General features: G+C 38.6%; 56 protein-coding genes and 1 tRNA gene. 34 read left to right on the top strand and 23 right to left on the bottom strand.

Annotation, left to right across the window (positions count from 1 at the left end; translation table 11 throughout):
• Positions 1 to 151 precede the first annotated feature (151 nt).
• From PL9631_RS06390 to PL9631_RS06370, 5 genes are all read left to right on the top strand, one after another.
• Entirely contained in the window at positions 152 to 589 is a 438-nt protein-coding gene (locus PL9631_RS06390) for a (2Fe-2S) ferredoxin domain-containing protein (protein ID WP_083618173.1), read from the top strand.
• A gap of 264 nt (positions 590 to 853) precedes the next feature.
• On the top strand, positions 854 to 1,501 hold the full coding sequence (locus PL9631_RS06385) for a response regulator transcription factor (RefSeq protein ID WP_083618171.1): 648 nt from the start codon (positions 854 to 856) through the stop codon (positions 1,499 to 1,501).
• 378 nt (positions 1,502 to 1,879) lie between these two features.
• Positions 1,880 to 2,401, top strand: a complete 522-nt coding sequence (locus PL9631_RS06380; RefSeq protein ID WP_083618170.1) for a LabA-like NYN domain-containing protein — start codon at positions 1,880 to 1,882, stop codon at positions 2,399 to 2,401.
• A 105-nt stretch (positions 2,402 to 2,506) separates the two neighbouring features.
• Complete coding sequence (locus PL9631_RS06375) at positions 2,507 to 4,126, top strand: 2-isopropylmalate synthase (protein ID WP_083618168.1); 1,620 nt, start codon at positions 2,507 to 2,509, stop codon at positions 4,124 to 4,126.
• A gap of 61 nt (positions 4,127 to 4,187) precedes the next feature.
• Positions 4,188 to 4,385 carry a hypothetical protein gene (locus tag PL9631_RS06370; RefSeq protein WP_083618166.1) on the top strand — a complete coding sequence of 66 codons (198 nt, stop codon included), beginning with the start codon at positions 4,188 to 4,190 and terminating at the stop codon, positions 4,383 to 4,385.
• Positions 4,386 to 4,388: 3 nt separating this feature from the next.
• On the opposite strand, the gene PL9631_RS06365 is transcribed toward PL9631_RS06370, so the two are convergent.
• From PL9631_RS06365 to ccsB, 4 genes are all read right to left on the bottom strand, one after another.
• Entirely contained in the window at positions 4,389 to 6,143 is a 1,755-nt protein-coding gene (locus PL9631_RS06365) for an ATP-binding protein (RefSeq protein WP_083618164.1), read from the bottom strand.
• Entirely contained in the window at positions 6,140 to 7,078 is a 939-nt protein-coding gene (locus tag PL9631_RS06360; RefSeq protein WP_083618163.1) for a phosphate/phosphite/phosphonate ABC transporter substrate-binding protein, read from the bottom strand. Before PL9631_RS06360 ends, PL9631_RS06365 begins: the two co-directional genes overlap by 4 nt.
• A 201-nt stretch (positions 7,079 to 7,279) precedes the next feature.
• On the bottom strand, positions 7,280 to 7,636 hold the full coding sequence (locus tag PL9631_RS06355; protein ID WP_083618161.1) for a KGK domain-containing protein: 357 nt from the start codon (positions 7,634 to 7,636) through the stop codon (positions 7,280 to 7,282).
• A gap of 44 nt (positions 7,637 to 7,680) precedes the next feature.
• Complete coding sequence (gene ccsB, locus PL9631_RS06350) at positions 7,681 to 8,709, bottom strand: c-type cytochrome biogenesis protein CcsB (RefSeq protein ID WP_083618159.1); 1,029 nt, start codon at positions 8,707 to 8,709, stop codon at positions 7,681 to 7,683.
• A gap of 185 nt (positions 8,710 to 8,894) precedes the next feature.
• On the opposite strand from ccsB, the gene PL9631_RS06345 reads away from it, so the two are divergent.
• Both PL9631_RS06345 and PL9631_RS06340 read left to right on the top strand, forming a co-directional pair.
• Positions 8,895 to 9,392: a 2TM domain-containing protein gene (locus tag PL9631_RS06345; protein WP_083618157.1), complete on the top strand. Its 498-nt coding sequence runs from the start codon at positions 8,895 to 8,897 to the stop codon at positions 9,390 to 9,392.
• A gap of 210 nt (positions 9,393 to 9,602) precedes the next feature.
• The gene (locus tag PL9631_RS06340; RefSeq protein WP_083618155.1) at positions 9,603 to 9,752 is read left to right on the top strand and encodes an isochorismate synthase; all 150 of its coding nucleotides are present in this window, start codon (positions 9,603 to 9,605) and stop codon (positions 9,750 to 9,752) included.
• A 190-nt stretch (positions 9,753 to 9,942) separates the two neighbouring features.
• Here the strand turns inward: PL9631_RS06340 and PL9631_RS06335 are convergent, their stop codons facing one another.
• Positions 9,943 to 10,629, bottom strand: coding sequence for a diacylglycerol/polyprenol kinase family protein (locus PL9631_RS06335; protein ID WP_083618154.1), 687 nt, complete (start codon positions 10,627 to 10,629; stop codon positions 9,943 to 9,945).
• 104 nt (positions 10,630 to 10,733) lie between these two features.
• On the opposite strand from PL9631_RS06335, the gene PL9631_RS06330 reads away from it, so the two are divergent.
• The 4 genes from PL9631_RS06330 to PL9631_RS06315 all read left to right on the top strand — a co-directional run bounded on the left by PL9631_RS06330 (position 10,734) and on the right by PL9631_RS06315 (position 17,406).
• Entirely contained in the window at positions 10,734 to 11,654 is a 921-nt protein-coding gene (locus tag PL9631_RS06330) for an SPL family radical SAM protein (protein WP_083618152.1), read from the top strand.
• Positions 11,647 to 12,963 carry a hypothetical protein gene (locus PL9631_RS06325; protein ID WP_083618150.1) on the top strand — a complete coding sequence of 439 codons (1,317 nt, stop codon included), beginning with the start codon at positions 11,647 to 11,649 and terminating at the stop codon, positions 12,961 to 12,963. Before PL9631_RS06330 ends, PL9631_RS06325 begins: the two co-directional genes overlap by 8 nt.
• A gap of 233 nt (positions 12,964 to 13,196) precedes the next feature.
• On the top strand, positions 13,197 to 13,655 hold the full coding sequence (locus PL9631_RS06320; RefSeq protein WP_083618149.1) for a phosphate-starvation-inducible PsiE family protein: 459 nt from the start codon (positions 13,197 to 13,199) through the stop codon (positions 13,653 to 13,655).
• A gap of 139 nt (positions 13,656 to 13,794) precedes the next feature.
• Complete coding sequence (locus PL9631_RS06315; RefSeq protein WP_083618147.1) at positions 13,795 to 17,406, top strand: Yip1 family protein; 3,612 nt, start codon at positions 13,795 to 13,797, stop codon at positions 17,404 to 17,406.
• A gap of 135 nt (positions 17,407 to 17,541) precedes the next feature.
• On the opposite strand, the gene PL9631_RS06310 is transcribed toward PL9631_RS06315, so the two are convergent.
• The 3 genes from PL9631_RS06310 to PL9631_RS06300 all read right to left on the bottom strand — a co-directional run bounded on the left by PL9631_RS06310 (position 17,542) and on the right by PL9631_RS06300 (position 18,454).
• Positions 17,542 to 17,614 (bottom strand) — tRNA-Ala (locus PL9631_RS06310).
• Positions 17,615 to 17,717: 103 nt separating this feature from the next.
• Positions 17,718 to 17,936 carry a hypothetical protein gene (locus tag PL9631_RS26640; protein ID WP_083618145.1) on the bottom strand — a complete coding sequence of 73 codons (219 nt, stop codon included), beginning with the start codon at positions 17,934 to 17,936 and terminating at the stop codon, positions 17,718 to 17,720.
• 131 nt (positions 17,937 to 18,067) lie between these two features.
• Positions 18,068 to 18,454, bottom strand: coding sequence for a Fur family transcriptional regulator (locus PL9631_RS06300; RefSeq protein WP_231516659.1), 387 nt, complete (start codon positions 18,452 to 18,454; stop codon positions 18,068 to 18,070).
• 179 nt (positions 18,455 to 18,633) lie between these two features.
• Between PL9631_RS06300 and PL9631_RS26970 the strand changes: the two genes are divergently transcribed.
• Positions 18,634 to 19,347 (top strand): rubrerythrin family protein, encoded by a 714-nt coding sequence (locus tag PL9631_RS26970; RefSeq protein WP_083618140.1) that lies wholly within the window; start codon positions 18,634 to 18,636, stop codon positions 19,345 to 19,347.
• A gap of 103 nt (positions 19,348 to 19,450) precedes the next feature.
• Here PL9631_RS26970 and PL9631_RS06290 read toward each other — a convergent pair whose 3' ends face one another.
• From PL9631_RS06290 to PL9631_RS06280, 3 genes are all read right to left on the bottom strand, one after another.
• Complete coding sequence (locus PL9631_RS06290; RefSeq protein WP_083618138.1) at positions 19,451 to 20,299, bottom strand: acyl-CoA desaturase; 849 nt, start codon at positions 20,297 to 20,299, stop codon at positions 19,451 to 19,453.
• Positions 20,300 to 20,494: 195 nt separating this feature from the next.
• Positions 20,495 to 22,531, bottom strand: a complete 2,037-nt coding sequence (gene bchE, locus PL9631_RS06285; protein ID WP_083618137.1) for a magnesium-protoporphyrin IX monomethyl ester anaerobic oxidative cyclase — start codon at positions 22,529 to 22,531, stop codon at positions 20,495 to 20,497.
• A 154-nt stretch (positions 22,532 to 22,685) separates the two neighbouring features.
• Positions 22,686 to 23,300, bottom strand: a complete 615-nt coding sequence (locus PL9631_RS06280) for a Uma2 family endonuclease (RefSeq protein WP_083618136.1) — start codon at positions 23,298 to 23,300, stop codon at positions 22,686 to 22,688.
• A gap of 165 nt (positions 23,301 to 23,465) precedes the next feature.
• On the opposite strand from PL9631_RS06280, the gene PL9631_RS06275 reads away from it, so the two are divergent.
• Positions 23,466 to 24,302, top strand: a complete 837-nt coding sequence (locus PL9631_RS06275) for an IS5 family transposase (RefSeq protein WP_083618134.1) — start codon at positions 23,466 to 23,468, stop codon at positions 24,300 to 24,302.
• A gap of 393 nt (positions 24,303 to 24,695) precedes the next feature.
• Here the strand turns inward: PL9631_RS06275 and PL9631_RS06270 are convergent, their stop codons facing one another.
• On the bottom strand, positions 24,696 to 25,202 hold the full coding sequence (locus PL9631_RS06270; RefSeq protein WP_083618133.1) for a DUF29 domain-containing protein: 507 nt from the start codon (positions 25,200 to 25,202) through the stop codon (positions 24,696 to 24,698).
• 167 nt (positions 25,203 to 25,369) lie between these two features.
• Complete coding sequence (locus tag PL9631_RS06265) at positions 25,370 to 25,942, bottom strand: Uma2 family endonuclease (protein ID WP_083618405.1); 573 nt, start codon at positions 25,940 to 25,942, stop codon at positions 25,370 to 25,372.
• Between the two features lie 126 nt (positions 25,943 to 26,068).
• Here PL9631_RS06265 and PL9631_RS06260 point away from each other — a divergent pair, with 126 nt between their 5' ends.
• The 5 genes from PL9631_RS06260 to PL9631_RS06240 all read left to right on the top strand — a co-directional run bounded on the left by PL9631_RS06260 (position 26,069) and on the right by PL9631_RS06240 (position 31,324).
• Positions 26,069 to 27,529 (top strand): polysaccharide deacetylase family protein, encoded by a 1,461-nt coding sequence (locus tag PL9631_RS06260; protein ID WP_231516658.1) that lies wholly within the window; start codon positions 26,069 to 26,071, stop codon positions 27,527 to 27,529.
• A gap of 163 nt (positions 27,530 to 27,692) precedes the next feature.
• The gene (locus tag PL9631_RS06255; RefSeq protein ID WP_083618130.1) at positions 27,693 to 28,382 is read left to right on the top strand and encodes an MBL fold metallo-hydrolase; all 690 of its coding nucleotides are present in this window, start codon (positions 27,693 to 27,695) and stop codon (positions 28,380 to 28,382) included.
• A gap of 103 nt (positions 28,383 to 28,485) precedes the next feature.
• Complete coding sequence (locus PL9631_RS06250; protein ID WP_083618128.1) at positions 28,486 to 29,025, top strand: rhodanese-like domain-containing protein; 540 nt, start codon at positions 28,486 to 28,488, stop codon at positions 29,023 to 29,025.
• A 10-nt stretch (positions 29,026 to 29,035) separates the two neighbouring features.
• Positions 29,036 to 30,763, top strand: coding sequence for a SulP family inorganic anion transporter (locus tag PL9631_RS06245; protein WP_083618126.1), 1,728 nt, complete (start codon positions 29,036 to 29,038; stop codon positions 30,761 to 30,763).
• 87 nt (positions 30,764 to 30,850) lie between these two features.
• A complete protein-coding gene (locus PL9631_RS06240) occupies positions 30,851 to 31,324 on the top strand; it encodes a hypothetical protein (protein WP_083618402.1) in 474 nt (157 codons plus the stop codon).
• A gap of 194 nt (positions 31,325 to 31,518) precedes the next feature.
• Here the strand turns inward: PL9631_RS06240 and PL9631_RS06235 are convergent, their stop codons facing one another.
• Together PL9631_RS06235 and PL9631_RS06230 are read right to left on the bottom strand one after the other, a co-directional pair.
• Positions 31,519 to 31,962, bottom strand: coding sequence for an HNH endonuclease (locus PL9631_RS06235; protein WP_083618124.1), 444 nt, complete (start codon positions 31,960 to 31,962; stop codon positions 31,519 to 31,521).
• 9 nt (positions 31,963 to 31,971) lie between these two features.
• Positions 31,972 to 32,229, bottom strand: a complete 258-nt coding sequence (locus PL9631_RS06230) for a hypothetical protein (RefSeq protein WP_083618123.1) — start codon at positions 32,227 to 32,229, stop codon at positions 31,972 to 31,974.
• Positions 32,230 to 32,448: 219 nt separating this feature from the next.
• Between PL9631_RS06230 and PL9631_RS06225 the strand changes: the two genes are divergently transcribed.
• From PL9631_RS06225 to PL9631_RS06210, 4 genes are read left to right on the top strand one after another with little or no spacing between them, the layout of a single operon-like run.
• Positions 32,449 to 32,703 carry a type II toxin-antitoxin system Phd/YefM family antitoxin gene (locus tag PL9631_RS06225; protein WP_083618121.1) on the top strand — a complete coding sequence of 85 codons (255 nt, stop codon included), beginning with the start codon at positions 32,449 to 32,451 and terminating at the stop codon, positions 32,701 to 32,703.
• On the top strand, positions 32,696 to 32,812 hold the full coding sequence (locus PL9631_RS27310) for a type II toxin-antitoxin system YoeB family toxin (RefSeq protein WP_083618119.1): 117 nt from the start codon (positions 32,696 to 32,698) through the stop codon (positions 32,810 to 32,812). Before PL9631_RS06225 ends, PL9631_RS27310 begins: the two co-directional genes overlap by 8 nt.
• Complete coding sequence (locus PL9631_RS06215) at positions 32,809 to 33,069, top strand: hypothetical protein (RefSeq protein ID WP_083618117.1); 261 nt, start codon at positions 32,809 to 32,811, stop codon at positions 33,067 to 33,069. The genes PL9631_RS27310 and PL9631_RS06215 overlap by 4 nt, the downstream gene beginning before the upstream one ends.
• Entirely contained in the window at positions 33,069 to 33,335 is a 267-nt protein-coding gene (locus tag PL9631_RS06210; RefSeq protein ID WP_083618115.1) for a type II toxin-antitoxin system YafQ family toxin, read from the top strand. The genes PL9631_RS06215 and PL9631_RS06210 overlap by 1 nt, the downstream gene beginning before the upstream one ends.
• 98 nt (positions 33,336 to 33,433) lie before the next feature.
• Here the strand turns inward: PL9631_RS06210 and PL9631_RS06205 are convergent, their stop codons facing one another.
• Positions 33,434 to 36,124 carry a DEAD/DEAH box helicase gene (locus tag PL9631_RS06205; RefSeq protein WP_083618113.1) on the bottom strand — a complete coding sequence of 897 codons (2,691 nt, stop codon included), beginning with the start codon at positions 36,122 to 36,124 and terminating at the stop codon, positions 33,434 to 33,436.
• 109 nt (positions 36,125 to 36,233) lie between these two features.
• On the opposite strand from PL9631_RS06205, the gene PL9631_RS06200 reads away from it, so the two are divergent.
• Both PL9631_RS06200 and PL9631_RS06195 read left to right on the top strand, forming a co-directional pair.
• Positions 36,234 to 37,367, top strand: a complete 1,134-nt coding sequence (locus tag PL9631_RS06200; protein ID WP_083618110.1) for a succinylglutamate desuccinylase/aspartoacylase family protein — start codon at positions 36,234 to 36,236, stop codon at positions 37,365 to 37,367.
• 57 nt (positions 37,368 to 37,424) lie between these two features.
• Positions 37,425 to 37,904 (top strand): flavin reductase family protein, encoded by a 480-nt coding sequence (locus PL9631_RS06195; protein ID WP_083618108.1) that lies wholly within the window; start codon positions 37,425 to 37,427, stop codon positions 37,902 to 37,904.
• Positions 37,905 to 38,005: 101 nt separating this feature from the next.
• On the opposite strand, the gene PL9631_RS06190 is transcribed toward PL9631_RS06195, so the two are convergent.
• Entirely contained in the window at positions 38,006 to 40,927 is a 2,922-nt protein-coding gene (locus PL9631_RS06190) for a type ISP restriction/modification enzyme (protein WP_231516657.1), read from the bottom strand.
• Between the two features lie 282 nt (positions 40,928 to 41,209).
• On the opposite strand from PL9631_RS06190, the gene PL9631_RS06185 reads away from it, so the two are divergent.
• The 5 genes from PL9631_RS06185 to PL9631_RS06165 all read left to right on the top strand — a co-directional run bounded on the left by PL9631_RS06185 (position 41,210) and on the right by PL9631_RS06165 (position 45,639).
• Complete coding sequence (locus PL9631_RS06185; RefSeq protein ID WP_083618106.1) at positions 41,210 to 42,160, top strand: branched-chain amino acid ABC transporter permease; 951 nt, start codon at positions 41,210 to 41,212, stop codon at positions 42,158 to 42,160.
• Positions 42,161 to 42,168: 8 nt separating this feature from the next.
• Positions 42,169 to 42,987, top strand: a complete 819-nt coding sequence (locus tag PL9631_RS06180; RefSeq protein WP_083618105.1) for a branched-chain amino acid ABC transporter permease — start codon at positions 42,169 to 42,171, stop codon at positions 42,985 to 42,987.
• Positions 42,963 to 43,736 (top strand): ABC transporter ATP-binding protein, encoded by a 774-nt coding sequence (locus PL9631_RS06175; protein WP_083618103.1) that lies wholly within the window; start codon positions 42,963 to 42,965, stop codon positions 43,734 to 43,736. Before PL9631_RS06180 ends, PL9631_RS06175 begins: the two co-directional genes overlap by 25 nt.
• A 3-nt stretch (positions 43,737 to 43,739) precedes the next feature.
• On the top strand, positions 43,740 to 44,441 hold the full coding sequence (locus tag PL9631_RS06170) for an ABC transporter ATP-binding protein (RefSeq protein ID WP_083618101.1): 702 nt from the start codon (positions 43,740 to 43,742) through the stop codon (positions 44,439 to 44,441).
• A 109-nt stretch (positions 44,442 to 44,550) separates the two neighbouring features.
• Positions 44,551 to 45,639, top strand: coding sequence for a type II toxin-antitoxin system HigB family toxin (locus PL9631_RS06165; protein ID WP_083618098.1), 1,089 nt, complete (start codon positions 44,551 to 44,553; stop codon positions 45,637 to 45,639).
• Positions 45,640 to 45,662: 23 nt separating this feature from the next.
• Here PL9631_RS06165 and PL9631_RS06160 read toward each other — a convergent pair whose 3' ends face one another.
• Positions 45,663 to 47,156, bottom strand: a complete 1,494-nt coding sequence (locus PL9631_RS06160; RefSeq protein WP_083618096.1) for a right-handed parallel beta-helix repeat-containing protein — start codon at positions 47,154 to 47,156, stop codon at positions 45,663 to 45,665.
• Positions 47,157 to 47,359: 203 nt separating this feature from the next.
• Between PL9631_RS06160 and PL9631_RS06155 the strand changes: the two genes are divergently transcribed.
• Together PL9631_RS06155 and PL9631_RS06150 are read left to right on the top strand one after the other, a co-directional pair.
• On the top strand, positions 47,360 to 47,836 hold the full coding sequence (locus PL9631_RS06155) for a hypothetical protein (RefSeq protein ID WP_083618094.1): 477 nt from the start codon (positions 47,360 to 47,362) through the stop codon (positions 47,834 to 47,836).
• Positions 47,837 to 47,911: 75 nt separating this feature from the next.
• Positions 47,912 to 48,157: a phosphodiester glycosidase family protein gene (locus PL9631_RS06150; RefSeq protein WP_083618092.1), complete on the top strand. Its 246-nt coding sequence runs from the start codon at positions 47,912 to 47,914 to the stop codon at positions 48,155 to 48,157.
• A 7-nt stretch (positions 48,158 to 48,164) separates the two neighbouring features.
• Here PL9631_RS06150 and PL9631_RS06145 read toward each other — a convergent pair whose 3' ends face one another.
• The 5 genes from PL9631_RS06145 to grrP form a co-directional block, all read right to left on the bottom strand.
• Complete coding sequence (locus PL9631_RS06145; protein WP_197046283.1) at positions 48,165 to 48,995, bottom strand: pentapeptide repeat-containing protein; 831 nt, start codon at positions 48,993 to 48,995, stop codon at positions 48,165 to 48,167.
• 81 nt (positions 48,996 to 49,076) lie between these two features.
• Positions 49,077 to 51,383: an S-layer homology domain-containing protein gene (locus PL9631_RS06140; protein ID WP_083618090.1), complete on the bottom strand. Its 2,307-nt coding sequence runs from the start codon at positions 51,381 to 51,383 to the stop codon at positions 49,077 to 49,079.
• A 220-nt stretch (positions 51,384 to 51,603) separates the two neighbouring features.
• The gene (locus PL9631_RS06135; RefSeq protein ID WP_083618089.1) at positions 51,604 to 51,810 is read right to left on the bottom strand and encodes a hypothetical protein; all 207 of its coding nucleotides are present in this window, start codon (positions 51,808 to 51,810) and stop codon (positions 51,604 to 51,606) included.
• 198 nt (positions 51,811 to 52,008) lie between these two features.
• Positions 52,009 to 52,311, bottom strand: a complete 303-nt coding sequence (locus tag PL9631_RS06130) for a HigA family addiction module antitoxin (RefSeq protein ID WP_083618398.1) — start codon at positions 52,309 to 52,311, stop codon at positions 52,009 to 52,011.
• Between the two features lie 123 nt (positions 52,312 to 52,434).
• Positions 52,435 to 53,331: an extracellular substrate binding-like orphan protein GrrP gene (gene grrP, locus PL9631_RS06125; protein ID WP_083618087.1), complete on the bottom strand. Its 897-nt coding sequence runs from the start codon at positions 53,329 to 53,331 to the stop codon at positions 52,435 to 52,437.
• A gap of 107 nt (positions 53,332 to 53,438) precedes the next feature.
• Here grrP and grrA (PL9631_RS06120) point away from each other — a divergent pair, with 107 nt between their 5' ends.
• The 3 genes from grrA (PL9631_RS06120) to grrM all read left to right on the top strand — a co-directional run bounded on the left by grrA (PL9631_RS06120) (position 53,439) and on the right by grrM (position 55,510).
• Entirely contained in the window at positions 53,439 to 53,756 is a 318-nt protein-coding gene (gene grrA, locus PL9631_RS06120) for a GrrA/OscA1 family cyclophane-containing rSAM-modified RiPP (protein ID WP_083618396.1), read from the top strand.
• A gap of 149 nt (positions 53,757 to 53,905) precedes the next feature.
• A complete protein-coding gene (gene grrA / locus PL9631_RS06115; RefSeq protein WP_083618085.1) occupies positions 53,906 to 54,256 on the top strand; it encodes a GrrA/OscA1 family cyclophane-containing rSAM-modified RiPP in 351 nt (116 codons plus the stop codon).
• A gap of 78 nt (positions 54,257 to 54,334) precedes the next feature.
• Positions 54,335 to 55,510 (top strand): cyclophane-forming radical SAM/SPASM peptide maturase GrrM/OscB, encoded by a 1,176-nt coding sequence (grrM, locus tag PL9631_RS06110; protein ID WP_083618394.1) that lies wholly within the window; start codon positions 54,335 to 54,337, stop codon positions 55,508 to 55,510.
• Positions 55,511 to 55,671 lie beyond the last annotated feature (161 nt).

The raw sequence follows: 55,671 nt of genomic DNA, 5'->3' as shown, positions 1-55,671 counted from the left end.
GGGGGGAGTAGGGGGAGCGGGGGGGTAGGGAGTATGCGTTGAAGTAGTGTGGCGTTAGCCGTGGGTTCTCAGTCGCTGGTAATCAACAATCTACAATCAACAACTGTTAGGATGGAGTTTTGGGGCTTTTTTGATCAAACTGCGTAATTCTATGTCATCTTCGTTGGAATCTGTGGGTATTACTGCTTCTGAGTCTGATTTAATCAAGGTCGCTCTAGCGAAAAAAGTACAGACCTTGGGATTAGATAAAATTGAGCGTCATATTTTTATTTGTGCGGATCAGACTAAACCCCTGTGCTGTTCTAAAGAAAACAGTTTAGAGGCGTGGGACTATTTGAAAAAACGATTAACTGAGTTAAAACTGGATCAAGTGACCGAGGGTAAACCCAGTTGCACCTTTAGAACCAAAACAAATTGTCTGCGTGTTTGTACTCATGGCCCTATTTTAGTAGTTTATCCCGATGGGGTTTGGTATCATTCCGCGACACCAGAGGTGATTGAACGCATTCTTCAAGAACATATTTTGGGTTCTCAAGTAGTGCAAGAGTATGTGTTTTTAACCCATCCTCTACCCCATGATTTTTCCTAATCCCCCTTTGGGTTAGGGATTACAAAACAGACCTGTTAAAACTTTAAATGTTTTTTTCGTAAGTATTTTTAACTTAAGCAGGTTGAATTTCAGGTATAATCGATCTTGGATAAATTGTTGAGTAATCTATTATACTTACGAATAGATCTATATTTGGGTGATATCTCTTGATCGGAAATAAACCTCTAAACAGATATCACCAAACCAGATATCAAAAATTGACCTTAATGTTGTTGTCGGATTCGACCTTGGAACAGGTTTTAAATGAAGGATAGGAACGGAGAGCAAAAACGACTCATGCTTGTGGATGATGACCCTAACCTGATTTTATTGGTCAGGGACTATTTGGAGTTTAGGGGATATGATGTCGTCACGGCAGAGAACGGTGTAATAGCCCTAGAAATTCTCGATGATGAACTTCCTGATCTGATGATCTGCGATATTATGATGCCAGAAATGGATGGTTATAGTCTGGTGAAAAAAATTCGAGAAGACCCTCGCACCGTCGGGATTCCGGTTCTATTTTTATCAGCTAAAGGTCAAAGTCAGGATAAGGTTAAAGGCTTAAATACTGGAGCAGATGTCTATATTGTCAAACCCTTTGAGCCGGAAGAATTAGTGGCTCAAGTCGAGTCTTCCCTGCGCCAAGCATCCCGCTTGACCAGCCGACAAGGTGCCAATATTGATAGTAATGGCCCGAAACTGCGGGTGCGCCGGAATATACAACTTACCCCAACGGAGTTAAGGGTTGTTCGTTTAGTCACCCAAGGTTTAGCAAATCGTGATATTGCTCGAATTATGAAAGTCAGCCAACGTACTATTGAAAGCCATGTCAGTAATATGTTGGGAAAAACCGGCCTCCATAATCGTACGGAACTCGCACGATGGGCCCTAGAAAGTAAGAAATTTTAGCTCCGTCAGTCACCAAATTGAGGTCTTGGCTGCGGAAAAATTTTAGATAAGTTTCTCCATCAGGGATATAGACTTTGAGGGTTTTTAAGAGCTTTTCCCAAAAGGGCTGAGATTATTGTAAATTTTCGTTAAACCTATAATTAAATATAATCATATATGGTATTTTATAAACATAAAATTATATGAATCACCCAGATATATTAGTGTTGACTGCCAAATTAATGCAGTAGGATCGGATTATATCTTTACATCTATCGAATAAAATGTTTATGGCGAGACAACAGCCTTTGTTGAGGCCTATACTTTATTTGATTATGGATGTTAAGATAGAATATTTAGATTAAATTCATTTCTACAAATATTAGGTCTTAATTTTCTATGCCTAACGTAAAAAACCGTCTTTCTATTTTTGTGGACGGTAACAATATGTTCTATGCTCAACAAAAAAATGGTTGGTTTTTTGATCCCCGAAGGGTTTTGACCTATTTCAAAACAGAACAAGTGGATATTGCCCTTGTTAATGCCTTCTGGTATACAGGACTTAAAGACCCCCAAGATCAACGAGGATTCCGAGATGCTCTGATCAGTCTAGGTTATACGGTACGCACTAAAATTCTAAAGGAATACTACGATGATAGTTCCGGTCGGTATTCCCAAAAAGCGAATTTAGATATTGAAATTGTTGTAGATATGTTTAATACGGTAGAACAATATGATCGGGTCGTCCTCTTTAGTGGAGATGGGGACTTTGAGCGAGCGATTGAACTGTTACGATCTAAAAATACTCATATTACCGTTGTTTCCACAGAAGGAATGATCGCCAGAGAACTCCGTAATGCCACTGATCGCTATATCGATCTTAACGATATTCGAGAACAGATTGAAAAAACGGACTATTAATTTAGGGAACACCGGAACAGGGAACAGGGAACAGGGAACAGGGAACAGCAAATCAGTCAACAGTCAATCGTCCATAAATCAAGGCTTACAAGGAGATTTTCTATTATGAAATTTCAACCTAACCCCGACCGAATTATTATTTTTGATACGACTTTGCGCGATGGCGAACAGTGTCCTGGGGCTACCCTGAATGTGGATGAAAAGTTGGTAATTGCTCGACAATTAGCCCGTTTAGGCGTGGATGTAATCGAGGCGGGATTTGCGATCGCCAGTCATGGGGATTTTGATGCGGTTTCTCGAATTGCCGAAGCAGTAGGTACGGAAGATGGCCCGGTGATTTGTAGTTTAGCCCGATCTGTGAAAGGGGATATTGAGGCGGCGGCGAAGGCGGTTTCTCCGGCTTTCCATCGTCGAATTCATACATTTATTGCTACTAGCGATATTCATTTGCAATATAAATTGAAAAAAACCCGGTCTGAGGTCTTAGATATTACCTCGGAAATGGTCGCCTATGCCAAATCCTTTGTCGATGATATTGAGTTTTCCCCCGAAGATGCGGGACGGTCTGACCCGGAATTTTTGTATCAAGTTTTGGAGCGAGCGATCGCAGCCGGGGCGACAACGGTTAATATACCTGATACGGTCGGTTATACCACTCCGGCAGAATTTGGGGCAATTATTAAAGGGATTAAAGAGAATGTCCCCAATATCGACCAAGCGATTATTTCCGTCCATGGCCATAATGATTTGGGTTTGGCCGTTGCTAACTTCTTAGAAGCGGTAAAAAATGGGGCGAGGCAGTTGGAATGTACGATTAATGGCATTGGAGAACGGGCCGGAAATGCCGCCTTAGAAGAACTGGTGATGGCTTTGCACGTCCGTCGGCAGTATTTTAATCCTTTTTTGGGTCGAGAGCCGGAATCAGAAGCCTCCTTGACCAATATTGATACCCGCCAAATTTATAAAACCTCTCGCTTGGTGTCTAATTTGACCGGGATGTTAGTCCAACCCAATAAGGCGATTGTCGGGGCGAATGCCTTTGCCCATGAGTCGGGAATTCATCAAGATGGGATATTAAAGCATAAACGCACCTATGAAATTATGGATGCTCAATCCATTGGGTTGAATGACAACCTGATTGTTTTGGGCAAACATTCCGGCCGCCATGCGTTTCAATCTCGGATGCGGGAGTTGGGATTTGAATTAACCGACCCGGAGGTGAATAAGGCGTTTATCCGGTTTAAGGAATTGGCGGATAAGAAAAAAGAAATCACCGATTGGGATTTGGAAGCCATTGTTAAGGATGAAATTCAACAAACCCCGGAATTGTTCCATTTGGAATTTGTTCAGGTGTCCTGTGGAAATCAAGCCCGTCCCACCGCCACGGTTACAGTCCGCACGCCCGATGGTCAGGAATTGACCGATGCCGCGATTGGGACTGGCCCGGTGGATGCGGTCTATCAGGCAATTAACCGAGTCGCCAATGTGCCGAATGAGTTAATTGAGTTTTCTGTGCAGTCGGTGACGGCGGGAATTGATGCGATTGGAGAGGTAACGATTCGGTTACGTTATCAAGACCGGGTGTTTTCCGGTCATGCGGCTAATACCGATATTATTGTAGCCTCGGCTCAGGCCTATTTGAATGCCCTGAATCGTTTGTCTGCTTATATTCAGACCCAAACTACACCCCAGTCTCAAGAAGTGGTACAAAGTTCGGTAAGTTAATTAGAAGGGAGTTGGCGGTTAATGGTTAACCGTCAACTTTCAACCCCTAACCCTAAATTTCATGAATCCAGAACCTTCGGAACAAGAGAAAAAAATTAAACAGGAAATGTTGTTGCAATACGAAGCATCAACAATGAAAACCAAAAAAATCTTTATTGTAGTAATGGCAATTTTGAGTTTAGTTTTGGCTGGGTTAGGATTATTGACCTTTAAAAAAGCTAAAACTATTAATACCCCGGTGGAAAGAATACAAAATTAATTTTCAGTGGAGTTGTTTGGTTTTAGCTTTTTCAGTGATTGCTAATGGCTGTATATTATGCTGTTTGAGGGGAATTTTTATCCTAAATTCAGTCCCCTGACCTAATTGGGAATGGCAGGTTAATTCTCCTCCATGTTTATCAACAACTATTTGATAGCTAACGGATAACCCTAATCCCGTGCCTTTTCCCACGTCTTTTGTGGTAAAAAAGGGATCGAAAATTTTAGACTGAATTTCCGAAGGAATACCCAACCCATTATCAGCAATCCGAATTTCAACGCATTTGGTTGGGATGAGGTGAGTGCTAATTGAGATTGTGGGGAGTGGTGAAGTAGTCGCCAAGTTGTGAGCATATTTTCGGTCTTCTAAAGCATCAATGGCATTAACAATAATATTCATAAAAACCTGATTGAGTTGGCTGGGATAACATTCAACCCAGGGTAAATTATCATAATTTTTAATCACAGTAATGGTGGAATGATTAGCATTAGATTGTAAGCGATGATGTAAAATGAGTAAGGTACTTTCTAAACTTTGGTGAATATCTACTGCTTTACAATCGGCTTCATCTAATCGAGAAAAGGTTCGTAAGGATTGCACAATATCTTTAATTCGAGTAGCCCCAAATGCCATGGATTTGATCACATTGGTGGTATCTGTTTTGAGAAATTCTAAATCAATTTCTTCAACAAATTCTTGGATTTCAGGAACGGATTCGGGGTAATATTTTTGATAAATAGAAATTAAATAAATTAAATCTTGAAAATAATTATTAACATGGGTTAAATTTGCAGAGATAAAGGTGACAGGGTTATTAATTTCATGGGCAATTCCCCCCACCATTTTTGCTAAACTTGACATTTTTTCCAATTGAATAATCTCTTGAGAGAGTTGTAATTTTTGTAGGGTATTTTGTAAATCCGCCTCGGTTTGAATGCGATCGCTAATTTCCTGTGTCAGTAAATCATTTGTTTGTGTAATTTCTCTAATCTTTTCTTCTAAACTCAGATATAAATTTGATAACTGTATGGCCATTTGATTGAAATAGTTCCCCACTTCTTCAATTTCATCTCCTGATTGAATTTTAACTCGGTGATTCCAGTCTCCTGCACCCAATTTCTGAACGCCAAATTGTAATTCTCGAAAAGAACGAATAACTGGGAGTAAAATCAAGGCAAATTGTAAGGCAAAAACCAAAAAAATTATCCCTAATATTAAGGTTTGAGTAAAAACAACGGTTTGCTGAATTTGTATAACTTGTGCTTCGGCAACTTGCTCCTGTTGTTGAATACTATCCAATAAAAAATCCAGGGAAACCTCAATATTTTTACTAAAAGAATTAATGGCTCTGATATCCTGTTGCAATCGAGGTAAATCCACTTTTTTATATTCTTTTAAACTATCAGCTAACCGGGTTAATTCTTTCTGTCGTCTATAAATCACATCTAAATCAGTAGAATTAGGGAGGAGGAGTTGCAATTCCTGTAACGTGATTTGAAAACTCGATTTAGATTTCTGATAACGGATCATATCCGTCGGATTATTTCCCAAAAGCAGATAATCCTTGAGTGCCACAATTTGATCCCGGGCTTCAATTTGTAAATTCAAGATCTGATTTAAACTTTGCCGATTTCGTTCCCGATTCTCTTTTAACACCATCTCTGATTGAATAAAGACCGATTGACTCCCATTAAATAGGATACAGACAAAACCAAAAACTAGAACTGAAGATCCAATAAACTTAGTAGAAATTTTCATGGGTTTTGAGCAGGTGATTCTAATAATAAAAAGGCTTGAAGTTTCCGAATTGGTTCATAATCTTCATCTTGAACTATGGTGTAACCCGTTGCCGTTGTTCCCCCTACAGCAACTAACCCTTCTGGAGCATTAATTAAAGCTCGCTGAAATTTTGTTTTTAATTCTAAAGGTAAGGTACTAGAAATCACAAAGGGAGAATTAGGAATAGGATCGGATTCCCAAATCATTTTATATTTGTTTTCGGGAAGTTTATTCTGTTTTACTGCTTCGATATAAACTGATTTATCAACGGCGATCGCATCAACTTTACCTTCAGCTAAAGCGACAATATTTTTATCATGTCCGCCGGAATATTGCACCTGAGAAAAATCCTGATTCGGCGTTATCCCTAATCTTTTAAATTCCGCACTGGGAAATAGAAAACCCGAGGCTGATGAGGGACTGACAAAACTAAAACGTTTTCCCTTGATATCTGCTGGAGTATTAATTCCAGCCTGACGGTTTACCACCATAACACTGGTGTACCAAGGTCGGCCCGTTGTTTTTTCAATATGAGCAACAATCGGCTCTAAATCGGAATTACGTTGCTTGGCTTTAATATAGGCTAAAGGGCCCAGATAAGCCACTTCAACTTGCCCCGTTACCAATAAATTAACCCCGGTTTCATAATCTTTTGTTAACTTAATTTTAACAGTTTGATTGAGTTCTTGATTTAAGTAGTCCTCCAAAAGTTGAATTTTATCCTGTTGTTGCGTTGAACTGACAGAGGGAATAATCGCAATTTCTAATATATTTTGCGGGGAATTAGCAGCAGGAGTAGCACTTTTGGGATTTGATAGGGATACCGTTGACGGGGGAAAGTTAGGAGTACAAGCAACACTGGACAAAAGTACAAAGGTTAACAATACGTTAAAATTTGTTGGTGATTTTTTCATAACTCTTTACCCGTTTAAAATTAGCCCGTAATCGAATTGTAGTGAGGCGTGAACACCTCTTAGCCCTAAAGGGCTTACTACAATATTTTACGCCTCTTAGCCCTAAAGGGCTTACTACTGCTTTAGATTTTAAAAAAATGTTCAAAATTCAATCTCTTGAACTTTGAACATTAATAAAATTGTTAGATTTCCAGCTAATAACTAACTCCACATTCCTACACTTTTAGTGGGTTGGTTCATGAAAGGGGGAAGATCGGAACCCGAATCAGAGGGGACTGTAGGAGAAGCATATTCGGTTGTGGCAATCCCACCTTTAGCTTCAACATCCGGTTCATCGGAACAAAATTCTAAACAAATCCGAAACTTTCCGGTTTTCCAAGATTGACCCGGACGCAATAGTTGACACTCAATTCCTTCCTTAAATAAATTTTCTTCCTCTAACTTGGATTCCATAATTGACAAGAATTCACTTGCCTTAAAGGTACATTGAAACATCAATGCACTTTCACTGGTATTAATCACATCATCATCATTGAGAATAGAAGTAAAATCGCTCATGTTTATGTCCTGAAAATTGTATTTTGTACTAAGGATTAACTCATTTAGAAAAACCAACCGTAGGAATGTAAACCTTTTCCTAATAGATTCACTCCTAAATAGCAGACCCAGACCACGACAAATCCCGTGGCGGCTAAAATAGCAGGTTTTCGACCTTGCCAGCCGCGAGTAATTCTGGCGTGTAAATAGGCTGCAAACACTAACCAAGTAATTAACGCCCAAGTTTCTTTCGGGTCCCAACTCCAATAGGAACCCCAAGCCTCATTCGCCCAGACCGCCCCGGAAATAATTCCGATGGTTAACAGGGGGAATCCTAATCCAATAATCCGATAACTGATATTGTCAATGGTTTCCACTAAAGTTAATCGCTGGGGGGAAAGCAGGGTAGCCGATTCCAGGTTGTCGGTTTTGACGAACTCTAACACGGCCGTTGTGCTATTACCATTGGTCGTTAACCCTTTGGGGTGGGACTCCGCCAGGATTTCTGGAGCATAATTGATGATCTTGCTAACGGGTTTCTGATGATTTCGGGAAATCCGAGTTCCTAAAGAACTTCCACTTAACTCGATTTCCTGTCCCCGGGTGAGAATTAAAAAGGCGATCGCTAACAGAGATCCCACCATTAACGTTGCATAACTCAACATCATGACGCTAACGTGCATCATTAACCAATTCGACTTCAAGGCTGGGACGAGGGGTTCAGCGACGCGCATTTGGGCGGGTAACTTCAGAGTTGCAAACGCCGCAATTCCCATCGCCACTGGAGAGGTGACCACCCCAACCAAGCGACTCCGACTCATTTGTTCGGCAATCAGATGAATAGTTGTTAAACCCCAAGTTAGGAAAAACAAGGATTCATAGAGATTACTAATCGGGAAGTAACCCGCCTCAATCCATCTCGCCCCTAATAAGGCGGCAATAGAGAGATTTGCGATCGCCATTCCCGCAGTTCCCAACACCGATAAATAGGGAAGATTAGGAAATGCTGCCCCCACCCAATACAACAATAGGGTGATCAATAAAATGGCAAAAGAAATATTATCTAATCCATTCTGGAGTACAACCAGATTCATGAACGATTCTCCTGATAACGGTATTGATTACCGACTTTTTTTAACTTTATCTTAAATCTCGCCCCTAGGACTCGCCCTATACCCTAATCGGATAGGTTAGGCTAGAGTAAGATTTCATATTATTAGGGTTGCAGATCCTCTGTAAACCTTGTCCTATTCGTATTTTAGCTTGATCAGAAAAACTTATGACCAACTCAGACAGTCAAATCACCCCGGCCTATTTACAGGAAGATATACAAGAAATTCTCTATATTGCTATTTCTCGTAAACAAGATAACGAGGAAATGACTCGTCAAGAATTGTTAGACATTGCCAAAGATTTAGGAATTTCTGCCCTGGATTTAGAACTGGCTGAACAGCAATGGAAGTTACAAAAACAAGAAGCCAATGAAAAGTTGGTTTTTAATACCTATCGCCAAAATCGACTAAAACAAAATCTGATTCAATTTGGGATTGTTAACTCTTTCTTGATTTTAATGAACTTGGTGATTTGGCATGGAATCGGATTTGCAGCCTTTGTCTTTTTAACCTGGGGATTATTTTTAACCCTGAGAGCTTGGAAAACCTATCAATTAGAGGGCGAGGATTATGAAGTAGCATTCAAAGCCTGGAAATTGAAAAAAAATGTCGGTAAATCGATTAATGCTTTTACTGACAAGGTATTAAAAGGATTGCAGTCTTAAACCAGAATAGGGTTATAGGGGTTTGGTCTTGTTCGTCAACCCCGAATCGGGTTCATCCAGTATTTCTTCCGATTCAAACTGATGGGATAAATTCACGAAATACAAAAGTGCAAATATGCAAATAAATGTTGCAAATCTGCCCATTTTCTGATTTTTGCCGATAAAATAGTCAGTATAGAAGCCTAAATCATCGAGTTGAGGTTAGGAATTATGAATATTTTACGGTCTGTTAAAGAAATGATGGACTATTTAACCGAAGCCGCCGGACGAATGTTTACGGTCGGTGATGATATGTACCCCTCAGTCGGTGTACAACCTTTTGAAACCAAACCCAGCAAAGATCGCAATTTGAAACACTAAGGATAATTGTAATCAAATATGATGATGTGTTTCAAAATCTACTTAGATCCCTCATCGACTCCTATGGGGGATTTATTATTATTTAAGTAATAAAATCTTGAACAGATAGCGACTTGTTTAGAACTTTTTTTTGTCTTCCTGATTTAATTATCCTTACCCCTTATAAAGATATCAGCATCAACTACTATAGCTAAAGAATTTGATTCAGAACAAAAGCCAGAAACGCGCTATTTAAAGGAACTGTTAGATTATCAATCCCATATTTTGAAAAGGTTTCTAATCCTGTGGCAACAACTGCTACAGCTATTGAAACGCCCCAAGTTATTTGATTATTTCCTTGTGTTGCTAATAAAATAAGAGCGCAAACAACAAAGCTAACAAACAGCATTGTTAAAGAACCTTCCCAGCTTTTACTATTCCCAAAAACCTGATATTTATGTTGACCCCATCGTTGACCAATCACCGCCGCTAAACCGTCTCCCCAAGCCATAATTAAAATCCCCAAAGCTGCATATTGAGGTTGTTTAATTGTCCAAAAATAACCAATTAAAACCCCAATACTAATTGCATAAAAAAACGTCCCCAAACTTTTACGCCCCACACTATTAATACTCGGAAGAATCGGGGTTTGATAAGAAATTAGGGCAATAATTCCTGAAATCACACTCGCTGCAATTCCAACCCAAGCCGGAATATTCAGCCACCAAGCTAGTAAAATTACATTTCCCGTACCAATATGAACAATTTTACGCGAAACTTCCGCATTAACTGAAAAACCTCGATTTAGTCCTTCTGCTACTCCTAAAATTAAACCTAACCAACCACCAACTAAGATAATTTCTAATCCTAAGTTATGAATTTCAGCTAAACTCGGCATGGAACTAATGGAATATAAATTAACCTAAATCATTAGTATACGATAATTCTTGCATTTTCAGACATTCCGCAATATCCTTTTCTCTAACCCTTTTATTTGCAAGTATGTCAGAAATTAACTACTCCGATGATTTGTTATCTCGACATCAATTCTTGGTTAAGGAAAAATTTGGTCAAGTCAATGTTTATGGAAAAAATGCTCAATCTTTATTAAATAAAGCAACTGGTTTTATTCGAGATTATGACTTTACTCTTAATCCCTATCGAGGGTGTCAATATGGATGTAGTTATTGTTATGCGGCGGCTTTTAGTCCTAATCCCCAGATGCGAAAAGATTGGGGAAATTGGGTAATTATCAAAGAAAATGCCGTAGAAATTTTAGAAAAAGAGTTGGAAAGATGGTATCGTCGTCATCCCGAAAAACCGCCAAGTATTTATATGAGTAGTGTTACTGACCCCTATCAACCTATTGAGACTAAAGTACAACTAACTCGACAATTATTAGAGGTAATGGTGAAGTATCAACCGATTCTAGTGATTCAAACTCGGAGTCCGATGATTACTAGAGATATTGATTTATTACAACAGTTTAAAACTTTAAGAATAAATCTAAGTATTCCTACGGGAAGTGAAGCGGTAAAACGAGATTTTGAACCGCAATCACCCAGTATTAAATCTCGAATTCAAGCCATAGGAAAATTAAGATATAATATTCCTTTTAAAGCTGGATATGATATTAGGTTCGCGATTACGATTACGCCGCTATTACCAACTTTACCAGAAGATCAAGACGAATTTATTTTAAAATTAAGTTTTGTAGATAGAATAGTAATTCAAGAATTTCATGCGACTCAAGGAAAAAGTTTAGTCGCTTCAACTCGTGAACAAGCGATCACTCTCAAACAAAAATATGCTTGGTGGTATAATCAAGAACAGGAAAACTATTTTCTATTTAAACAGAAATTAGAGTTTCTGCTCGGTGATGTAGAAATTAAAGAGGGACGAGAAGGGTTTGGCTATGATTGATAGAATTATTCAGGGTTGGCGCTCTCTGAAGTTATTTTTAGCTTTACAAAGAGGAAATGAACAACAAGCTCGAAATATTTTACAAGAGATTCGACGCTCAAAAACTGAACTTTCAGGGTTAGAAAAGTTATTTCAAGACAAGTTAGAAACCGATTATCAATTAAAGCAAAAACAGAAAGAGATTTCAGGATTAAAGCAACAACTAAAAAGTTTCTCACAATTAGATTCATTCCCCTCTGAGTTTGATTTTAGGGAAGAAAAGTTGATTATTCCTGATCGGAATATTATTGCTCGAATTACTCAACAATTTAATTTAATTGAGTCGGATGATAATTTAATTCAATGCACAGGAATTGACGCTGATATTTTTAATAATCTTGAGTTGAATTTATCTCGGTTTATTGAAGATGAATTTCAACAAATGAGTCAAAGAAACAATTTTGAAAAATCCTTAAAAGAAGCCGTTGAAGATTTGAATGGCTTGAAATTTGGAGAAGATCCTGAATATAGTTTTGAATTGAGTCCTTATGTTTATTTTTTACGCTATTTTTTAACCAATGTTTATGGTGCTTATTTAGCCTGGTTTTTAATTTATAAAACCGGGTTATTACCCAAACATCTCAATATTTTGGATATTGCGGCTGGCCCTGGTACGATGATTTATGGTTTAGATTTATTCCTTAGAAGTAATTATCAAGGGATGAACTCCTCAGAATTTAAAATTGCCTATTATTCTTTAGAAAAACAAGCTAAATTTCAATATCGGGGACTTCAGTTTTGGCGCCGATATGTTGAGCAACAACTCCAACCGACTAATGCTTATTTTCGCTTTGATACCTGTGACTTATTAGGAGATAAGTCTAATTTTGATAAAATGCCCAAGGACTTCTTTGATTTTATTATAATTTCCCATTGTTTCTTTTATCAACGCCAACTCAGGCAAAAAGCTAATACTAATTTTAAATATATTTTTAATCGCTGTTTACAAACGGACGGTTATGTGTTATTTATTGTTCAAGATAAGAAATTGTTCCAAGGTTTTAATTTACGACATCGCCAAGATTATCACCTAGAATATAATGTCATTAGATCTTTTATTGAAGAAATCGGCTTAAAATTAGTCTGGTATAAATATTTGACATCTACAGGAATTTCAGAGCAGATGACTCCTGCTGAGTTTGGAAAGTTTGCTCGCGAAAAATTGCCTTATCAGCCTTATATTCACCCCATTTTTCAAAAATACTTTAAGTTAAATCAGCATATAAGCTATGCTATTGACGATTATATGATTTTAGCCCAACAAAGATAATAGGGTTTGATTATGTTGATTTTTACTGACGGTTAACCCCGCCCACCAATATAGATTAATCTCAATAGATATGATTGCTAAGTTGTGTTTAGACACTTTAAAAACTGGGTTTATGGACTGGTGAGATTAATTTTAAAGAATAATCTTGCCTTAACGGGTTTTAACTTATATATTGATACTAAATTGCTCCATCCTTGCTGTATTTTCCGTCCAACTCTAATTTACGGGTCACTATGTCACGCAAAAAAACTTTTTTGGAATCCCTCACCCATTGGTTTAGCGACGAAAATTTCTTAATAATATTAGAAGAAATTCAAGTGGCGATCGCGAAAACCTTATCAATTGCCATGATAACCATTATCATAGTTTGCTGTGGTCAGCTAATTTTATATTTAGGCCAAAAATTGTTAACGGATTCTGATCTAATCTTTAAAGATTCTTTGTTTGAAATTTTTGGATTATTTTTAAATATTTTGATTGCCTTAGAGCTTTTAGAAAATATCTCAGCGTATTTAAAAAAACACGTTATTCAAGTGGAGTTAGTGATTGTCACCTCCCTAATTGCCGTAGGACGAAAAATCATTATTTTTGATCTCGATAAAAAAGGCGGTGAAGATTTAATTGGACTAGCTGTAGCAGTTTTAGCCCTGTCAATCAGTTATTTAATTGTTCGACTGCATCACAGTAAGTAGGGGCTGGAAATTTATTCAACAGTTGAAAGATAGATTGATTTAGTCATGATTCACCCTAAATATTGCTTTTTATGGTGGTTCGGGTTAAACTTGAAACCACTTAAAAACCATTTATTGCATCTTTGTAAATTTTTATTTTATGCAAACCGCATTTAACCAATTCTGGCATCTGGTTTCCGGCGCATTCGCCCTCGACCCAGAAGTTTTTGAGCAAATTAATACCTTACCCGATGGCCTCACCGTCGCCTTAATTATTGTTCTCATCGCCGGTTTATCTCAAGCCATTGGACAATGTATTGTTTTATTTGCTAATAAAGTTAAACCCATTCGGTTTATCCTCAGCTTAGGAATTTCTTCGATTGTTTTTGCATTAAGTTATGGATTGTGGGCGGGAAGTATTTGGATTGCAAGTAACCTATTTTTTGATGTTTCTCTGAGTTTTGATCTAATTTTTAGAACCGTAGGACTCAGTTATGCTCCTCAAATGTTAGGGTTTTTAATAGGTTTACCCTATATGGGAATTGCGATTGGAGTATTCCTTTCCATTTGGAGTTTACTCGCTCAATTTGTCGGACTAGAAACCATTGCCGGATTTGAAGATTGGTCTGTATTTATTTGTACTTTCATCGGCTGGGTTGTCCTCCAAATTGTCCAACGAACAATTGGTCGTCCGATTTTAGCCTTTAGTCGTTGGTTATCTAATTCAGTTGCAGGAACTTCATTAATTACTGACCCGAAAAAACTAGAAGAAATGTTCATGTACGACGGGAATGAGCCTCAAATCCTGACCGTCGGCAAGGAAATTTGGTTAGAAGCCGAACAACAAGAAAATATTCCCAAACAAAAAACTTCCTCTGCGCTTAAATTTGTCGCCCTAGCATTATTAGCTTTACTATTAGTTTTTATTTTATATCCTAATTCCAATAACCCCTTAACTATAGGTTTTAGTTTACTCAACCATAGCTTTAGATTGGGCCTAAAATTAGTTCAATTTAGTTTAATTGCCCTATTAATTTCTATTATCCTAACACCGCTAGAATCCTTAACTTGGTGGGCAGGATGGTATGGATCTCAACCATTAGAAAATACCGGAACATTAGTCGAAAATCCTAATATTGATACCCCATTTAATCACTATGTCATGTATTTAGATGGAATCAATCAAGGCTCCTATCAATATTTACCAGAAGTTGAACGTTTTTTAGATGCCCTTGCCCTTGCCACTCCTGATAATATAGCAATTGTTAAAGGGATTATGCCCTATTCTGTGACGAATAAACCCTTAACTGAAAATCGGCTCCTATCTTTTTTGTGGCGGATCATTGACTCCATGGTGGTTCAAAATCCGGCTAACCCCATTGGTTTTATCGTTAATGCCCGAAACGTCGTCTCAGTAGCAGTTTCAGCCGATCCTCGTTACGGCCCAATTCAAAATCAAGGGTTAGCACAGGTTCTGTATAATAGTTTACTCAGCTATGGCTATCCCGTCGGGAGTGAAATTCCGGTGACATTGGTGGGCTATAGCGGCGGCGGTCAAATGTCCATGGGGGCTGTAACCTTTCTCAAACGTACCATTAAAGCCCCAATTACGGTGATTTCTATTGCCGGAGTAATCAGTGGAAATACGGGGACAATGGTAACGGAACATCTCTATCATCTGGTGGGGGATAAGGATGGCGTTGAAAAAGTGGGGGCGATTATTTTCCCGGGACGCTGGCCAATTTCTCTGTTATCAAACTGGAATTTTGCCAAACGGCGGGGTAAAATTAGTTTTATTTCTCTGGGGCCAGTGGGACACAATATGATGGGTGGCCCCATGGGAGATCATCAACTTCCCAATGGCAAAACCCACCTCCAACAAACCGTTGATATTGTAACAGGAATTCTCTTAGAAAATTGGGAAGTTACCGGGTTAGACCCTAATATCTTTAAAAAATCTGGTAACTATGAACTCTACAAAAACGCCCCCTTTAATCAAGTCGCTTATTATCCGATTAAACAAACCCTCAATCCAGAATTATATCAGCCTGTAGGAACCTGGATTGGTCGATTAATTTTACCTAAATTGTCAGAGCGGGAACAAGTAAAGGGAGTGCTGTTTGAGATTTATCATGCCGATTCATTCCATGAACATCGAGTCGGACAAATTGTTAATTTAAGATGGGATTTACAAGGCAATAATGTCAACGAAAGAGTTAAATTAGTCACCCAAGATCTCAACTTTATTGATCAAGTTAAAGTAAGTAAATCCAAAGGAAATATTCACCCCGACCGGATTAATGGTTGGTCAAAAGTTGACCCCTTAGAATCCATCGCTGGAGCCAGACCCCACGATGATGTGATTGTGGTATTAAAAGAACCTGTAGTCTTTAAAGATAACGGATTAGAGCGTCCGAGTCTTTATATTCAACATGATCCCGTTGAAATTACTGGCCGATTTTATGCCCTAGTTCGATTTATTGAAAATTTGGGAAATGATATCTTTTTGGTGCGTCATTATCATCCCTCCTCTGAACAATTTAATGGCATAGAAGAAAAGGTCTATTTACCCTCTGTTATCCCTAACCGAGATGGGGTTTTACCTTCAATCAATCAAGATTTAGAATCCTCTCCGGTTAATGCTTCAGGATGGTATATTTTCGGACAAAAAAATATTGATGGTCAGTTTGTCGTACAGGCGATCGCCCCCTATAGTTTGTTTTCCCTGACTCCCGATTTAATAATTTCAGGAAAACAAAAAACCGTAGATTATATTAATTGGGAATACTGGAAAAATAAAATTACCCCCCAAGGACAAGTTAAAACCATTTTCCTCAACCCGAATCAGGATAATTCCAATCATTATATTGTGCCAGAATCCCTTTGGAAAGAAGGAGAACGGGCTTTATTAATGCACGTTTATGGAGGAATTGGCGGGCCGAATGGAGATAATACTCCCTTTGGGATTTATTTCGGACATTTTGCCTATGGAATTGCAACAGTGGTGCGCGATCGCCTGACCCAAAACCTGCGATTTAACATCGAATATCGCCAAATTTATACCCATAATTCTGATGCAATTATTTCAGGAAGTTTAGACTGGACAAGGTACAGTGGCGATCGTCAATTCGGTTGGTTAGGATGTCGTCCCTTTAACGATATTCTGATTAAATTTGATCCCCTCACCCAAGATTATGATTTTGATGGGTTTAAGTTTTCTCCTTTAGATATTGTTATTAATGAACTGGATATTATGACCGCTCGATATCGGGTGGGAGATGGAACCGGAACTACTTTTGTGAGTGCGATTAATTCCTGTTCTCAAGATTCCAGTCAAGCGTTATATTTATCCCTCACACGGATGTTAGCTCAATTTGAACTCAATCCTTTATTAATGAAATGGTTGCGGGAAAATCCCCACCACGAACAAAGCCAACGATTCATTCAATTAAGAACCTTAGTTGCCAGTTTAGAAAGTATCTTAGTCACTACAGGTAAAGCTCGAAAAGATTGGCGATATGGTTCTCCAACCTTAGGGCGTTTTACTCAAGAAACTCCCTTAAAAACCCTATCTCGATTAAGCTCTAGTTGGCGCTCGTTATTACCGCGATTAATTAACGATAAAATTGCCATGATCTTCCTTCAATTAGGAGCCTATCTCTGGGTTCTCCGCACCAATCAAGTCGGCGGTCATGATCCGACCCTTAAACCTATAATTCCCACGGATTTTTGGTTTGGAGTTCCTAAACTGAAAAATTTTGAATATGATTAATTTTATTAGGAGGGAACCTGATTCAAAGTTCCCTTTTTAATGGAATTTAAGGAGATATAATTTTAATCCCTTTCTTTGTGTCTTCGTGTATTTGTGGTTGCTTCCACATCCTCAACTTCTAGCATTAACCAAGAATGGAGCTAAGCGGGCTCGAACCGCTGACCCCCGCAATGCCATTGCGGTGCTCTACCAACTGAGCTATAACCCCTTGCAGTATTTCAATATAGTCGTTTAATCTATACTTTGTCAAGTGGTAGATGAAAATTTCTTTTCGGAGTGCCGGAGAAAGGTATCCGCCACTCCGATGGCCATTAAAAGTAAGAATAAGAATAAGCGTGTTGAGACATTTGAGCGATGTGATCAATACACGATCCCATCAGGAAGTAAACTAACCCCATGGCAGCCGCGGACAGGGCCACCAAGATCCCGGCCAACATGAAGGAGAATTCTTTACACTCGACAGCTTGCTTCATTAGGTGTAATGACCAAGCAACCAGAGCCACATCAATTATTAGAATAGGGATCAACATAAGTTACGTTTCGTAACATTTCCCCTATTCTAACAGGTGTTCTGATCAGAATGCCAGTTTCAGCAATTTGATAACTCCGTAGCAGATCAGCAAAAAGGATTCATCCCCCACTCCCCATTCGTAATTCGTAATTAATCACAGCGATCGCAATGGCCCTTAACCGTGATTTCATAGGCATTCACCCGGAACCCTGGGGGTAAGGGGTTAATCGGCAAATTACCCAGGACATCCCACTCTAAATCCTGAATTTGCCCACAACACTCACAAACAAAATGGTGATGGGGTTCCACCTTGGCATCATAACGAGTTACCCCTTCATCCAGTAGCACCTCTCGGACTAATCCCACCGATCGCAGAACCGTCAAAGCGCTATAAACACTAGCTTTGGAAGCGATAGGAAGTTCCCGATTAATCTCGGTGAGAATATCATCCACCGTCGGATGATCGTAACGAGACAAGAGATTGGCATAAACCGCAAACCGTTGAGGGGTAATGCGTAACCCCTTCTGCTTCATCATGCGGCTGATCTCGGTGGTTCTATTCTGACCTTCCATAACTTGCTGTATTGAATCTTCCTTTACAGATCATAACATTTATTTTAAGTAACTCAAATTTACATCAATCTTATTCTTTCCCTTGACAAACTTAAAACTAAGAATTATTCTTAGATATGACGAGATGAACACTAGGAGACACAATGGACTTATCCAACGCAGAAACCGCCAAAAACCTCGAATCTGCCTTCGGTGGCGAGTCGATGGCTAACCGCAAATATCTATTTTTCGCAGAAGTTACTAAAAAATTGGGGATGGGAGATTTGTCCAAACTGTTTCGGGAAACCGCCAATCAAGAAACAGAACACGCCTTCGCCCATTTCCGCCTCCTGCATCCTGAATTAGTCGTCGCTGACCCCGATGCCCTATCCGACGAAGAAAAGAAAAAAATTGCCGCCCGGTGTTTGGAGTTAGCAATTGAAGGGGAAACCTACGAATACACCACCATGTACCCCGAATTTGCCGCCCAAGCCCGAGTTGATCGGGATGAGCAGGCCGTGAGTGAATTTGAAGAACAGGAGGCTGAGTCCCGGGAACACGCGGGGATTTTCCGCAAAGCCGCCTCTAACTTTGGCTTGTTGGTTCCGATTGAACATCATCACGCCAACCAATATACAGAGGCCCTGAACACACTACACGGTGAGGATGCGACCCCCAAAGCCGCGTGTTCCGATCCTCAAACGCAAAAATGGATTTGTCGCCAATGTTCGATGATTTACGATCCCGTGGTCGGTGATCCCGATTCCGGTATTGCTGCGGGAACCCCCTTTGAAGCCATTCCTGAAGATTGGCATTGTCCGATTTGTGGTGTGAGCAAAAAGAGCTTTATGGTTTACGAAGAAGCGATCGCAGCCTAACCCGTTTTCCCCAAATCAGCATAAAAAACCCGCCCATCCGATAACTGTCTTCGGGGGCGGGTTTATGTAGGGGTAATTCATGAATTACCCCTACATAGTTAATTTAGGCTTCCGTCGCCCGTTGAGTCGGGGGCATCACCACTTTCTGAGCCAGACCCAAGGTTTTTAGAACCCAAATTGACCACCAAGTCATATCGAGTTCCCACCATTTCCAACCTGCTTTAGCTACATTAGGATAGGCGTGATGGTTATTATGCCAGCCTTCTCCATAGGTGAAAATCGCCGCCCACCAAAGATTCCGAGAATTATCATCGGTGTCAAAGGTGCGGTATCCCCACATATGAGTTACCGAATTAATCAACCAGGTACTATGCCACAACACCACAGCCCGGACAAATACCCCATAAATCACCCATGACCAACCGCCGAGCGCGTAAAGCAGTAAAGCTACGGGAATTTGCATTAACAAATGATACCGATCTAACCAACAATAAAAAGGATCTCGCGCTAAATCCGGGGCAAATCGTTTGTAATGTTCAGCATCAAAAAAGGATGGACGGGGATAAAAAATCCACATCATGTGACTCCACCAAAATCCCCGTTTTGCGGAATAGGGATCTTTATCTTCATGTTCGGTATGGGCATGGTGCAAACGATGTCCGGCGACCCAAAAAATCGGCCCTCCTTGTAAGGCGCAGACCCCAATTAAGGTAATCACATATTCCAACCATTGGGGAACCTTCAGGCTGCGATGACTTAATAAACGATGGTAGCCTAAACAAATTCCAATACTGCCAAAAAACCAGTGTAGAAATATCGTAATTCCTAACGCTGACCAAGAAAAAAACCAAGGTGCTAATAAAGCCAGCAAATGGATAATACTGAAAAACGCAACTGTTAAACCGCTTAATTTTGGTTCATTTTCCGGCGAAGTTGCGACTTGAGATGTCATGAAAATTTCCTCAATCTAATAATGTTTGATCAATCGATGCGGGGTAATCTCGGTTGATTGTAGGATAACATAAATTTTTGTAAACCCTACCCTGCCTGTGAAAATTTTAGATGAAATATTCACCTATTTTGCTGTCCTTTACTAAAGAAATCCCATGAATTAATCTATTTCCTTAGTTCACATTAAAATCAAAATTTATCCTGGGGTTATTGGTGTTAAAATTAAAGGGTCAATTTCCGGATCTTGATAACTCCCTTGATTATGGATCATTTGCACCGCATTTGCCAATTTTTCAATCGGTGAATCCTTCAAGCAAAATCCATTTGCTCCTGCCGATAAAGCCTCTGATAATATTGATTCTTGGTCAGGCATCGCCAAAACTAAAATCTTGGATGGAATCACATAGGAACCCGCCTGAACTTTCTTCACCATGCGGATAAACTTGACCAAATTCATATCGGGTAGGGTACTATCAACCACCGCCACATCAACATCAATCGATTCTAGTAACACTAAGCCGGTTTCGGCATTGGTAGCTTCGCTGGCGACTTCAATTCCGGGTTGCGATCGCAAATTTTTTCTTAGGTTCAGGCGGGTTTCCTCGTTATCTTCAATAATAGCCACCTGAATTGTATCATGTTTTTGTTGAATTTTAGGATAACTTTCACATTCGGATAAATCATTAGCCGCGCCACAGGCTGAAATTGTTCCTAAAAAGTCAATATCTGCCGAATTTTTCTGTTGAGATTTTGTCATTTGTTCCGGGGTCAAAATCCTAGACTCATCAAATCCAAACTCAACCTCTGTATGGAATCCTTTCTGTTTCACCCGTTTCAAATTATAGAATCGTTTATTAAAGGTTGTTTTCACAAATGCCCACAGACAACCGAGTAAATAACGCCGTTTAAATGGATCTTTTTCCAACCAATATTCCAGAAATTTCCAAGAATAAAACCGGGCATAATTTTGCAGCACTCCTTTAAGAACATCTTCCCGGGTCATATTATCGGGTTTAATAATTGGAGTCACAAAATTATAATGGGAATAATCCCGAATTTCCACTCGATCTTCTAAATCTTGAAACAGTTCAGAAAACGGCCAAGGAGTGTACATATTCCAATTGGTCATATCCGCTTTCCAATCCCGCGCCATCCGATAGGTTTCTTTAATGGTTTCTGGGGTTTCATTCGGCAGTCCCATAATAAACTGAACTTCCGCCAGAATCCGATTTTCTCGCAATAATTGAACGGCTTTTTTATTATCAGCAATGGTGGTTTCTTTTCTAAATAAATTTAGGTTTAATTGAGCCGCGGCTTCGGTTCCCAACGACACATGAACTAATCCCGCTTGGCGATATAACGGTAATTCTTTCTCATCTCTGAGAATATCCGTAACCCGGGTATTAATTCCCCAATGGACTCCTAAATTCCGATCCACTAATTCATGACATAAAGCCACAAATCGAGATTTATTAATCGTAGGTTCTTCATCAGCTAAAATAAAAAATCCGATCTGATGATCTTTAACTAAAGTTTCGATTTCATCAACAAAATGTTTCGGGGAACGAGAGCGATATTTTCGCCAGAATTTCCATTGAGAACAAAACCGACACCGAAACGGACAACCTCTGGAATAATTAGGAACGGCAACTCTAGTATTCAGAGGCGTATAAATATATTTATCCCAGTTTAATAAACTCCAATCTGGGGTTAAGGTGTTTAAATCTGCAATCGGAGGATGGGCAGGAGTAGCGACAACTCTATCGTCATCTAAAAAGGCAATTCCTAATATATTATGGCGTTCTATTTCATCCGTACCATTAGTGATTGCTCTTAATAAATTAACGGTTATTTCTTCTCCTTCCCCTCGAATAATATAATCAACCCAAGGAGCTTCACTTAACACTTCCCGATACATATAAGTCGGGTGAACACCCCCCATAATTGCCTTCGCATTCGGGCAAATTTGTTTAACAATTTTGAGGGTATTTTGAGACTTATAAATCATCGGAGTAATAGCCGTTGCCAGGACAATATCCGGTTGACGATCTTGAATAATTTTCGCTAATTCTTCATCCTCAATAAAGTTAGTCATGGCATCGACAAACTCAATATCGGTAAACCCGGCGGTTTTCAACGCCCCCCCGACATAAGGAACCCAACTAGGGGGCCAATTTCCGGCAATTTCAGCACCCCCGGAATGATAATTGGGCTGAATCAACATAATCCGCATTTGCTTTCCTCCTGAAACGTTCTGCTTGTTTCCAGACTTGCGAAGCAATTCAGATTGTATAACTATATAGTGATTGAACAGAAAATTTAATAATAATTTAACACTTCGTCGTGAGGCGTTCACGCCTCTAAGCCCTTAAGGGCTTACTACTAAGTCATGCTTCAGGTTCCGTATCTTCAATTTCCGAAAAATCTACTTGTTCATAAAGTTCGCTTAAAGTAAATTGGAATTCAACGGAAGCCAGGGAGATGACATCCTGCACTGAGTCATATTCGGTAAATCTCCATTGTTTTTCCCCGGTTTTTGAATAGTGTTCCAAATGATAACCATTTTGGTCAATTAAAATATATTCTTGGAATGTGGGAATAGAGCGATACAAGCGAAATTTATCAGTTTTATCGTAACCTTCGGTTGATTTTGATAAAACCTCGACGATAATTGTGGGGTTAGTGACAGTGGTGGTATTTTTTCCTTGGTAAATGGGTTTTTCTTGGATTACCATCACATCAGGATAAACATAGCGTCGGGTGGCAGGTATCCATAGGCGAACGTCGCCGATAAATAGCCGATATTTTTGTCCTTTGATGGTCAAAGGGAATTTTTTGTAAAAATTTCCTGCAATTTGGTTGTGGTTGGTGGTGCCACCCGTCATGGGTATAATTTCTCCATCGTGATATTCGCTTTTATATTCTGCGGTTTCCTCTAGGATGAGGTATTCTTCCGGGGTGTAAGTGCGTTTTTGGGTTTTGTTAGCTTCGAGTAGTTGCATAATATATTCCTCTATATTAGAACTCTTGCAAAATAATTTTATGGTATTATGGTGAGTTTTGCTCAATTTCATAAAATCCCAGAGACTAACCATTCTTCACAAACTTTTGCTAAAAACTCCATAAAATGGTAAAAATTGAAAGTGAATTAAGACAATAACTCGGCGATGAACACTCAATTTTATCTAAATTTGAAACCTCCTGAATTTAAACGGAGATTTGGTGTCAAGATTCAAACCTTTCAAGCAATGGTTAATGCCATAGAGCAGTTCAGGTTAGAACATCCTAAAGATAGGAGAGGACGTCACACCCGCCTGACTCTCCAAGAGCAAGTTTTAGTAGCCTTGGAGTATTGGCGAGAATACAGAACATATTTTCATATTGGGACAAATTGGGGAGTATCAGAATCAACTATTTGCCGAATTGTTGCTAATATTGAATCAACTTTAATGAAAACAGGAAAGTTTCGGATTCCGGGAAAGAAAGCATTAATTCAAGATTCTGGCTACCCCGAAATCGTAGTGATGGATGTCACGGAAACGGCTATTGAAAGACCGAAAAAAAAACAGAAAAAATATTACTCAGGAAAGAAAAAACATCACACGCTCAAAATTCAGTTAGTAATTGAGCCAGAAACTAAACAGATTATTTGTACAGATTTTGGAGAAGGACATTGCCACGATTTCAGCTTATTCAAAAAAAGCAAAATTCATTTTCACCCCCAAACTGATAGTTTACAAGATAGTGGCTATCAAGGGATTAAGGATTATCACTTGAATAGCTATATACCTAAAAAGAAACCCAAAAATGGCAATATTTCCGTCTTAGAAAAAGACTATAATCAAGCTTTAGCTCATCAACGAATTGTGATTGAACACGTTAATCAGAGCCTCAAAATTTTCAGGATCTTATCGAGTCGTTATCGAAATCGTCGTCGCCGTTATGGTCTTCGTTGTAATTTGTTGTCAGCCATTTATAATTATGAGTTGACACTCTTAGTCTGAAAGTGAAAGTTGGGCATTATAGCATAGATTTTTTTTGCAAGAGGTCTAGTATATAATTACACAATTTTTACACTAAAATATTTTAGAGTAATTGTCAATAAGTGTTTATCTCTCTTTTGTCGCTCTCCCAAAGGTTTCAAAGCAGGTGTTATGGGTATAGCGTGTATCTTCTTTTATGGTAAAATTTTGTGCTTTCACCCAGAGGCGATGTATGTTTGATAACAAAATTCCTATTACGAGTGCGAAACCCTAGCAACTCTGCACAATGTTCCCAAAAAACGCCACCTGCAATAACAGAAAGCCACGATTAGTAATTATCAACAATTACTGAATCAAGTGCAAGTTCTCCATTCCAGTCATCACGCCCGTCAGCCCTGAAAGGCTTACTAAAATTTACGTTTGTAAATCATTAATATCATCATTTTCGGGACGAGCATTCTCAGGGGGTAAAAAATCAGGATTAAGAACTTCTTCTACCGTAAAGGGAGACTCAGGGGGAAATAGATTAATAGATAAACCTGTTTCATCGGAGGCTAATTTTCTTGCATTTTGATAAGATTCATTAAAAATCTCTTCAAAAAAACGATATAAACTCGGACTGGTTTTGAAGGTATCTTGGAGACGTTGACGATGTTCTGTAATGGTGTAACGCCAACTATTTGTTCGTTTTTCCGGCTGATATTTATACTTGAGTAAGTGCATGACAAGTATTCTTAGATTACTTTTTAAAGCATTTTTCTCACTTCTCCCCATACTTTCCAGTTCCTCTAGTAAGTTCTCTAAATCTACTTCGGCAAATTTTCCCTGTTTTAATACATTGATATTTGTCTGTAACCACAGATAAAAATCCTGATCATAAAGGGATGTTATTGCAGTTGTCGTTGATTGAATAGTTGTCATTTTGTTTGACTCCCTTTCTCTTATCTACATAAGTCTAACAGATTGCATAATTTATCGCTATATAGAGTCAATAAATCCGGTTTATAACCTACTCACTACTTTGAAGCAGTTGCTCATTTCGTAGTTAGTTATGAAGGAATCGAAGCCCTGAAGGGCTTACTAAGAAGTTAATTATCTTCAAAGGTGACATCTTCATACAAAGCCCCGATATGAGTGCGAAAATCAATACTGGTGAGATGAATTTCATGGCCTGGATGATAGAATTGTAATACCCAAAAACCTTCGTTATTGCGACGAAAACAGTCTACACGCTGACGTTTTTGATTAATTAAAATATATTCTTGTAAGGTTTCTAATTCTTGATAGTCGGCAAACTTATCGCCCCGATCAAATGCTTCTGTTTTTGGAGATAAAACTTCGACAATTAAACAAGGATATTTTTTATAATTTGTAAGTTTTTGATCTCTGGGATCACAAGTCACCAAAATATCAGGATAATAATAAATATTAGCCGTATCGATTTGGGCTTTCATATCGGACATATAAACCCGACAACCCCGCCCTCGAACATGATTTCTTAACGCGGATGCTAAATTTAGACATATCGTAACATGGGCATCACTTGCCCCTGCCATTGCATAAACTTGTCCGTCAATATATTCATGTTTGATAGGGCTGGTTTCTTCCCCTACTAGATAATCTTCTGGAGAAATGTAAGTTTCGTGTTGATGAGCAATCATAGTTTTGAAAATAAAGTTATTTTTAGTTAATTCTAACATTTTGTAGTGAGGCGTGAAGGACTCAAAGCCCTGAAGGGCTTACTACGAATGGTAGAATTTGGTGGTTTGTTGAAGAAGGGGAGTATCGTGTTAAAAACTTCAAAATGGTTTTATCAAACCTGCATTTATATCAGTTCATCCTTAATATTCTGGGGTTGCGCCAAACCCTCCTTGCTGGTTTTACCTACCGAACAGTCCGCAGTCTCCGAAACCCCAAAACCCATCCTAGAAAAACCTGTTAATAGTTTAGGGGGTTATTTCTATTCCAACGGCGAAAACGCTTTGGGGCCGTTTACCCAGGGAATGCTGCAAAAATGCCGGGACTTAGAGGGTGGCCAGGTTTGTAATACCCGGGAATGGCCCGAACCCTTATTTATCAAAGCCTATGGAGACGGGCGTTGTCCTAATGGGAGTCGCCTAAATCGAATTTTGGGTTACTGTGTGGAGGGAAAGGAAGCGTTAGGGCCTTTTTCCCAAGAACTGGTTGCCGCCTGTCAGGATGCTGATGGGGGTGATGCTTGCGGGTCAACTCGCTGGAGTTCCGCCTTGCTGTATAAATTAATTCAGGATCAAAACCCGGTAGCCGGTCGTCCTCCTCAGTTTGTACTACTGGCTTTTGATGGCTCCTATTCCCTAGATGCGTGGAAAAAATCTCGCAACTTTACTCAAAGTATGGCTAAAAAAAATATCCCGGTTCACTTCACCTATTTTATTAGCGGGGTTTATTTTGTGAATAACAAAGATCGTACCCTCTACACGGCTCCGGGGGGCAAGGGTAAAGGGCGGTCGGCCATTGGTTGGGGTGGTACGACGGCGGAAATTAATCAGCGTTTGGAACAGGTTAATCTAGCCTATCAAGAAGGTCATGAAATTGCCTCCCATGGGGTGGGTCACTTTAATGGAAATCGTTGGAGTGAGGCGGACTGGAAAAAAGAGTTTGACTATTTTGATCAGTTTATTTTTGATGCTTATAAAATTAACAATTTACCCGGTGCTTTTGTCTTTGACCGCAGTGCTATTCAAGGGTTTCGCGCGCCTGAATTGGGTCAGAGTCCGGGTTTATATAAAACCTTGAAAAAAACCGGATTTCGCTATGATACGAGCAAAGTCGCGTCGGCAAATTACTGGCCGAAACTAGAAAATGGGATTTGGAATTTTCCCCTGGCTTCTTTAACGACGGCTATCACTCGCAAAAATGTTCTATCCATGGATTATAACTTTTACTATCTCCATTCCCAGGGTAAACCTAACTCTGGTAATGTTAAACGCTACGAAGAAGATACTTTTCAAACTTATTTAAAATACTTCCAGCGCAACTATTCTGGCAACCGCGCACCCGTGCATATCGGTCATCACTTTTCGGCTTGGAATCAGGGGGCTTACCAGAAGGCACTGTTTCGCTTTGCTGAGGCGGTTTGTGGGAAACCGGAAGTCCGATGTGTCACCTATAGTGAGTTGGCGGATTTTATGGATTTGCAAACGCCGGAACAAATTGCTGTTTATCAGAAGGGGGATTTTCCTAAACTGGATTTAAGGAAAATAAATTGAATTCTGTTCTAATTTATCCAAATTTATCAGAATTTATCGGAATTTATCGGAATTTTATGACTCGTAAACTCCGCAATGTCACAAAACATTCAATTGCTTTCAATAAAACTATATGGTAGTGTAGTTTTATAATCAATCATGATTCCTAAAGGAGTGAAAAACTATGCTTTTTCGCCAACTGTTCGACCCGGAAACCAGTACCTATACCTATCTGATCGCGGATGAAACCAGCAAAGAGGCGGTTTTAGTCGATCCCGTATTAGAGCAAGTGGAACGAGATTTCACCCTGTTGCAAGAGTTGGGGCTGACCTTGCGCTATTGTTTGGAAACCCATGTTCACGCCGATCACATCACTGGAACTGGGAAATTGCGAGAACTAACTAAATGTCTGGGAGTTGTTCCAGAAAACGCTATTGTTAATTGTGCCGATCGCTGGATTAAAGATAGAGAAATCTTAGAGATTGGGGATGTTAAAATTGAAGCGATCGCGACTTGGGGACATACCGATAGTCATGTCGCTTATTTAGTTAATGGCGATCGCATTTTAACCGGGGATTCCTTATTAATTCGAGGCTGTGGACGCACGGATTTTCAAAGTGGAAATGCTGGGTTACTTTACGATAATATTACCCAAAAATTATTTACCCTTCCCGATCAAACTGCCGTCTATCCTGGTCACGATTATAAAGGCAGAACGGTTTCTACTATTGGAGAGGAAAAACAATTTAATCCTCGTTTTGTTGGTCATGATCGAGACAGTTTTATTGACATGATGAATAACTTAAATTTACCCGACCCTAAAAAAATTGCTGAAGCCGTTCCCGCCAATCAACAGTGTGGAAATAAAGATTAAAATGATCAAATTTTTGAAGTTCACTTTAAACATCCTATCAAGATATTGTATAATACAATAGGTCGGGTTAATCCAAATTAATTAATTTGTCAATTCTAAAAATATGGTTAAATCTCTTGGTGATCGCTTACAGTCCATTGATTCTCAAACCTTAAAACAATGGCTAGATCAAGACAAAATTACTTTGATTGATGTTCGAGAACCTTCTGAACACGCTGGGGAATATATTGCGGGATCAATTCTAGTTCCTTTATCCACCTTTGACCCCGCCAATGTAGCCTCGGATGCCTCTAAACCCATTGTTTTGTATTGTCAAACCAGTAACCGGAGTGGACAAGCGGCTCAAAAATTATTGGCGGCGGGATTTGAACAGGTAAGCCACCTACAAGGAGGATTAAATACTTGGAAACAAGCCGGATATCCAACAGTTATTAATAAAAATGCTCCCATTAGTATCATGCGACAGGTACAAATTGTCGCCGGGTCATTAATTTTAACTGGAACTTTGTTAGGGGCATTTGTTTCTCCAAACTTCCTATTTTTAAGTGGTTTTGTCGGAGCCGGATTACTATTTGCCGGAATTAGTAATACCTGTGCGATGGCAATGTTATTGGCAAAACTCCCCTATAATCAGCGCGTTTAATTAAGGAATAATGCGACAATATTTTCCGATTTTAAACTGGGGATTGAATTACAAACGAGAAGATTTGACCGGGGATTTAACCGCCGGAATTATTGTGGCGAGCTTGTTAATTCCCCAGGGAATGGCCTATGCAATGCTGGCAGGTTTACCGCCCCAAGTGGGACTCTATGCCAGTATTTTTCCTCAGATTGTTTATGCCTGTTTAGGAACAGCTTCCATGCTGTCTGTGGCTCCGGTGGCGGTGGATTCTTTAATGGTAGCAGCAGCAGTTAGTGCGATCGCCACGGAAAACACACCGGAATATTGGGGATATGCTTTAACCTTAGCATTATTAGTCGGAATTATTGAACTTTTAATCGGAATTTTCCGGTTAGGATTTATCGCTAATTTTCTGAGTCAAGCGGTAATTTCGGGGTTTATTAGTGCGGCGGCAATTTTAATTGGATTTAGTCAAGTTAAGCATCTTTTGGGAATTAAAATCCCTCAGACGGAATCTTTTTTTGATACGGTTGTTTCTATTATTAAAGCCAGTCCCAATCTGAATATAATCACTTTAGGGTTAGGGATAAGTAGTTTAGTTCTCCTATTATATTTTAATCGCGGTTTAGGACAATATCTTAAATCTAAAGGGGTTGAGGAATCGATTATTATTCCCCTGACTAAAAGCGGGCCGCTAATATTAGTCATTCTGAGTTCTGTTATCGTAGGGGTATTACATTTAGATCAGGGGTTTGGGGTGAAAGTCGTGGGAGAAATTCCCCGGGGATTTCCACCCTTAACTTTACCTAATTTTGATTTAAACCAAATTCAATTATTAGGAACTTCTGCCTTAGCGATTAGTTTTGTGGGGTTTATGGAAGCCTTTTCCGTGGGTCAATTTCTGGCTAGTAAAAAACGCCAAAAAGTTGCCGCGAATCAAGAATTAATAGCCCTAGGAGCCGCGAATATCACTGCTTCCTTTACCGGAGGCTACCCCATAACGGGGGGATTAAGTCGTTCTGTGGTTAACTTTTCTGCCGGGGCAAATACGGCCTTAGCTTCAATCATTACGGCCTTATTTCTGATGTTAACGGTTTTATTTTTTACCCCTTTATTTTATTATTTACCGCAAACCAGTTTAGCTGCAATTATTTTAGTTGCCGTGGGAAATTTACTCGATTTTCCTACTTTAAAGCGGTTATGGAATTATAACAAACTCGATGGCATTACTTGGGGTAGTACCTTCGTGGCGGTGTTGCTAACCAGTGCTGAACAGGGAATTATTTTTGGGGTATTGATTTCTCTAGTTTTACATTTAGCTCGCACCAGTAAACCCCATATTGCCATTGTGGGACGGGTAGGAAATACGGAACATTTCCGCAATATTTTACGACATCCGGTAACGACTAGCCCCCATATTTTGGCACTGAGAATTGATGAAAGTTTGTATTTTGTGAATACTAAATATTTAGAAGATTATTTATTAAAATTAGTAACAGAACAGAAAGAAGTTGAATATTTACTATTAGTCTGTAGTGGGATTAACTCAATTGATGGCAGTGCTTTAGAAACCCTACAACGTCTGATAGAGGATTTACACCAAATGAGAATTGAGTTTTATCTTTCTGAGGTTAAAGGCCCCGTTTTTGATCAATTAGAAAAGGTGGGATTTGTGGATAAATTAGGACGCGGTCGCATTTTTTTAAGCACTGACCAAGCAATAAAAGAATTATCTCAACGGGTTTCCCCTTCACCCTGAATTGATGGGATAGTGCTGTTTTCTGTTCTTTGTGACCTAAAGATGGGATAATTTAATTATCTTGAGCTTGTGTTGAAAAGGATGCTGATGCACGATTCTACTGTAAAACCGACCACCCGTAATTTTTCACTGCTCGCGCCCGTACCTGAAATTCATTTACTATCTGGTCAGGATGTTTGTGAACAGGAAGGAAAAGTAGCGTTTGGGAGTCAAGATTTTGAGGTTTTCCGTAAACTTGACCAAGACCGAAATGATCGGGTCGTTAAGGTTTTTATCTATGCAACTTTGCAGGAAAATCGTTCTTTTATTCCTAAAGTCACCTGGCAAGCCTTATATATTGGTCATGTAGACTCCCGCCGCGGTCGCCATCCCCAAGGCATGAAATATCGTCCAGCTACGGCGGCTAATGATGCGCCAAATTTTGCTATCTTTTGGGAGGTAACTGACCTCAAACCCTTAGACACTCCTCTGAATATTTCTAATTTTAAAGCCGTGGGTAAAAAAGAAGCTTTTCAATCTCGATTTATTCCTGAAAAACCTTTAATCATTCAATATTTTTAAGATATCCATAAATTTGGTATAAATTTTTCATGAGGTCAACTTAGACATTTAGTAAAACGTTAAAGGTTATTTTTTCCTTCTGAAGCTGACCTTGCTTAATTTTTCCCAAGTTAAGGATAATTTTTAGTAGGGTTTTGTTTGTGTAGCAATAAGTTAAAACCTATTGCAAAAATAACCTATTTTAAAATTAAAATCTAACTTTTTATTCTTTTCATAGCAGAAGGGGAAGGGTATATTTTTTTCTGAATTAATAATTGACGTTCTAACAACCGTTGTTGATCATTAAATCCCAAAATTTTAGCAGTTACTTTTCCAATATTAGTGATCGGTTCAATTAGAGAATTATTTAGTCTAAAATGTGTTCTCCAACTATCCCAACGAGGGTGAAAAAAGCGGACAAATTCTTTGTTTTCGATAATAATTGAACCAATATCACTTCCTTTAAAACGATTACAATAGACACAACAATAAGCGAGATTATCAGCCTCAGATGAACCACCGTGTTTAATACTAATAATATGATCAATCGCACAGCCTAAAATCGTGTCTTTTTCAGAAATTAGGCAATATTCACATAAATGATCGGCTCTTTGTGCTACTAAAAGACGAATTTCTTGAGTTAAATAAGGACGCTCCATAATTAAAATTTAAGCCCCCTCTTTAATAAATTCATAGGCCTGAGCTTTTGCTAATCTTAATAAATGTTCTAAGATTAAATAATGATCTAATTCTAATTTTTCTTCTGGAGAAATATTATTACTTTTTTCAAGAAAAATTAAATCAGCTACTCTTTCTTTAACTGCTTCTGATACTTGAAATTCAATTAAACTTTGAGATGTCATGCCACCAGCCAGAAAATTAATTATTTCTTGATCAGCTAGATTAATGCTAATTTCTGTTTTCATAAGACGTTCTCCTTAACCAAATATAGTTTAACATTTTTTGATCATCATGCTGTCATAGAATATTTGCGATGGGGTAATATATGAAGATTTCTTAACAAGAATTTAAGCTGACTTTGCTTATTTTTTCCCAAGTTCTGATCTTATAGCGCGATCGCGCAACTACTATGAATCAAAATCAACTACAATTAACTTGTACTCATAGTCGTACAAGTAACAACAATGAAAGTAGTAACGTTTAGCGAAGCGAGAAGCCAATTAAAAACGGTGTTAGATCGGGTAGTTGAAGATGCGGACTACACCATAATTACCAGACGCGATGCTGATCATGCAGTAGTCATGTCCCTTGATTATTTTAATGGTTTACTGGAAACGGTTCATTTATTAAAGTCGCCAGCCAACGCTGCTCATTTAGAACGTTCCATTGCCCAATATAGGCAGGGGAAAGCTCTTGAACATCAGTTGATAGATGAGTAACCGCATATTGGCTTGGACTGACGAGGCTTGGGACAATTATATTTACTGGCAAAATCAGGATCGAAAAACTCTCAAAAAAATTAATAAACTGCTAAAAGAAATCAAATGACTAAATTAATACAAGAAACCTTTGAGCAAATTTCGCGGCTTTCTGAAGATCAACAAAATACTCTTGCAATATATCTACAGAAGCATCTGGATGAATTTTTACAAAAAGCTGAGAAAGAAAAGCGAATTGAAGAACAAACTTATACGATTAATGATTTTAACGAGGAAACACAACAAGCAATCAAGAATATCGAAGAACAACAAAATTTAACAGTTTGCAATAATAAAAATGAGCTTTATAACGAATTAGGTATTTAATGCTATCACCTATTTTTGAAAATCAGTTTAAGAAAGACATCAAACGTTTACAAAAGCGGGGCAAAGATATGTCAAAGCTAAAAATGGTGATTGAAAAATTACTAGAAAATCAAGAACTAGAACCAAAATATAAAGATCATGCTTTAACAGGTAATTGGAAGGGATATAGAGATTGTCATATAGAATCTGACTGGCTTTTAATTTATAAAATCTCAGAAACCCATCTTTTTCTAGCTCGTTCAGGTTCACATTCAGATTTATTCTAAATTTTTAAGATATCCACAAATATCGTTTTATTCATCTTCATCCGGCGGGATAATTGATGGTTAATCAATATCAACCATCAATTATCAACCCAAAAACCCTAATCCACTGCTTCATTAATCGGGTATCGGTCTATTAACTGACGGGCGCGCAGGGCGTTTTGTTTTAAAGATTCACTTAAATAAGGAACGTGAGGGATTTGAGAGAGAAAATCTAAGGTGCGTCGGAACATTCGGACAATATCCCCCTCGTCTAAACTGGTATTAGAGACTAACTCTAACCAATCGGTTTCTAAGGCCCACTGCTCAATCAAACCCGTCAAATCCCGTTCCAACCAGATGGGCAAAGCCACCCGATACCGTCGCTGCTGTTTAAACAACTCCTGACGCAGATGGCGCAACTGTCCTAGGGCGTTTTCTACCTCCTCCGATAAGTCATAGCGCGTCCAACTATCGGGACGGGAAACCTCCGTAACCAAAGCTGCACAGGCCGCCGCTAAATGGTGGGGGTCGAGTTGGTCAAAAATCCCCGACTTCAAGGCTAACCCTAACCATAATTCGTTATCTCCGCGCAGGGCGGCGGTGGCTTGTCCTAAGTCCGTGGGTCTTAACTCATCTAGGGCTTGGAAGTATTGCAAAATTGAAATTAAAGCCATAAATTCATCCCAATGACGGGCTAAATCTTCCTCTAATTCCCCTCGCATTTCTTCAATCATTTCATTTAATTCTGCCCAGCGTTGCCAACGTTTTAAGAGTTTACTGGGTTTACCCCATTTATGAATAGGATGGGCGTCTAATTCTAACTCTAACCGTTCGACTTGTTCCTGTTGAGCGATGACTTCTGGAGGAGGTTCAGGTATATTTAATTCGGGAATTTGTTGGGTAATGGCGATGGTTAATTCATCTCCTTTGCGACATTGACCGAGTTTAAAAGGAATATTGGGGATTTCCAGATAATCGACATTTAAGCGTTTAGAATCGGGTTGCACCATCACAATATCAGCCGCACTCACCACATACCAGCGATTATCCCGTCCCAAACACAGGAAATAGGGCGCCTGTCCCGAACTGGGGGTTTTGGCGACTAATACGGCGGGAATGGGGTCAGACTCCAGACTGCGGGCGGTGGGAACGTTTTTCCCCCGTAACCCCACCGTTGTCCCTAAGCTCGTCGCCTCCATCAAGTTAGCCATCCGGTGCATTCGGCTATCTTCGGCTTGCTGTTGCAATACTTTCAATAAACGGCGTTCTTCCCGTAGGCGGTCATAAACTTTTTCAAAACTGGCTAAGGTTTCTTCCAACAATGCCATATTTTGTTCGCCCCGAAAGCCAAATTGGGCTTCAACTAATGCCAATTCTGCCCGCATGATCTCAATTTCTTCTTGGGCAGGAATTAAATTAATTGTAGATAAATATTGTCCGAAACTTCGTTCAACTAATTCCTTAGATTTTTCTAAACTATGTCGCTGTAATAAGTTCAAAACCATGCCATAACTGGGGCTGAATTGACTTACTAAGGGGTCGGGTTTAGATGTTGCTAAATAGGCGGCTTCCTTTGCCCCTTCAAAGGGGGTTTGTACCGTTACCACATAGCCTTCCGTATCCATGCCGCGCCGTCCCGCCCGTCCCGACATTTGCAGAAATTCCGAGGCTTTTAACAGGCGATGACCGTCATCGGTGCGTTTTGATAAACTAGAAATAACCGTAGTTCTCGCGGGCATATTAATCCCGGCGGCGAGGGTTTCCGTGGCAAATACCACCTTAATTAATCCCTGTTGAAATAATTCTTCTACTAACCCTTTCCAAGTCGGTAAAAGTCCCGCATGGTGGGCGGCAATTCCTTTATATAAAATTTCGACTTGCTCGGGACGAATGCCTTCAGGACTTGAGGCTAAAAACGCATCAATTCGCTCTTTTAATCGGGCAGTTTCGGCTTCATTCACTAAGGATAAATTACGCACTTCTGCAACGGAGCGATCGCATCCTTTCCGACTAAAGATAAAATAAATAGCAGGTAGCATATCCCGTTCTTGCAGATGGGAGATAATCGCGCCTAAACTGGGAATATCATTGCGTCTACCCCGTTGCGGAATCCCTTTTTTTTCTTTGAGGCGAGGATTAATTCGTTTGCGAGAATCATCTAAAAGGGGAAAGAAGCCCTTAATATTGCAAAAGTGATATTGTAGCGGTACGGGCCGAAAGTCAGAATAAATTAATTCCGTGGGGCCATGAACTTGAGAAATCCAGTGGGTTAATTGTTCACTATTGGCCACGGTTGCTGATAATGCCACCAATTGAATTTCCCGGGGACAATAAATAATCGATTCTTCCCAAACCGTCCCCCGTTGGCGGTCATTCATATAATGGCATTCATCCAAAACCACCGCCTCTACCGATTCTAGGGAAGTTCCGACTTCTCCAATCGGTGTACCATAGAGCATATTACGGAAAATCTCCGTGGTCATCACCACCACCGCCGCGTCCCGGTTAACCGAAATATCCCCCGTCAGTAACCCGACGTTTTCTACGCCAAACTGCTCTCGAAAATCCCGAAATTTCTGATTGGATAGCGCCTTTAGGGGTGTAGTATAGAATACCCGCCTATTACCTGCTAAAGCCCGATGGATGGCATATTCTCCTACTAAGGTTTTTCCCGAACCCGTTGGCGCACAAACCACAACGGACTTTCCATCATCCAACGCTGTAATTGCATTGCATTGAAACTCATCCAGGGGAAATGGAAATAGGGCGTTAAGATCCGGGCAGGGATTGTTTTCGGTGGAGTAGGACACAGGAATATAAATAATAAGGCTAATTTTAACGTTAAAATCCCCATTGTAGCATGGATTTTTTTCAAAAGAGTACAGACTGAATTAAATTACCCTAATTTTTAATAATTTTATGATTCCCAATATTTCAACTATTCCCTTGATTCAACTCGCTTCTGGCGATCAATTATTTATTCAAGGTTATCAGTTTACAGGCGAAAATCCAGGCAAAAAGGTTTATTTACAATCTAATTTACACGGGGCTGAGATTAGTGGAAATGCGGTGATTCAGGATTTAATTAATTTTTTAATCACCTTGGATAAGACTCAATTAACCGGAGAAATTTTATTAGTTCCTGTTTGTAATCCTTTGGGAGTGAATCAGCGATCGCATTATTTCTCCTCCGGTCGATATAATCTTTATGATGGCAAAGACTGGAATCGAATTTTTTGGGATTATGAAAAAACCGGAGCCGATATTGGCGAATTTGCCGAAGATTATCAGGATTTAGAACCCGATGAAATTAAAGAAAAATATCGTCAAACTCTTTTAAATCAATTCCATCAACTGGCTAAACCGATCAGAAGTTCCCCGGGAGTTTCCTACAATAATTATTATCGCTATCAACTGCAAAACCTTGCCATTGATGCTGATTATGTGATTGATTTACACAGTTCCACCCATAACGCCCTCGACTATTTATATTGTTTTCATAGTCGAGAAGAAAGTGCTAATGCCTTTCTATTGGATACGGGAATATTAATGAATGATTATGATGGGGATGCCTTTGATGAAGCCTTTATGAAGCCCTGGTTAGCCTTAGAACGGGAATTAGCTAAACTGGGAAAAAATATCAGATTTGAGATGGAATCTTGGACATTAGAACTAGGTTCGGGGTTAGAAATGAATCCCGAATCTGTGCAGAAAGGAGTTAGGGGAATTAAAAATTATCTGGCAACTAAAGGACTGTTATCAATAGAAGATTTTCCCTTAGCTTCTACCTCAAATCATCGGATTCATCTTACCCCAAAAGATAAAATTCAACGCTATTATTCTCCCGCCGGAGGCATGATTAAATTTTACGTTAAACTGGGAGAAACTATCCATAAAAACCAGAAACTCTATACTATTTTGAGTTTTAATAAGATTGGGGAATTACCCCAAATTCGAGAGGTTTGCGCCGAGGCGGACGGACTCATTTTCGACATCAGCAAAAATCATTCTGTAAATCAATGGGATTATGTTTTAGGGGTAATGCCGTCTTAAATCCTAGTTTTTTGCTAAACTAATTTCTGTAAAACCACTAAATATCCCATTAACATTGTGTTAGACGAAGCCGCTAAAAAAACAATTCTGCGTAAAATTCCCCACGCCCTCTATATTTGTGGAGTCAAAGAGGGAGAGGAAGTCAATGGTTTTACCGCCAGTTGGGTGACTCAAGCCTCCTTTGAGCCGCCCTTAGTGGTCAACTGTGTTAAAAATGATTCTAAATCCCATGCCATGATTAAAACCAGTGGTGTGTTTGCCCTCAGTTTCCTGGCTGAAGGCCAAAAAGACATCGCCCAGAAATTCTTTAAACCCCAACATCGAGTGGGAAACAAATTTGAAGACATCGAATTTTACTTAGGAGAAACGGGTTGTCCGATTATTTCCCTCGCCCTGGGTTATGTAGAATGTCAAGTCGTGGGTTGTGTTGAACATGGCGACCATACGGTATTTGTCGGGGAAGTCATCGCCGCAGGTGTTCATCAAGAAGCGGAAATTCTCAACCTCGCCAGTACCGGATGGAATTATGGCGGATAGGTAGGGGAGCACCGATAGATTTAAGAATTCTTCTCCTCTTAACCTGTGGTAGGGGCAATTCATGAATTGCCCCTACCACAAATATTTAGGATTGCTATATATTAATGTTGAGATATTTCCATGGCTTGAATAATTTTAACGGTTTCTATACTAACAGTACAAACCCGCATTAATAAATTAATTACCTGTTCTTTATAGTCCGCAAATCGATAATTATTGAATTGTTTGGCGATGGTTTCATCTTTGGGTTTTTTCTCTTTATATTGGTCTAATATCCATTCTAAGGCGGAACGATTTCCTAGGCGATATTCCCAGGCGGTTTTAGGAATATCGGTTAAGCTGGTAACGGTATCGAGGATAATTTCATTTTTGATTTTATCGGCTTTTAATTTGGGTTTGGGGTTGGTGATTTCGGTTTCACAACTATTAACCCGGGTTAGGGGATAGGGGTTAATGGTTTCATAGTTAATATGAAGTTCCATGAGTTGTTTTCCATAAGTCACCCACTGTGGAAAGTTATCATAAAACGGAATACGGGGAAAATCCCGTTTTAGGTTTTGTTCATATTTTTGTCGATAGATGGGATAATGTAAAACGGCGTAGGTATAATGGAAAATATCTATTTTTTTAATATCTTTATCGTTGTAATGGGTTTGAAATTGCGTTAAACCCCAGTCGGTAATATTATCAATAGGATTTCCTTCTTTATCATAAGAGTATAGGGGTAAACATTGAGAATCACCTGTTAAATGAAGGTCAATAATAGTATCGCTTGCTAAACAATGAAAGGGTTTAGGATTTCCTAATGCCAAAAAAGCAATATACAAATTTTCAGAAAGATTGGGTTTAAAAATTTCAAACCATTGATACGTCATTCCAATAAAGTTTTTATCAAAATAAAAATACTGTTTAACGTAAGGTCTATATGAATTTACAATAATTTGATCAAAATTAAATGATTTTGCAATTCTTTTTGCTAAATATTTAGTTAATTCTCGATCCCATTTAACACTAAACTTATCTTTGTAATCATTATCTTTTAACGTTTCTTGATAAACGCTAATTAAATATTTCATTTTTTCGGTTAAATTTTCTAAGGATAAATCATAAACCCATTCATCCCGTTGAGTTTTTAGCCCAGAAGAAAATAGTTTAAATACTGCGGTTTCTGCTTTACCGCTTTTAACTTCTTTATCAATTAACGGTAACAAACTATCAAAATTATTATCAGTTTGATTAATCCAGTTATTATTTTTATCAGGGTTAATATGTTGAAAATTTAGTTGATTAAATTTAGTTTTAGCTAAAAAGTTTAATTTTTCATCAGAGGTATCAAACTCCGATCTTCTTGTATAAAAAACTCGACAACGTTCTTGATTATTTTCAGATTTTTTGACTAAAAAACTAATCGCTACTCCGGTTTGAATTCCAAAAACATTATTAACATTTCCCGATAATTTAGGATTAGTTCTAACATTTCCGCCTAAATCAATAACATAAATTTCGCTAAATTCTTGACTAACAACTTTTCTAAATCCATCAAAAGCTTTAGCATCAACAAAAGAAGAATTAGTAATAAAACAAATAATTCCATTCTTACTTAATCGATTTGAAGCCCAGCGAATAAAACGGGTATACATATCATAAACAACAATCTGATTTTGAGATTTTCCCTGTTTAATGTAAGTCTCTTTTATACTATTATCAATGGCTTGATAATAACGATTTGCATTATTTTGATTAAAATTTTCCTGTTTAGCATTATAAGGAGGATTTCCCATAATAACCGATATCTTGCGATCATTTTGTCGTTTAATTCTAGCGGTATTTTCCACCGTCATCGAGAATAAATCTAACTGTTTATCCGCAAAAACAGTATGATCTAAAGTATCCATTAAACAAATATTATGAAACTCGGCATAATTCCCCATTTTTTGCTCATAGGTGAACTCAATATTTAAGTTAGCGATATAATAGGGTAAAATTGCCACTTCATTACAATGGATTTCATGCTCGTATTTATAGGGTAATTGAGCTTTGGGTAAATATTCAATTAATTCAGTAATAAATGTTCCTGTCCCCGTGGCGGGATCTAAAATTTCGACATCCTTATCTGCTAAAATTTTACCAAAATGTTTATGCAATAAATAATCCGTACTCTCAATCATAAACCGGACAATTTCATTAGGAGTATAAACAATTCCTAACTTATCCGCCGCTTTTGGGTTATACGCTTTATAGAAATTCTCATAAACCGCTTTAAGGAATTTTTGCTTTTCGTGATGATTATAAATATTAGCTGCGATGCGTCGAATAACCGCATAATAACGCTCAATAGTGCTTAAAGTATTGCGTTTCGTCGCCCCGGTAAAAAAGGTTTCAATAACCGCTTGTAACTGACTAGCAATATTATTTTCTCGGTGAAATTGGGACTCATTGAAAATATTAATAAAGATATCTTCAGTTAAGATATGCTGAATCATCATTTCTCGGATATCTTCTAAACTAATTTCTGGGTGAATAGAATCTTGACAAACCCGCAAAAATTTATCCCGCGCTTGTTGAAAGGGTTGATTAGTAGTAGACTGTTGATCAATTAGCGATCGCAAAGTTGTTAAAATTGTCGGTAAATCTTCTTGAAAATGGCTAATAGCGTCTCTAAAATCTCGAACTTCTGGACGCAAATAGTTAATAAAAGCATTAATAGCGTTATCCAATGCTTCCGCATCTCGCATGGATACCCGCCGAATTTCCCCTCCTCCTTGAATTAAAACGGCCGTTTGGGAATCTTCAAATAAAATATTATCATCGGGATAACCTTTCGCCAGTTTTTTCTCAATTTCTAAATCTAAATTATCATATTGATCCTTACTTTCCCAATAACCATAATCTAATCTGAGAGCATCTTTAATCGTCCCATCGGGATATACAAGTTTTCCCTTTTTTGTCTTATATTCTAACTCAGGAATTAAGATAAAATCTTTGCTTCTACAATAGTTATTTAACAGATTTTGAAACGCCACGCGGATAGAAGTTTATTTGCGACTTCCCCCATATTGAATAATTTGATCAACGGTATTATAATATTGATGAATCAAAAGTTTAGACATAAATCGCCCCTATCCTCAAAACCTATTGATCAAAGTAGAATGATCTTTAGGTATATTATAGGAGCATTTACGCATAGGGATCGAGAAACCGGGTTTTTTTTGTGAAAATACTTCGTTGTAACCCAAATATTTTCTCAAAAACCCGGTTTCTTGGGTTGGGTGCGTAAGTCCTGTTAATGTAATAATTATTCAATAATGGATTTTAATTTCTTCCTACAGTCCTTTTTAAATGGTTTATCCATTGGGAGTGTTTATGCTATTTTTGCCCTGGGTTATACCCTAGTTTTTTCAATTTTAGGGGTGATTAATTTTGCCCATGGTGCTATTTTTACCTTGGGGGCTTATTTTACCTATATCTTATCCGGCGGCGTATTTGGATTTAATGGATTATTAGCCAAGGGAAAATTACCCTTTGAATTGCCATTTTTTATCGCCTTAATTCTTGGGAGTATTTTAGCCGGGTTAGCCTCAATTGTCTTAGAAAGATTAGCGTTTAAACCCTTGAGAATGAGAGGAGCAGATCCCCTATTAACCCTAGTTTCAAGTTTAGGGGCTGCGGTGGTGATTGTCAATACAATTCAATATTTAGTCGGAGCAGAAATTTACACCTTTGCTGATAATATTTATGGCAATATTCCCGCAGCTATTAATTTTGGTACAGCCACAAAACCGATTATGATTAGAAGCGTTCAAATAATTATTTTTACAGTTTCTATGGTAATCGTAGCTTTATTAACCTATTTAGTCAATAGAACTAAAATTGGTAAAGCCTTACAAGCAGTGGCTGAGGATGAAATTACCGCCAGCTTATTAGGAATTAACCCAGAACAGTTTATTATATTAACGTTTTTTGTCAGTGGATTTTTAGCAGGACTCGCCGGAACTTTAGTGGGGTCTAGTGTGAGTATTGCGGGGCCGTATTTTGGTATTGCTTTTGGTTTAAAGGGGTTAGGAGTCATCGTTTTAGGTGGGTTAGGGAGTATTCCGGGGGCGGTAATTGGGGGATTATTATTAGGGTTAGCAGAAGCTTTTGTTCCAGCCGATTTTTCCGGTTATCGAGAAGCGATTTCCTTTGCTATTCTATTAATAATGCTATTAATTCGACCCCAGGGATTATTAGGACGTAAACGCATTCAAAAGGTATAATTCATTCCATGATTAATTTTTTCAACACCTATGGTTTTTTACTCGTTTCGATGTTATTTGGAGCGATTTTAGGGTTATCTATTTATTTACCCTTAATGGCGGGTCAACTCTCCTTAGCCACCCCTGGATTTTATGCGTTAGGGGGTTATATTGCTGCGATTTTATCTACCCAGGTTTTTAAATTCACAGGGACTCTTTTTCCTTTACATTTTTTATTCTTAGAACTCTTGATTACCGCTCTAATTTCTGCTATTTTAGCAGTAGGATTAGGAATTCCGGTACTTCGATTACGGGGCATTTATCTGGCTATTTCAACTATTGCTTTAGTCGAAATTTTACGGGTTTTAGCCTTAAATTTAGAGATAACTGGGGGGGCGGTTGGTATCTTTGGGATTCCCCAACCCTTTGCAACGCCCCTGGAATATTTATGGGTAGCAATTCCGCTATTAATTCTGAGTATGGTATTTTTATACCGCTTAGAAAAAATTAAAGCTGGACGCGCTTTTAGTGCGATTCGAGAAGATGAATTAGCCGCCGATTCCATGGGGGTTAATCCTACCTATTATAAAGTGTTATCCTTTACCTTGGGGGCAATTTTAGCGGGATTAGTGGGAACTATTAGCGCCCATTTTCTCAATACTTGGAATGCTCGTCAAGGCACTTTTGATAGTAGTATTATTTATTTAGCGTTTGTTTTAATTGGCGGGTCAAGAACCTTTTGGGGGCCAGTTTTAGGGGGAATTATTCTCACCGCTTTACCGGAAGTTTTACGGGGAATGGGAGAAATTAGTGGTTTACCCTTTTGGTTAGCCCAATTCCTATTTTAGAAGTCCAAGGTTTAACCCGATATTTTGGGGGATTATTAGCCGTTGATCAGGTTTCGTTTGCGGTTCAAGATCAAGAAATATTCGGTTTAATTGGGCCTAATGGGGCGGGAAAAACCACCTTATTTAATTTAATTACCGGGTTAATTCCTCCCTCTCAAGGATCATTAATTTATCAAAAAAATTCTATTACTCAATTAAAACCCTATCAAATTGCTGAAAAAGGGATCGCCAGAACCTTTCAAAATCTCCGATTATTTGGCAATTTATCAGCTTTAGAAAACGTTGTTATTGCTCGTCATATCCATAATCAATCTAATCTGGTTTCAGGGGTTTTAGGCTTACCCAAAGGGAGAAAAATAGAACAGGAAAACTATCAAAAAGCCAGGGAATTATTATCAATTTTTGGATTATTAGAACGGGCGGAACAAAAAGCTTGTAATTTTGCCTATGGCGACCAACGACGCTTAGAAATTGCTCGTGCTTTAGCCTTAGAACCGAAATTATTATTATTAGATGAACCAGCCGCGGGAATGAACCCCAGCGAGAAAAAAGAACTCAGTGATTTAATTAGAAAAATTCGAGATCAATTTCAATTAACAGTAATTTTAATTGAACATCATGTACCTTTAGTTATGGGGTTATGCGATCGCATTGCGGTGTTAGACTTTGGAAAATTAATTGCTTTGGGAGAACCAGAAATTGTGAGAAATAATCCGGCGGTAATTGAAGCCTATTTAGGAGATGAATAAATTATGCTAGAATTAGTCACAGTATCGGTTAATTATGGTTCAATTCAAGCCTTAAAAGAGATTAATATTATTGTTAATCAAGGAGAAATTGTTACTCTAATTGGAGCGAATGGAGCCGGAAAAAGTACCACCTTAAAAACCATTTCTCGATTAATTAATCCCCGCCAAGGAAAAATTATTTATCAAGGAAAAAATATCACTGATTTACGTCCCGATCAAGTTGTTAAAATGGGAATCGCCCAAAGTCCAGAAGGTCGCCGAATTCTAGCTCAACAAACCATATTAACCAATTTAGAATTAGGGGCTTATACTCGCAGCGATCGCTTAGGAATTAAGGCGGATATTGAAAAACAATTTATTATTTTTCCTCGTTTAGCAGAACGAAAACATCAATTAGCAGGAACCCTAAGCGGTGGAGAGCAGCAAATGTTAGCGATCGCCCGGGCCGTAATGAGTCGTCCTAAGCTATTATTATTAGACGAACCCAGTTTAGGGTTAGCTCCCCAAATTGTTCGAGAAATCTTCTCGGTAATTCGTCAACTCAATCAATCCGGTGTTACTATTTTATTAGTAGAACAAAATGCCCATTTAGCCTTAGAAATTGCGGATCGAGGTTATGTTTTAGAAGCCGGATATTTAACCTTAACTGGAAAAGCCTCTGAGTTATTAACAGATGAACGAGTTAAACAAGCTTATTTAGGTTAAAATAATGTTATCCAAATTGATCATAATCTGGACAATAAGATGTTAAGATGAGAAAATTATACTAAGGTTTAAACAATAGTCTAGATGAATATAAGGAGCAATCCTACTTATGCGCTTAATTTCTCTCCGTAACCTTCGTACTGATACGGCTAAATATCCTGATGTTAAAAAACAGATTGATGAATGGTCTGCACTTGTCAGACAGGCAAAGTGGAAGAATTTAGAGGATGTCCGCAGAATTTACCGAAATGCTGAAGCCGTGAGTAATTTTACTGTATTCAACATGAAAGGTAATAATTATCAATTAATTGTAGGGATCAACTACGAAGAACAAATCGTTTACTACAAATATTTTTTAACTCAAATCAGCCCTCAAGTGATTGAAACTGAGGAGGAGTATGATCGTATTTTAGCTATTGTTGAACGATTAATCTTTACTCAAATTCGCATCCCTGAAGAACGAGCGTTATTAAAATTACTCGTGCAGTTAATTGAAAGCTACGAATCAGAACACTATCCCAACTCTCAAATCAGGGACTATCCCAACTCTCAAATCAGGTACTATCCAACTGCAATCATAGATCCAGCGATTAGAAAATTACATCCCGAATTGCAGGAAGCGGCTTATCTCATAACCGAAAAGCCTGTGGATAAAGTAGTTGTGCTTGTTCCTGGTGATTCTGTTGTCTTGGTTGAGTATCAGTTGAGTATCAGATTGATTGAGACAGGTGGAGAAGATTCAAAGGGTCAACAGTATGCAGATTTAGAACTCATGTTCTCTGATGGAAAAAGCTACAATGGAACCCGGTATAACCCAGGAGATACTGGCTTTGTACCTAACCCTAACAACTACCCAACATTGGCTCAACAAAACTTATTACATTGCGCTCAACGAGTATATCGTACCCATCGTTTATGTACAGGTGAGATCAAAAGTTTACAAATTATTGAGCTTGCCGGTGGTTATAGAAACTATCTGGGTCGCAGTCGGTTTTATGAACAATGCCTGTTAGATGGCTCTTTTGATACTTATTATGAGGAACACTGTGATTTTGGTATTGTTCGATTGATGGAAGGGATAGTGTATAACCTGCCAGAATGCAGCTTCCTCCTAGGGATTCAAGACTCAAGGGTTCGGATTGAAATAGTTAGTTTAGGAAACAACCAATATCAGCCAATATACTACGAGTTGATATGATTTTGAATCAATCCTAATCCAGTTTAAATTTTAAATTGAGGTGGGAAATCAACCAACCACCAAAACGTTTTTTCGGGTTCAGGTGGAAACGCTCCCAAATAGGGGGGATTTCCTTCTGTAATTGCAGGGGAATTCGGTTGTAAATAGAAATTAGCTGAAGACGGATCTTGAAAATTAGGATTTGCTTCAATAAAATTATTACCTTTTGTACTATAAACATAATCCTTTGTCCATTCTTCTAAATAGACTGGGTAAGTTACAACTTGAGATTGAAAGATTAAATTATTGTCAATTTTGATATTTTTTAAGGTAAAGTCGTTTTCCTGAAAATCTCGACTAAATCCAATTTGAAAATATTTATTTTCACTTAAAATATTATTCTCAATCACTAAATCTTCTACCTGAGTCGAATAAAGATATATTCCTCCGGTTAACCAATAAGGTTGAGGTTTATCAACTACGCCATAACCATTAAAAACAATAGTATTATTATAAATTTGGATATTTTTTTTCAGTCTATCCTTTCCCCATCGAGATAGAAAAATCCCTGTTGCTCGATTATTATAAACTAAATTATGATGAATTTTAATATTTTCTATCCGGGGGCCATTTTCTGCGGAAATTGCAATCCCTGTCTCACATTCCTCAACAATATTATGATCAAACTCAATATTTTCTAAAACTCCAAACCAAGAATCAGCATAAAGTCCCTGTCGTCTTAAATGATGGGTATAATTGTGATGAACTCGACCATTAACACAGGTTTCTTTACAATCAATTCCTTCTTTTTCACTATAACAAACGAGATTATAAGCGACTTCAAAATCCTTAACCCCTGCTAATGTAATGGCTTCATGGGGTGCTTGTCGCCGAGAAGGTACATTAGGATGTTGAATTCTAAGATTAAGTCGATTAGCATTAATAACCGTATTTCCTATCACTTGATGCTCATAACAGTTATTCCAAATTGCAATCCCAGAAGAAAAGGTATTAATTGTAGTATTATTATAGAAGTTAATATGGTGACTATTTCTAACTGTAAATCCGGCATTATGGGAATTCATCACCGTTAAATTCTGAATCAAAATATAACTTTTATCGATAATTAAAAATGCGCCTTGATCATGGGCATAGGGAGGGGAACCCGTTGGAGGTTCTACAAAAATATCATCCGCATCAATGATTACCTGTTCTCCAGGGTATCCAGCATAAATAATCCACTGATTCGGAAGTCCTGAAAATTGAGGACGAATTGGTTGATTAATTTTATATTTTCCTCCTCGAATATAAACTTTATCTCCCGCTTTGAGGGTATTGGCTGCTTTTTGAAGGGTTGCCCAAGGTTGGTCTAATGTACCCGAATTATTATCATTTCCGGTCGGTGAAACTGAATAAATTTTTTCTAAAGAGTTGGAGCTTTCACCCAGAGCAACTTGATAAAAAATCGGCGGTACAATCAACGTTGTAGCCGTTGTTGTGAGAAATTGTTGTAGAAATCGGCGACGGGTTGGGTTCATTTTTGATTATTCCTTTCTACCGTAGAGACAAGACCCACTCTGCGTGTTAAATGTCGGCGAAAACCATTCCCAAGAAAAGTTAGAGAAAATCTAAAACTTCAAAAGAAATCAAGGGACGTTGGGTTCTCTAGCCTACTTTTAGCTTTATAATTTAATTATAGGGTTCTGGTGTAACTTTCAAACCTGATTAAAAAATATGCCTAATGCTAAAGGTTGCCAAACGATGGTGCGACGCACCTTTTTATTATTCTCCTAGCCCTAACCCTTCTAATATTTCATTAAATTCAATACAACCTGTAAAAATTCTTCAGAAAAATCTGTTTGGAATTTCCTTCTATCAAACCATTATTAATTTAACTGATCCTGAAAATTTGATAACTATTGGATTAGCGAATAACGCACCTCAAGCGAATAGTAGTCAAAAATCTTTCGGAGATGAATCTTTCACAAACTTTGTCAAACGGTATCCGGCGGCGGTCGTTGCGAATGGCACTTTTTTTAGTAAAGATGCTGAAAAACGAGTCATGGGAAATATGGTTGGGGAAGGCAAATTTTTAAAATATAGTCGTTGGGAGAATTTTTGGACAACGTTAGGGTTAAAAGCGGGAAATCGACCGGAAATGATTACTGCTATAGCGCTACGCGCAAGGGAACAGGGAACAGGGAACAGGGAACAGTAAGAAGTGAAAGGGTTTCAGGATTTAGAAATGTCCTAACTGTAATGCGTAGCGCTATAGACTCGAAGGAAAGCCAGAATGGAATCAACATTGCAACAAGAAGCGGAAGTGATGAAAGCCATTGGATGTTATGAAGCGATGAATTTAGATGGCGGTGCGTCGGAAGGGTTAGCTTATCACGGAGATATTTATATTAATCCAGGGCGAAATTTAGCGAATGTGATTGTGATTTATGATCGCAATTATCCTGCGCCAACTCAACTTAAAACAGCCTGGAAACAGTTTAAAGCTGGTCAACGTCCCCTGATTCCAATTAATAGTTAAATTCCTATTAATTATGAACACTTCCATCGGGTAAAATCGCCCCGGCTAATTTAGCCCCGGTTAATTTGACCATAATTTTATCCCCAATTCCTACCTTAGCGCCAGTTAAATCTGCACATCTTAAATCAGCGCCACTTAAATCGGCCCCAATTAAATTAGCTTCTTGTAAATTAGCATAGGTTAAATTAGCCTGTAAAAAATTTGCCCTAAATAAATTCGCCTTATATAAACAGGCGGCACTTAGGTTAACTTTATGCAGAAACGCATCACTTAAATCGGCTTCTGTTAAGTCCGCACCGCTTAAATTGCGACTGGAAAAATCCCTTTCTTTTAAATCCGCACCTTTAAAACTTAATCCACTTAATTCCGTCGGTCTATCGGGGGGAGGAGTTGGTGCGGGGGGAGTTGGCGGTGGGGGCGTAACCGGAGGTTTACTACTAACTGGGGGACGTTGAAAATTATTATTTTCAGAGGTTTTTACGCGACTTTGATAGGGAGAAGATTGATAAGTAGAAGGCGGTTTTTGATAGGTGTAGGAATTTCCCACACCATGGGAGGAGACTCTGGAATGGGATTCTGCACGGGAAACAGTTGAGGAATGTTGAGTTGAATTTGAACTTGATCGACGCAATAAAGAACGCAATTTTTCCCTAGCTTGATTGATTTCCTTGAGTTTTTCCTCAGCGATTTTTTTTAATCGTTGATTTTCTTCGGGAATGCGATCGGGATGCCAAATAAATGCTAAGTCTTTATAAGCCTGATCCACCGATTCTAAGGAGGCTCCAGGCTTCAAATCTAACACTTTATAATAGTAATTCAACTCACTGGGAGTGATCATGGCAGGAGTCCGCAATTAAGAATTTAGCTAACAATCTATATTAGTGCTACAGCTTAACATACATCTATACATTGGGGTTTTTTAGCGCCGAAATACCCCTAAACCATTGTGAACTGGGGCGGCGGTATCGGGGATACGGTTTAAAAGTTGACCCCCTAAAACTAAATTTGTCGAACTTCCCCCGTCTAAATTTAGCGCATCTGTGGCTCCTAACTGCCCCATTAAGAGCGCCATTTCGGTTAATTTGGCCCCCACCCCTCCGACGCGGTTATGGACGGTGGCGATGATCCATTCGCCCTTGGCGGTGATTCCCACGCCGCTACGAATGGCCGACTGATCGGCAAAGGCGGGACTAAACCCTTCCGCGATCGCATCTACCACCACCTGGCTGTTTTGTAATAATAATGGCCCCCCGCCTAAAATATGGGGAAAGGAATTAAAATCCGATGGGGTAGTTTGGGATTGAATTTGAATAGATGTCCCCACAGAAAACGAACTTAAAACACTCCGAAAAGATCGCAAAGTTAATAAATAACCGGTTTTAGGAATAGGAATGGTGGTGGTTGTATTCGTGAGTTCCACTTGTTGTTTAACAATATTATTTTCTACCACAATTAGAATTTCATTTGCCGTTAAGGGGGTATAACTTTCGCCCCATTCAGGAGTATAACGAGCAATACCCGCTTTCACATATCCGGTATTAAGTAATTCACACTCTAAGGTCTGTCCCGATGAGGTCATTAAGGTTTCTTTTAAACTTAAACGAGCAATTTTGAACTGTCCCGAATCATTCCAAGCGATCGCACCTCGGTTTAAAATTGGCCCTGAAAACCATTGATTTTCCCGGCGAATTGCTCCTAAAGGTAAAAGATTATTCCGGTTAAAATATCCGGCATTAATTGCCCCTAAACATTGAATATTATCAACGGTTTTGGCTAAACTGTCAATACCTTTCATTCCCGTTTGACTTGCCCAAATCGGTCGTAAATTCAAGCCAAAATCAGGATTTATAGTTAACCAAACCACGGGAAAACGGCTATTATTTAAAGTCATATATTGTTGTCGCCAACGTAATCCTTTTGCCCAGGTAATATCCCGTTCAATTAAGGGATCTTGGCGCAATTCAACTACAATCCGATTGGGATTATTCAAGGTAGAAACTTTTACCCCATAACCATCGGGCAAAGTTCCTTGAATCACGGTTTGATTATTCACAATTTTTACCAGAGGACGGGAGGTTTTTTGAGTTGTTACTGCGGTTTCTCCTTCGTTTTGTTGTTCAGAAGTTCCAGAATTAGGTGTGGGTTGAGATTGTTCTTGAAAGGGTTTGGCAATAGTTGGATTTGTTGTTGCATCGACCACCACTTCCCATTGAGTATTCTGTTGATAGAGTTCCCAGGGAGTCGGTTGATTTAAGGTTATTGTCATTTGGGAAATATTAGCACGTTCCTCAAAGTTTAGGGTTTGAACAATGCCAATTTTAGAAATAATATTAAGTGTATTTTCTTGAATTTCCAAATCCCAGGCTGATAATTCCGCTAATTGATCAATTTTCACATAACGATATTCGGCATCAAAAAAAGTCCCCGGAGTTGAATGTACAGCAAACCAACTCAAAGGTTGAAGACTAGCTTCTGTTGTATTTAAGGGATTAATTCCTAAAACTTGCATAATTCCCTTATCACTAATTCCGGTATTTGTAGCAATTCCTGAACTCCATTGACTCCAGGGTAATTTCCATTTTCTCCCATTTACAGAAAGATGGGTTCCCGTTTTAATAATTCCGGTTTTAGCTAAGGAGACAATATATTGAGAAATAATCGGATTGGCTTTTTTTAGTAATACTAAAGCCTGATAAATAATACTAACCACTTCTCCCCGAGTTGCATTAGAATTAGGATTAAAAATTTGGGGATGAGGATAATTAACCACTAATTCAGCACTCGTTGCGGTGATCATAGCTTGAGTTGCATATTCAGGAATTTTATCGCCATCATCGTAAATATATTTTAGGTTTAAACTCTTTCCTGTGGGTAAGTTTAAACCTGATACCAATGCTAATAATACCTGTAAGCGAGTCACCGGACTTTGAGGAAGAAAGTGTCCATCAGGGAACCCCGAAATAAAGCCAGATTCATAGGCGGTTTTAATCGCTTCCGCCGCCCAAAACTCCTCGGAAACGTCTTTAAAGGGAATATATTCACGTTTAATAGAAGTGGGAAATGCCACTTTTAAAATAGCTGCAAATTCCCCCCGAGTTAGATTTTGATCGGGGCGAAATGTATTATCTTTAAATCCACTAATTAAACCTTGAGCTTGCAAACGTTGAATAAAAGGACGCGCCCAATGTTGGCTAATATCTGAAAACAACGGTTGTGAACTGGTCATATTATATAAGGGAACAGGGAACAGGGAACAGGGAATAGGGAATAGCGAATAGCGAATAGGGAATAGCGAATAGGGAGGAAAAGATTGTACTATCTAGGTTTAATTAAATAAATGAAAAAACTGTAGGGGTTTGGTTTCTAAACCCCAAGCCTGAAAAGGGTTTCAACTGCAAAAACTTACAATAAGATATTACAATCTATTTAAGATTGCCACATCACCATCAGGATTCCTGATTTTCCATAACTTTTTGTAGTTTCTCCGCAATATCTTGCCAATTTTGAGCCAGATCTGTACTCCGATCTTGTCGCAAAAATTCTGCTTCTTTAAAACAATGATTGGCTAAAGAATGGACAAGATTCTTAATTCCATGTTCCTCAATTAATTGATTTAAAGCCCGAGTTAACTTTTCGCTTTTAGGTTCCGTCATATTCTGCTCACCTCATCATTCAGTGGTTACAAATTCCATAATACCGCCATTTGTTACCCGATGGATACCCCCTAACCCCCTGTTTATAAGTAGTTGCACAAAATAAATTACCTAGTTGGGAGAGGGAACAGGGAACGCCGGATCTGGGTAGAGGATTTGTAATTAATTTTGTTTAGGTACTTATATACAATCAAGAATTTACTGGCTATAGGAATAAGGGTTAATCTGATTTAATTTTTCTCCTAATTTTCGTTTGGCTTCCATAATTTCATAGGTATTTTGTAATCTCAAAAAATATCCTTCTGAAAGTCCAAAATAACGACATAAGCATAAATCTATCTCAGCCTTAACCGGACATTTTCCCTTTATAATAGCATGAATTTTATTAGAATTAACATCGATTGCCGATGCCAAAGTGTTTTGATTAATTCCTAATTCTTCTAAAAATTCATGTTCTAAGATATCTCCAGCATGGGGATTATAGAGTGAAATTTTATTCATGCTTTTTATTAGTTGTAAGTAGATGTTCGTAATTATTTGAACAAATAAAAAAGTTTGTTGTTGCTGCAAACCCCCTAACTGGAGAGCGCCGCATCGCAACAACGAACTTTTATAATCACCTACTTAGTTAAGTTTGATTTGTTCTCGGGAGTCAATCACACCTTGAAAATAATTTTTGATTAAATCATTATCTATTGTAATCACACCATCTTTCCCAAACCATTGATCAACAATAGCCACGGATTCTTTATCCCCTAAAACATAACCTTGCATCAATTTAACGATCGCATAATTCACCCGATCTAAAAAAGCAGAATTATTTTCAGGGACGATACAAGCAATTCCTTCCCGGGTATAGGGAAGATTTGGAACTACTTCTAAAGCATCGCGGTCAGGGAGAGTTTGTCGAGTTCCTTCTAAGAGAACTCCATCGGAACCAAAAGCATCAATTTGACCCTGTTTTAAAGCAGCAATTCCTTCGCCAATAGTCTTAAACTTGACTATTTTGGCTTGAGGTTGTACGACTCGAATAGTTGATTCACTGCTGCCATTTTCTAATACACCAATTTGTCGATTTACTAAGGATTCGGGTGTGCCTAAATTACTGCCTTTTTTAACTAATAAACGGGTTCCTGTCACCCCATAACTCACGGAAAAATCAACATAGCGATCACGATTCCAAGTAAAAGTCACATCCTCACAAACAATATCAACATCCCGCGATAATACTTTAGGAATCCGCTCCCCGATGCTAATAGGAACCAGTTCTAAAGTAATCTCCCGTCCTAATTCCTTGGCGAGTTGGGCTTTAATTTGATTCAGGATATCAATGGAATACCCCACTAATTCTTCCTGATCATTCACATAGGAAAGGGGAATAAAATCTGTTTGAACTCCGGCGGTTAATACCCCGGTTCGGGCGACTTTTTCCATCACTGTTTCTGCCCAAGCCGGACTTGATAGACCCAGAGAAAAAACAGCACTCAAAGCAGCGATCGCAATTTTTTTAGATAAAATCATTTTTTCCTCACACAACTTTAATAAAGTTTTCCCAAGAAAACATACGCCATTATATCAAAATTTATGTTATAGTGCCAGAAAAATTATCAAAAAAAGGAGTAACCACTTTGAAAATTAGTACAAAAACTGGATTAGTGGGCTTTTTCTTGGCTCTAAGTGCTTTAAATATCCCTGCTGCTAATGCCACAGTTAAAACCACAGATTCAGCACTCGCCTCGACAACTATTGAGTCCCGTTTGTTAAGAATTACAAAGACTCTAAGAGAGCGAGAAAACCAATTACCAGAACAACCAGAAGCCCTAAAACCAGGAGAAGAAATCGCTGGAGCCTGGGGGAATGGTGGGGGTGGGTTCGTCAATCGTGGGGGTGGTGGAAACTGGCGCAATGGTTGGGGTGATGGGGGTCGCTTTATCAATTCCCGTTAGTTCTGTCTAGCCTGTTTAGATGTCATCCTTCTCTTGAAAAAGGCGTTGTGATCGTGAGCAACGCTAGTTTTTTAACCTTTTTAAATCAATTGATATCAAAAATTATGCTATAGTGCCAGAAAAATTATCAAACAATAGGAGTAACTCTTTTGAACATTAGTACAAAAACCGGATTAGTTGGCTTTTTCGTGGCTCTAAGTGCTTTAAATATTCCGGTGGCTAATGCTACAGTTAAAACCCCAGAATATACAACCATTGAGTCTCGTTTGTCAAGAATTACAGAAACTTTAAAACAGCGAGAAAACCAATTACCAGAAACATCAGAAACCCCACAACCCGGAGAACAAATCGCCAGGGGAGCCTGGGGAAATGGCGGGGGACGGGGAGGCTGGGTCAATCGGGGTGGCGGGGGTTCCTGGGGAAATGGGGGAAGTTGGCGCAATGGGAATAACTGGCGCAATGGCTGGGGTGATGGGGGTCGCTTTGTGAATATCCGTTAGATGTTATTCTCTCTCTTAAAAGGCGTTGTGATTTCCAGCAACGCTAATTTTTTAATACTTTTAAATTCATTAAAATCAATGACAAATCCAACTTTATTAAAACCTCAAAAAATTGATCTTAGCCAATTCGGCCCGATTAATTTAGTCGTCATTCAAGCCACATCTTTTTGTAATCTTAATTGTGATTATTGTTATTTACCCAACCGAGACTTAAAAAATACGCTTTCTTTAGATTTAATAGAACCTATTTTTAAAAATATCTTTAATTCTCCTTTTGTCGGAGATGAGCTTACCGTTTGTTGGCACGCAGGGGAACCCTTAGCGGTTCCGATTTCTTTTTATGAATCGGCATTTAAACTAATTCAAGAAACCGATCAAAAATATAATCAAAAACAAGCAAAAATCTGGCATTCCGTTCAAACCAACGCCACTTATATTAATCAAAAATGGTGTGATTTGATTCAAGAACATAATATTTGTGTTGGGGTGAGTTTAGATGGGCCGGAATTCATTCATGACGCCCATCGTCAAACCCGAAAAGGAACAGGAAGTCACGCCCAAACTATGCGAGGAATTTCTTTCTTGCAAAAAAACGATATTCCTTTTTATGTGATTTCCGTTGTTACTCAAGATTCCCTGAATTATGCTGATGAAATCTTTAATTTTTTTAGGGACAATGGGATTTATGATGTGGGATTTAATTTAGAAGAAATTGAAGGAGTAAATCAATCATCAACTTTAGAAGCCGCGGGGACATCGGAAAAATATCGCTCATTTATGCAGCGTTTTTGGGAATTAACCTCAGAAGTGCAGGGAGAATTTAACCTCAGAGAGTTTGAGGCTATTTGTGGTTTAATTTACTCCAATTCCCGTTTAACTCAAACGGATATGAATAACCCTTTTGTTTTAATTAATATTGATTATCAAGGAAATTTTTCTACCTTTGACCCCGAATTATTATCAGTGAATATTGAACCCTATGGCAATTTTATTTTAGGGAATGTTTTAACGGATAGTTTTGAGTCCGTTTGTGACACGGAAAAATTCCAGAAAATTTATGCCGATATGCAGGAAGGGATTAAATTATGTCGTGAAACCTGCGAATATTTTGGAGTGTGTGGGGGCGGTGCGGGAAGTAATAAATATTGGGAAAATGGCACTTTTGCCTGTAGTGAAACCATGGCTTGTCGTTATCGGATTAAAGTTGTCACCGATATTATTTTAGATAAATTAGAAAACTCTTTAGGGTTATAGTCCTACGCATTATAGTTAGGATACTTCTAAATCATGAAACTCATTCCCTTGTTACTGAGCGAAGTCGAAGTATTCCCTGTTCCCTACTATACAGGACTTACGCAAAACAACCATATCTAGTAGGGGCGAACGGCCGTTCGCCCCTACAGATGGTGTATAAT

The sequence above is a fragment of the Planktothrix paucivesiculata PCC 9631 genome, assembly GCF_900009265.2.
Taxonomy (GTDB): Bacteria; Cyanobacteriota; Cyanobacteriia; order Cyanobacteriales; family Microcoleaceae; genus Planktothrix; species Planktothrix paucivesiculata.
This window is presented reverse-complemented; position numbering and strand designations above follow the sequence as displayed.

Excerpts from the sequence above, each read along its gene's own strand:
- PL9631_RS06390 (WP_083618173.1), top strand. The coding sequence starts at position 152 with ATGTCATCTTCGTTGGAATCTGTGGGTATTACTGCTTCTGAGTCTGAT.
- PL9631_RS06385 (WP_083618171.1), top strand. The coding sequence starts at position 854 with ATGAAGGATAGGAACGGAGAGCAAAAACGACTCATGCTTGTGGATGAT.
- PL9631_RS06380 (WP_083618170.1), top strand. The coding sequence starts at position 1,880 with ATGCCTAACGTAAAAAACCGTCTTTCTATTTTTGTGGACGGTAACAAT.
- PL9631_RS06375 (WP_083618168.1), top strand. The coding sequence starts at position 2,507 with ATGAAATTTCAACCTAACCCCGACCGAATTATTATTTTTGATACGACT.
- PL9631_RS06370 (WP_083618166.1), top strand. The coding sequence starts at position 4,188 with ATGAATCCAGAACCTTCGGAACAAGAGAAAAAAATTAAACAGGAAATG.
- PL9631_RS06365 (WP_083618164.1), bottom strand. The coding sequence starts at position 6,143 with ATGAAAATTTCTACTAAGTTTATTGGATCTTCAGTTCTAGTTTTTGGT.
- PL9631_RS06360 (WP_083618163.1), bottom strand. The coding sequence starts at position 7,078 with ATGAAAAAATCACCAACAAATTTTAACGTATTGTTAACCTTTGTACTT.
- PL9631_RS06355 (WP_083618161.1), bottom strand. The coding sequence starts at position 7,636 with ATGAGCGATTTTACTTCTATTCTCAATGATGATGATGTGATTAATACC.
- ccsB (WP_083618159.1), bottom strand. The coding sequence starts at position 8,709 with ATGAATCTGGTTGTACTCCAGAATGGATTAGATAATATTTCTTTTGCC.
- PL9631_RS06345 (WP_083618157.1), top strand. The coding sequence starts at position 8,895 with ATGACCAACTCAGACAGTCAAATCACCCCGGCCTATTTACAGGAAGAT.
- PL9631_RS06340 (WP_083618155.1), top strand. The coding sequence starts at position 9,603 with ATGAATATTTTACGGTCTGTTAAAGAAATGATGGACTATTTAACCGAA.
- PL9631_RS06335 (WP_083618154.1), bottom strand. The coding sequence starts at position 10,629 with ATGCCGAGTTTAGCTGAAATTCATAACTTAGGATTAGAAATTATCTTA.
- PL9631_RS06330 (WP_083618152.1), top strand. The coding sequence starts at position 10,734 with ATGTCAGAAATTAACTACTCCGATGATTTGTTATCTCGACATCAATTC.
- PL9631_RS06325 (WP_083618150.1), top strand. The coding sequence starts at position 11,647 with ATGATTGATAGAATTATTCAGGGTTGGCGCTCTCTGAAGTTATTTTTA.
- PL9631_RS06320 (WP_083618149.1), top strand. The coding sequence starts at position 13,197 with ATGTCACGCAAAAAAACTTTTTTGGAATCCCTCACCCATTGGTTTAGC.
- PL9631_RS06315 (WP_083618147.1), top strand. The coding sequence starts at position 13,795 with ATGCAAACCGCATTTAACCAATTCTGGCATCTGGTTTCCGGCGCATTC.
- PL9631_RS26640 (WP_083618145.1), bottom strand. The coding sequence starts at position 17,936 with ATGTTGATCCCTATTCTAATAATTGATGTGGCTCTGGTTGCTTGGTCA.
- PL9631_RS06300 (WP_231516659.1), bottom strand. The coding sequence starts at position 18,454 with ATGATGAAGCAGAAGGGGTTACGCATTACCCCTCAACGGTTTGCGGTT.
- PL9631_RS26970 (WP_083618140.1), top strand. The coding sequence starts at position 18,634 with ATGGACTTATCCAACGCAGAAACCGCCAAAAACCTCGAATCTGCCTTC.
- PL9631_RS06290 (WP_083618138.1), bottom strand. The coding sequence starts at position 20,299 with ATGACATCTCAAGTCGCAACTTCGCCGGAAAATGAACCAAAATTAAGC.
- bchE (WP_083618137.1), bottom strand. The coding sequence starts at position 22,531 with ATGCGGATTATGTTGATTCAGCCCAATTATCATTCCGGGGGTGCTGAA.
- PL9631_RS06280 (WP_083618136.1), bottom strand. The coding sequence starts at position 23,300 with ATGCAACTACTCGAAGCTAACAAAACCCAAAAACGCACTTACACCCCG.
- PL9631_RS06275 (WP_083618134.1), top strand. The coding sequence starts at position 23,466 with ATGAACACTCAATTTTATCTAAATTTGAAACCTCCTGAATTTAAACGG.
- PL9631_RS06270 (WP_083618133.1), bottom strand. The coding sequence starts at position 25,202 with ATGACAACTATTCAATCAACGACAACTGCAATAACATCCCTTTATGAT.
- PL9631_RS06265 (WP_083618405.1), bottom strand. The coding sequence starts at position 25,942 with ATGATTGCTCATCAACACGAAACTTACATTTCTCCAGAAGATTATCTA.
- PL9631_RS06255 (WP_083618130.1), top strand. The coding sequence starts at position 27,693 with ATGCTTTTTCGCCAACTGTTCGACCCGGAAACCAGTACCTATACCTAT.
- PL9631_RS06250 (WP_083618128.1), top strand. The coding sequence starts at position 28,486 with ATGGTTAAATCTCTTGGTGATCGCTTACAGTCCATTGATTCTCAAACC.
- PL9631_RS06245 (WP_083618126.1), top strand. The coding sequence starts at position 29,036 with ATGCGACAATATTTTCCGATTTTAAACTGGGGATTGAATTACAAACGA.
- PL9631_RS06240 (WP_083618402.1), top strand. The coding sequence starts at position 30,851 with ATGCACGATTCTACTGTAAAACCGACCACCCGTAATTTTTCACTGCTC.
- PL9631_RS06235 (WP_083618124.1), bottom strand. The coding sequence starts at position 31,962 with ATGGAGCGTCCTTATTTAACTCAAGAAATTCGTCTTTTAGTAGCACAA.
- PL9631_RS06230 (WP_083618123.1), bottom strand. The coding sequence starts at position 32,229 with ATGAAAACAGAAATTAGCATTAATCTAGCTGATCAAGAAATAATTAAT.
- PL9631_RS06225 (WP_083618121.1), top strand. The coding sequence starts at position 32,449 with ATGAAAGTAGTAACGTTTAGCGAAGCGAGAAGCCAATTAAAAACGGTG.
- PL9631_RS27310 (WP_083618119.1), top strand. The coding sequence starts at position 32,696 with ATGAGTAACCGCATATTGGCTTGGACTGACGAGGCTTGGGACAATTAT.
- PL9631_RS06215 (WP_083618117.1), top strand. The coding sequence starts at position 32,809 with ATGACTAAATTAATACAAGAAACCTTTGAGCAAATTTCGCGGCTTTCT.
- PL9631_RS06210 (WP_083618115.1), top strand. The coding sequence starts at position 33,069 with ATGCTATCACCTATTTTTGAAAATCAGTTTAAGAAAGACATCAAACGT.
- PL9631_RS06200 (WP_083618110.1), top strand. The coding sequence starts at position 36,234 with ATGATTCCCAATATTTCAACTATTCCCTTGATTCAACTCGCTTCTGGC.
- PL9631_RS06185 (WP_083618106.1), top strand. The coding sequence starts at position 41,210 with ATGGATTTTAATTTCTTCCTACAGTCCTTTTTAAATGGTTTATCCATT.
- PL9631_RS06180 (WP_083618105.1), top strand. The coding sequence starts at position 42,169 with ATGATTAATTTTTTCAACACCTATGGTTTTTTACTCGTTTCGATGTTA.
- PL9631_RS06170 (WP_083618101.1), top strand. The coding sequence starts at position 43,740 with ATGCTAGAATTAGTCACAGTATCGGTTAATTATGGTTCAATTCAAGCC.
- PL9631_RS06165 (WP_083618098.1), top strand. The coding sequence starts at position 44,551 with ATGCGCTTAATTTCTCTCCGTAACCTTCGTACTGATACGGCTAAATAT.
- PL9631_RS06160 (WP_083618096.1), bottom strand. The coding sequence starts at position 47,156 with ATGAACCCAACCCGTCGCCGATTTCTACAACAATTTCTCACAACAACG.
- PL9631_RS06155 (WP_083618094.1), top strand. The coding sequence starts at position 47,360 with ATGCTAAAGGTTGCCAAACGATGGTGCGACGCACCTTTTTATTATTCT.
- PL9631_RS06150 (WP_083618092.1), top strand. The coding sequence starts at position 47,912 with ATGGAATCAACATTGCAACAAGAAGCGGAAGTGATGAAAGCCATTGGA.
- PL9631_RS06145 (WP_197046283.1), bottom strand. The coding sequence starts at position 48,995 with ATGATCACTCCCAGTGAGTTGAATTACTATTATAAAGTGTTAGATTTG.
- PL9631_RS06140 (WP_083618090.1), bottom strand. The coding sequence starts at position 51,383 with ATGACCAGTTCACAACCGTTGTTTTCAGATATTAGCCAACATTGGGCG.
- PL9631_RS06135 (WP_083618089.1), bottom strand. The coding sequence starts at position 51,810 with ATGACGGAACCTAAAAGCGAAAAGTTAACTCGGGCTTTAAATCAATTA.
- PL9631_RS06130 (WP_083618398.1), bottom strand. The coding sequence starts at position 52,311 with ATGAATAAAATTTCACTCTATAATCCCCATGCTGGAGATATCTTAGAA.
- grrP (WP_083618087.1), bottom strand. The coding sequence starts at position 53,331 with ATGATTTTATCTAAAAAAATTGCGATCGCTGCTTTGAGTGCTGTTTTT.
- grrM (WP_083618394.1), top strand. The coding sequence starts at position 54,335 with ATGACAAATCCAACTTTATTAAAACCTCAAAAAATTGATCTTAGCCAA.